Origin of the sequence: Paraburkholderia sp. MPAMCS5, from assembly GCF_036016995.1 — a bacterium.
GTDB lineage: Bacteria > Pseudomonadota > Gammaproteobacteria > Burkholderiales > Burkholderiaceae > Paraburkholderia.
Map to the genome: position 1 here is coordinate 57,672 of NZ_JAYXBK010000016.1, position 56,870 is coordinate 114,541.

Genomic DNA, 56,870 nt, shown 5'->3' on the forward strand with positions numbered 1-56,870 from the left:
CCGACTTACCCGTCCACCTGTGGTACCTGATCACCAGCCTTGGCGGCGCCGGCATGACGTTGCCGCTCGCGTTCGCCATCGCGCTGTGGCTGGCGATCGGCTATACGTGGCGCATGGCGGCGGGCTGGCTGCTATTGCTCGGGGCGGCGATCGGCGTCGTGACGGTGACCAAACTGGCGTTTCTCGGCTGGGGCGTAGGCGTGCGCGAGCTGGATTTCACGGGTCTCAGCGGCCACGCGATGCTGTCCACGGCGGTGTACCCCGTCGCTCTCTTTCTCGTGTTGCTGCGAACGCCGCCGCCCGTGCGCGTGCTCGGCGTGCTGCTCGGGCTTGTCGCGGGCATGGCGGTGGGCCTGTCGCGCGTCGTGCTGAGCGCCCACTCGCCTTCCGAAGCAATCACCGGTTGCCTCGTGGGCGCGCTGGCCGCCCTGCTATTCGTTCGGATGGCCTGGAATGCCGAGCCCAAGCGGCTTTCCGCGCTTCCGGTCGTCGCAAGTCTGGTGGTGCTGGCGGTGCTCACGCATGGCGTTCACGTGCCGACGCAGCGCTGGGTCACGCATATCGCGCTGAAGGTTTCCGGTCACGACCGGCCGTATATCCGCGCCAAATGGAAGGCCGCGCGCAACGTCCGCCCCGCCGCTGCGCCGCTCTCGCAAACGCGCAATGCGCTTGCGCCGGCGCGTACGTTCGACCTCTGAATTTCTCCCCCGCCTGCTCAGAGCGCTTCATACGCGCGAATGAATGCGCGTCATGCCAGCGCTATAACTACAGGTATATTACGATATGCGTTTTAATCATCGCTCCGGCGCATGCCGGGCCTTCATACGTTCATGACACTGTCCCGCCGTCTGCTGAAAGGAGCGCTTGTTGCCGCCAGCGCCATCTCCGTTGCGTTTAGCGTCAACGCGCACGCCGACGAACTGGTGGTCTCGGCCGCCGCCAGTCTGACCAACGCGTTCAAGGCCGTCAGCGACGCCTTCGAACAACAGCACGCGGGCACCAAAGTGCTGCTGAACTTTGGCGCGTCCGACGTCCTGATGCAGCAGATCGCCAAGGGCGCGCCCGCCGACGTGTTCGCCTCCGCCGACCAGAAGGCGATGGACAAGGCGGCGGCCGAAAAAGTCATCGTGCCGGCTACGCGCAAGGACTTCGCCGCGAATTCGCTGGTGCTGATCGTGCCGAGCGACAGCCATTTCGCGCCGACAAGCCTGAACGAACTGACGTCGTCGAATGTGAAACGGGTCGCGTATGGCGATCCGGCTTCGGTGCCGGTCGGGCGCTACACGCAGGGCGCGCTGCAAGCCGCCGGCGTGTGGGACGCCGTGAGCGCCAAGGCCGTGCTCGCGGCGAACGTCCGCCAGAGCCTCGACTACGTGTCGCGCGGCGAAGTCGACGCCGGTTTCGTATTCGGCACTGACGCCGCGATCATGCCCGGCAAGGTCAAGGTCGCGCTGACCGTGCCGACGCAAACGCCGATCACCTACCCGATCGCGCAGGTCGAAGGCAGCCGTCACGCGGCGGATGCGCAGGCGTTCGTGAATTTCGTGCTGTCGCCGGCCGGCCAGGCCGTGCTCGCGAAGTACGGCTTCAAGCCCGCGCACTGATCCCGCTCACGGACCGCGCACGATCATGCAACAGGCTTGGATTCCGCTCCTGCTCTCGCTGAAAGTGGCGGGCTGGGCGACCGCGCTCAATCTGATGTTCGGTGTCGGCGCGGGTTTCGCCTTGTCGCGCTGGCGCTCGGCCGCGCGTGACGTGATCGATTCGTTGCTGATGTTGCCGCTCGTCATGCCGCCCACCGTGCTCGGTTACTACCTGCTGGTGCTGCTCGGACGACGCGGCGTGTTCGGCGCCTGGCTCGACCGCTTCGACATTCAACTGGTGTTCACCTGGCAAGGCGCGGTGATCGCGTCGACGGTGGTCGCTTTCCCGCTCGTGCTGAAGTCGGCGCGCGCCGCCTTCGAAGCCGTCGATCCGCAACTCGAGCGCGCCGCGCGCACGCTCGGCGTGAGCGAGACGGCGATCTTCTTTCGCGTGAGCCTGCCGCTCGCCGCGCGCGGCATTCTTGCTGGCGGTCTGCTGGCGTTCGCGCGGGCGCTCGGCGAATTCGGCGCCACGCTGATGATCGCGGGCAACCTGCCAGGGCGCACGCAGACGCTCTCCGTGGCCGTCTATGCAGCTGTGCAGGCCGGCGACGACAGCACCGCGAATTTCCTCGTGCTCGTGACCTCGGCAACGTGCGTCATCGTCCTGTTGCTGGCGGGCCGCCTCGTGCCGCAACGCACGCTTCTCGCTTCCCGCTGACATGCCGCTCAACGTCGACATCCGCAAGACATTCGAGAGCGCCGAACGCCGCTTCACGCTCGACGTCGCGTTCGCCGCGACGACCCAGCGCGTCGTGCTGTTCGGGCCGTCCGGCGCGGGCAAGAGTCTGACGTTGCAGGCGATTGCCGGTCTGCTGCGCCCCGACGAAGGCACCATCACGCTGCATGGCACGACGCTTTTCGACAGCGCGCGCGGCGCCGATCTGAAGTCGCAGGCACGCAAGATCGCGTATCTCTTTCAGGACTACGCGCTGTTTCCGCATCTGAATGTGCGGCAGAACATTGGCTTTGGCTTGCGCCAGGGCTGGTTCAATCCGAGCGCGCGCGCCACGCACGCGCAGGTCGATTACTGGCTCGATGCGCTTGAGTTGCGCAGCGTCGCCGGGAATCATCCGGCGCAGCTTTCCGGTGGACAGAAACAGCGTGTCGCGCTGGCGCGCGCGCTCGTCGCGCAACCTCAACTGCTGTTGCTGGACGAACCGTTTTCCGCGCTGGACAGCGCATTACGCCAGCGCATGCGGCTCGAACTGTCGGAGCTGCAAACGCGGCTGGATATTCCGATGGTGTTGATCACCCACGATCCCGACGACGTCGCCGCTTTCGGCGATCAGGTCGTGCAGATCAGCGACGGCCGTGTGCGCGAGCATCAGGCGTTCACGGGCTACACGCGCAGTGAATCGCGGCCAGGCGCGTAAGCAAAGCGCTGTGCAAAGCGCGCGATCAAAGCGCATGACTTCAGCGCATGACTTCAGCGCATGACTTCAGCGCATGACCTCTGCGCATGACCTCTGCGCGCCTTTGTCCGCGCTGTCGCCGGTTCAATCCTTCACGCCGAGTATCACGCTCGATGCCTTGAACGCCGCGACCGCGCTCGCGCCTTGCACGAGTCCGAGCGCTTCCACGCTCTGATTCGTGACCACCGCGGTGATCACCGCGCCGCCTTCCAGCACCAGCGACACCTCGGCATTGACCGCGCCGGGCTTCACGCTCTGCACGGTGCCGCGCAACTGATTGCGGGCGGACAGTTTCAGCGGAGCGCCGCTTTCGTCGCTGACGAGCAACACGACCCACGACGCCTTGATCAGCGCGAACGCCGCCGAGCCGACCGTCAGGCCGAGCGCTTCGGTGCTTTCGTGCGTGAGGATGGCGACGATCGTGTGGCCGCCTGGCAAAGTCAGCGAGACTTCGTCGTTGATCGCGCCGCGCGTGATGGTCGAGACCGTGCCGTATAGCTGATTGCGCGCGCTCGTCTTCACGGCGATCCGGCCGATCAGATCCCAGTCGGTCGCGAAACCTTCGATCGCCGCACCGGCGCGCGCGAGAAAACGCCGATGCTCGCGCTCCACCGCGCGAAACGTCTCGATCAGCTTGACCGCGCGCGGCGTCAGCGTGGTGCCGCCGCCGCCTTTGCCGCCGGTCAGGCGCACGACGAGCGGCTCGCCGGCGAGATTGTTCATGGCGTCGACCGCGTCCCACGCGCCCTTATAGCTCATGCCGACGGCTTTCGCCGCGTTGGTGATCGAGCCGGTCTCGCCGATCGCCGCGAGCAGCGCGATTCTCGACGCGCCGCCAAGCGTATTGGCCCCCGCCTGGAACCAGACCGAACCGCCGATTTCGAGCGGTTCGAGAGACGGATCGTTGCTATCGGATGCCATGGCGGAGAGCGGTCGAAAAGAATGAAGGGTGGCAAATGATTATAGCGACGGCCGCTTCGACCACAGCACACAGCGACGCCCGGCCGCCCCTGCTTCGCTCAAACCGCGTATTGCGCGATGCCGTTGCCGAACGACCAGTTCTCCTTCAGCACTTCGACGAGATTGATCAGCACGTCCTCACGCCGCAATCCCGGCGACCTGGCGAGTTCGTCGGCCATGCGCTCGTAGAGCGCCCTTTTCTGTTCGAGTGTGCGCGTGTTGTTCAGCGTGATCTGGATCATCACGAGGTCGTCGGTGCGCTGCACGTTCAGATACTGGCTGTCGTACACAAAATTGCCGGCCTCGTGCTCGGTGATCAACATGAAGATGTCGTCCTTCGGCACATTGAAGGTGGCAACGAGCGAACGCTGGATGCTGTCCATGAGCGCCTTCCGATAGTCGGCAGGCTGGCCGGCGCGCAGAGCGATTCGGGTGAGAGGCATGGCGAACTCCTTCTGTGTGGTGGATACGTGCACACAGCTTAGGCGGCGTCAGTCATAATGAACAGACATCACTGGCTATTTCATCTATGTTCAATTGAAATGAAAGTCCTCGATCTGGATGCCGTCAGGGCGTTCGTGCTGGTCGCCGATCTGTGCAGCTTCACGCGCGCCGCCGACGCGCTCGACATCACCCAATCCGCCGTCAGTCTCAAGCTGAAGCGGCTCGAAGCTCATCTCGGCAAGCAATTGCTGGAGCGCACGCCGCGCGTGGTGCGCCTTTCCGTCGACGGCAACGCGTTTCTCGGCGCCGCGCGCGAACTTCTGATTGCTCATGAACGCGCGCTCGGCGCGCTGTCGGTGGAGCGCCGGCGGCTTGCGCTCGGACTCAGCGAGCATGTCGCGGGGCCGGACCTGCCGCAGTTGCTCGCGCGGCTCCACGCGCACGACCCGGGGCTCGTGGTCGAACTGCATCTCGGCACGTCGGCCGCGCTGCTCGCTCAATTCGACGAGCGCCGTCTCGACGCGGCGATCGTCCGGTCTGGCGCCGACGAACCACCGCGCGACGACGCCCACGTGCTGTTCAGCGAACCGCTCGGCTGGCTGGCGACGCCGTCGTGGCTGCCGGGAGCCGGCGAGCCGTTGGCGCTGGCGCTGCTGAGCCCGCCGTGCAACGTGCGCGACGTGGCCTTGCGCACGCTGACGGATGCGGCAATCGCATGGCAGGAGGTGTTTGTCGGCGGCGGCGTGGCCGCGGTCGGCGCCGCGGTGGCGGCCGGGCTGGCCGTGTCGCCGCTGGCGCGCCGAGTGGCGCCGCGCGGTTTGATCGATGTCGGCGCGCGGCTTGGTTTGCCGCGACTGCCGGAATCGCGCGTCACGCTGCACTCGCGCGTCAGGGACGAGCGATCCAGCGAAACGTTGCGGCTGGTGACGAATGGGTTGGCGAGCGGGTTGGCAAGCGGCTGAACCGGCCGCGCGGGACGTGGCTCAAGGACAGGCGCGAGCCGGAGCGCGGAGACGCTGGAGCGGAGCATCGCGTGTGCGGGCTCGCCGGTGACTTTCGCGTGGCTCGGCGGTGACTTTTGCGTGGCTCGCGAGCGACTTTCGCGCAGACTCGCCAGCGACTCAGCTATCCACGTTTAGCGCTCGCCTCCAGCCCTTTGCATTCGCAAGTTCGAGCCGTCGCGGCTCAGTGCAGGATCGGCGGAAGAGAGCCGCTGCGGGCTGTCGCCGGATTCGCCGCGACTTGTGTGGTGCCATCGGCGCTAACGTTTGCGGACGCCGCCGACGTGTTCGACCGGCTCACTGCCGGCTTCGCGGCACCGCTCTGTTTTCCCGCGACTTTGACTGGCGCGGCATGCATGGCTTTGGCCTGACCGGCGCTGCCGCGAACAGGTTGCGCATGAGGCTTTTTCTCCTGCGCAACGATTGTGGCCCTTGGCTTCGCCTTGACCTGATGCGCGGCCTGGCTCGACGCACGCTTCACGCCGTCTTGCTTCTTCGACTTGTTGCCGCGATTCACCACCGCCTTCGACCCACGCGCGGCCTGCGCCTTCCCATGTTTTGCCGCGTGCCCGCTCGCCTCAGGCGGATTCCACACTTCCGTGTACCCACTGGCCATTGCCGCACCCGACGCGCAGGCCAGCGCAATCGCCACTGCTGCCGCTGCCGCCGTTGCTACTGCTCGAAACACCATCTCCCGCTTCTCCTGACTCTCGACTTTCATAAGGAGCCGGGATTATATTCCCTTGCAAAACTCCGTATTTAGACTAACATCATAAATAAGTACATATAAGGACTTACCCATTCATGGCTCACGCCGCCCGCGCCACTCAGCCCCAAGCGCCCATTCGCGCGCCGATTTCGGAATCCTCGTTTGCGGAAATGTCCGCAGCGGGCTTGCGCGCATTCTTCAACATCGCGCGAGATTGGGATCTGAGCGCCGACGAGCAGATCGTGCTGCTCGGCTCGCCAGGCCGCTCCACTTACTTCAAATGGAAGTCGGCGCCGGAAACCGCCCGGCTCGCCCGCGACACACTGGAGCGTCTGTCGCTCGTGCTCGGCATCTACAAGGCGCTGCAGATTCTGCTGCCGCAGCCCAGCGCGGCGGACACATGGGTCAAGCGTCCCAACAAAGCGCCGCCGTTCGGCGGGCGGCGCGCGCTGGACCGCATGCTGGCTGGCAACATCAGCGACCTGGTGGCCGTGCGCCAGTATCTCGACGCAATGCGAGGCGGCTGGGCGTGACACAACCGCATTGGCAGGACCGCTGGCGCAGCGCGCCACTGGATTGGTCGCCCGCGTATCGTGTGATTCCCACGCGTTTTCCGGCGGTCAATCTGTTCGACCGGGTGGCATCGCCGGAAGATTTCGACGCGCTTTACGCGCTCGAAGCGATGACCAACGACCGTCTGCGCACCGAAATCGGCGAACTCGATCTCGTGCCGCGTGAAGAGCGCCGCTTCGGTCCGGGTTATGGGCCGATCATGGCCGCGCTCACTCATCTGAATCCGCTCGGCAGCCGCTTTTCCGACGGCACGTACGGCGTGTTTTATTGCGCCCGCTCGCGCGCAACTGCCATCGCCGAAACGCGCTATCACACGGGCAAATTTCTGGAAGCCACCGCCGAGCCGCCCATGCGTCAGCAGATGCGTCTCTACACCGTCGTCGCGCAAGGCGAAGTGGTCGATCTTCGCGGCGACCCGGCGCTCGATCTCGCGGTACTGTCGCCGCAAGACTATCTCGCCGGGCAAACGCTCGGACGCGCCGCGCGAGAGGCGGGAGCGGCGGGCATCGTGTATCCGTCGGTGCGGGACGCCGAGGGCGAGTGCCTGGCGGCTTTCAAGACCACGCTACTGCGCGACTGTCATCACGCGGCGTATCTGGAATACAACTGGAACGGCACGAGCGTGGATATGGTGTTCGAACTCAACCAGGTCGGCTGACAGCGCGTTGGCGAGGGTTGGCGGTTGGCCGCGGCGGCCGCGAAATCAGGGCAGCGCCAGCGCCGCCGCGCCTTCGGCGCGTGCTTCTTCCACGGAAATCGACCAGCGCCGCAACGCCTTCGGCTCGACGATAGTGAGCCGCCCGCCAGCCCCGAACGCGCCGGTGTCGATGAACACCTGCGAGCCGATCTGCTTGATGTCGCGCATCGGCGTATGACCGCAGTAGGTGAGCGACAGACCCCGCTGGCGCTGCGGATCGCCCTTGCCCATCGCGAGTTCGCGTCCCCATAGCAATTGCTGCCGGGTTTTGGACGAAAAATTGCCCGCGTCGAGTTCGGCGTCGGTGCCGAAAAATTCGGCATGCAGAACATTGAAGCGCTCCGGCCCGCTGCCGACCACACGTACAAGCGGCAGCGTGCGCAATTGCTCCGCGTAGTGCTGCAAGTTCGCGCTGGACAGCGCGGCCGCCCACCCGCCGCCGATGCCATACCACCATTGACGCCGCAGCCGGCCTTCGGCCACGGCGCACAGCGTGTCTTCATGATTGCCGAGCACGGCGTGAAACCATGGCTTGTCGAGCAGCGCCAGGGCCTGCTCCGATTGCTCGCCGCGGTCCACCAGATCGCCTACGGAAAAGAGCCGGTCGCACGTGGGGTCGAACGAAATGAGGCGCAACAGATGACGCAATGCATCGACACAACCGTGCAGATCGCCGACCACGAAGTCGCGACCACTGCGGTTGGCCGTATGGTGTTGAACGGAGATGTCAAGTACGGATGCCATACCTCATGATAATGCGCAAACGCGCGAATGTATGCGCGCTGCCTCTCGTATCACGGATACAGTCAAGTGGACAAAATTGATGTTAAACCCTATAAAACAAGTTTATTGAGGTGAGTCGAACTATAAACTAGGAATTTGATGGATTTTTATTCCCCAGGCCCGCGATTTGCGGACTTACGTGTGGTTTCAACCTTCGCTGGAAATTTACTTGTGGTTTCAACCTTGGCTACTGGCCATGCGCACGCGTCTCGCCGCCGCTGATCGCCGGCACCGAGCGCAGGTACTGGACAATCGATCGAAGGTCTTCACGCGTCAAATATTGCGTGCTGTTTTCAACCACCCTCGCCATGGCGCCAGTCGCCGTTGGGCGGCCGGGCGCGGCGCCCGTCGATAGATACTTCTCCAGTTCCTCGTCGCTCCAGTTGCCCACGCCGCTCGTTTTATCCGGCGTGATGTTGTACGCACGCGAGCCGCGCAACACCGCGCCCGACAGGCGCGAATCCGCCTTGAGCCCATACGTCGCGTTGCGCGGCGTATGACATTCGCCGCAATGCGCGAGCCCTTCGACGAGATACGCACCGCGATTCCACTCGGCGCTCTGCTTCGGATCGGGCACGAAGCGCTCCTCGCTGAAATTGAACATGTTCCAGACCGCCATCAGCCAGCGCTGGTCGAACGGGAATTTCACGGTGCTGTGAGGCGGTGTGTAATGAATCGGCGCAAGCGAGTTCAGATAGGCGCGAATCGCCAGCACGTCATGCTCGGCGAGCTTCGTGTACTCCACATACGGAAAGACCGGATAAAGCCGCTCGCCGCTTTTGCCGATGCCTTCGTGCATCGCGCGCAGGAAATCTTCGTCGGTCCATTGGCCGATGCCGGTGTCCGGATCAGGCGTGATGTTCGGCGTCACGACGGTGCCGAACGGTGTTTCGATTGCCAGCCCGCCCGCGAACGGACGCGTTTTGTCCGCCGTGTGACAGGCGGCGCAATCGCCGACGCGCGCGAGATATTCGCCGCGCTTCACGAGATCGGCGGCGGGCGTGGGTGTGCCGGATGAGTCGGCGGCGACGGATGCGTCGTCGGCGTGAGCCTGAGTGATCGGCATTTCGTCTTTATGCGGATGCCTCGGCCGCTGCGCTTCGTGCCACGCGACGATCAGCGCGAACAGCGAAAAGAGCGCCGCGAGCGTCGCCAACCGGTAGCGTCGGCGCGCATGCAGCGCATCGACGGACGCGCGAGCCTGTCGCGCGCGAGAGAGGTTCTTCGTCATGGCGGCTATTCGTTCGTGCTCAGGTTTCACGCTTGAGCTTGCCGCCAACAGCCGGCGGCAATGCCACGATAGTCAGCATGCCGCTCACCGCCGGCATGACGCCGCGACGGCGGCCGATGCGCCGCGCGCCCTGCACGAAGGCAAAAACGAAAACAAAAACGACAACGAAGAATAAGACGAAGACAATTCCGACGAAGACAATGCGGATAAATGCGAAAGCTCGCGGCGCGCATTGTTGTTCTCAGGAACATCTGTCATGGGGGCTCCAGACGACGAGTCGATGGTGAGTCATGTTCGACGTGTCACGGCGATGACCGGATGCCGTGCGCTGCGTCGATTCTTGCTACCCCAAACCTGGTCTTGCGCCGCTCGCGCGGTCTTGTAATCGCATCACAACGAAGCGTGCAAAAACGCACGAAAAACGCCGCCTGACGCGTCGCGCCTGCAATCCGCTTTCAACTGAAAGGGGCACGCAAGGCGGTTGCGAAAGACTATAGCGTGCGCGCCGCTCATTCTCCAAATGATGCACGACGCGCGAGTAGAATCCGCGACAACCCTGCGTCCAGCCCTTCAATTTCATGCTCACAAAATACTATCCGCAAACGCTTCGCAATCGCCCACGGATGTGGATCGCTTTCGCACTCGGCATTGTCGTCGGCATCGTGGTGCCCACGCACACGCGCCCGATGGTTCGCGTGCTCGCCGGCTGGGACAGTGCCGTGTGGGCTTATCTGGCGATGCTCTGGGTGCACATGGCCGCCGCCGATGAAGGCCGCGTGCGCGAGTCGGCCCGCCGCGACGACGAGAATGCGGGCGTCGTGCTGATCGTGATCTGCGTGGCGACCATCGCGAGCATTGCGGCGATCGTGCTCGAACTTGCGTCCGCGAAGGGCACGGCGGGAGCATCGACGGTATGGCATTACGCGCTGACCGGACTCACGCTGATCGGCGCATGGTTCCTGATTCCGACCATCTTCACGCTGCACTACGCGCGGCTTTACTACGATACGGGCGTTGAAGAAACGCCGCTTCTATTTCCGGACCACGGGCTCACGCCGGACTACTGGGACTTCCTGTACTTCTCGTTCACCATCGCCGTGGCTTCGCAGACATCGGATGTCGTGTTGCGCTCGCGAACCATTCGGCGCGCGGCGCTCGCGCAGTCCATCCTGTCGTTCTACTTCAACGTCGCCGTGCTGGGACTGTGCGTGAACATCGCGGCGGGTTTGCTCGGCTCGTGACTTCCGGCCACGCGGCAACATCTGCTTTTCTTCTGCTTAAGCGCATGTAAAACACGGACCACGTCGGTCCGTTTTACACGCGCTCACCCCGCTTGATCGCGTCGAAGCGCGCTTCTCCACCGCAAGCATTCCCATGAAGGCACACGGCTGCCCGTGACCGCGCGGCGCGCGCTCACGCTGGCACACGCCTTGCTCCCTGTGGCAGACGTTCTGGCCGGCCCGTGCCCCGACGCGTGGCGTGCAGGCACGCGCAACTGGCCAGCGGCGTGACGATCTTTGCACTACATTGACCAGTACGCGCCGTCAGTCGAAAGATCGCGCGACAGCCGGCTCTGGAATTCCAATGAGCGCTGTGATCGCATGCCAATTGCATCCACACCGCAGCAGGACAAATCTGGAAACGACCGATGGAACCTCCAAACGGGTACGCGCCGCGGATTTATTTCTTTCATTCACTTCTGGTTGGACCGCTTGACGCGTGGCCCGCGCAGTTCGCTCACGCGGCCGCGCTGGGCTTCGACCACGCGCTGATCGGCAGTGTCTTCGAGCCGGGACGGGCAAGCCATGGGCAAGTGGTCGGCAACCACGCGCGGCTGCATCCGGTGTTCGAAGCCGAGCAGCCCGCCGCCGACGCGCTTCGCGCGCTCGCGGGCGAGGCGCGTCAGCAAGGCCTCACGTTGCTGATCGATCTGGTGATCGACCGGATCGCCGCCGATGGCGCGCTCTACGCCGCGCATGCCGACTGGTTTCATCCGCTGGAGACGGAAGAGGCGCGCCTCGATCCGCGCCACGTGCATCGCGAGGACAACGTCGCGTATGCAAATTTCAACGATGCCGGCACGCGCGGCGCGCTCACCGACTGGTGGACGCAACAGTTGCTCGCGCTCGCCGACGCGGGTGTCGGCGGCTTCCGTTTCGATTCGCCGCATCGCGTGTCCGCCGAGGTGTGGCGGCACTTGCGCGATACCGTGCGCGCCGTGCATCCCGAAGTGCGCTTTCTCGCCGCGACGCCCGGTCTGTCGCGCGGCGATTTGCCAGGCCTCGAAGGCGCGGGCTTCGACAGCGTGTTCTCGTCGGTGCGCTGGTGGGACTTCCGCGCGAGCTGGATGGCCGAGGAGCATGCCGCGCTCGCCCGCATCGCCGGGCCGATCGCGTTTCCCGAAGCGCCCTACGGCACGCGGCTCGCCGCCGAGTTGAGCGATCCGCATGATTCGGGCATCGTCGAACGGGCTTATCGGCGCGCGCTGTCCACGGCGTCCGCCATCGGCACCGGCTGGATGATGCCGATGGGTTTCGAATACGGCGTGAGCGAACCGATGTCGCAAACGCATGGCGACGCGTCGCAATTCGCGCTCGCTGGCCAGGCGAAAAAATTCGATCTCTCGCAGCACGTCGCGCATGCCAATGAGGTCGCGCGCCACACCAAGGCGCTGCGCGCCAATGGTGAACTGCGCACGTTGAGTGGCCCCGGCGCGCCCGCGGCGCTGCTGCTGCGCGCCGATCATCCCGATCTGCGCGAGGCGGGGCAGGCGGTTCTCATCGCGATCAATCCGGAACTGGGCACGCCCGTGCGCGTCGATCCGGCGCGTTTTCTCGCCGGCGTGCCCGGCAATTTCACACGTTTCATTTCGCTCGACGCATCGGGCCGCGCCGCGCCCGCCGCCTTGACGCCGTTCACGCTCGCGCCGGGCGCCGTGCGTCTCTATGAGGCTGCGACGGACAAACCGATCTGCCTCGCGCCGCCCATCGACAAAGCGAACAGCAAGCGCAGCGGCCGCAAGACCGTGCTCGAAGCGATCAATGCGCCGCGCGTGGCGATTGAAAGCGTGACGCCTTCCGTGGAGAACGGCCGCTTCGCCGCCAAGCGCAGCGTCGGCGAGCGCGCTGAAATCAGCGCCGCGATCTTCGCCGAAGGCCACGACAAGATCGCCGCCGCCGTGCTGTGGCGCGCCGCCGACGAAAACACCTGGCACGAAGTGCCGATGGCCCCGGCGCAACCCGCGGGCCTCGACATCTGGAAGGCGCGTATTCCGCTCGAACGCATGGGCCGTCACGAGTTCACGGTGATCGCGTGGCGCGACGACTTTGCTTCGCTCGTCGAACATGTGGAGAAAAAGTTGAAGGCGGGCCAGACGGTCGAGATCGAACTCGACGAAGCCGCGCATCTGTTCGCGCTCGTGCTGGCCGAAGTGGAAACCGCTGAAGGCGCGGATAAGGAGCCGCTCGAACATATCGTCACGCAGTTCAAGAAAGCCGACGATCAGGCCAAGCTGACGCTGCTGCTCGACCCGGCCACCAGGAAGGCGATGACCGCCGCGCGCCATCGTCCGTTTTTGAGCCGCGATCCGGTGACCTACAAGATCGACGCCGAGCGCACCGCCGCGTGCTTCGCGAGCTGGTACGAGATCTTCCCTCGTTCGATGAGCGACGACGAATCGCGCCACGGCACGTTCGACGACGTCATCACGAAGCTGCCGCGCATTCGCGACATGGGCTTCGACGTGCTGTATTTCCCGCCGATTCATCCGATCGGCATGGCCAATCGCAAGGGCCGCAACAACACGCTGAACGCGCAGCCCGGCGACGTGGGCAGCCCTTATGCGATCGGCGCGGCCGAAGGCGGACACACCGCCGTGCATCCGCAACTCGGCACGCTCGACGACTTCAGGAAGATGCTCGCCGCCGCGCATCAGCACGGCCTCGAAATCGCGCTCGACTTCGCGGTGCAGTGCTCGCCGGATCATCCGTGGCTGAAGGAGCATCCGACGTGGTTCGCATGGCGTCCCGACGGCACGCTGCGCTACGCGGAAAATCCGCCGAAGAAGTATCAGGACATCGTCAATCCCGACTTCTATGCGCACGACGCGAAGCCCGACTTGTGGCTCGCGCTGCGCGACGTGTTCCTGTTCTGGATCGACGCGGGCGTGCACATTTTTCGCATCGACAATCCGCACACCAAGCCGTTGCCGTTCTGGGAATGGGTGATCGCCGACGTGCGCGCGCGTTTTCCCGACACGATCTTCCTCGCCGAAGCCTTCACCCGGCCGCGCATGATGAACCGGCTCGGCAAGATCGGCTTCTCGCAGTCGTACACCTACTTCACGTGGCGCGAGTCGAAGCGCGATTTCATCGAGTATCTGACCGATCTCACGCAGACCGGCGCGCGCGACTTCTACCGGCCGAACTTCTTTGTGAACACGCCGGACATCAACCCGCGTCATCTGCAATCGCAAGGACGCACGGGCTTTCTGATTCGCGCGGCGCTCGCCTCGACGCTCGCCGGTCTGTGGGGCGTGTATAGCGGTTTCGAGCTATGCGAAGCGGCCGCGTTGCCAAACAGCGAGGAATATCTCGACTCCGAGAAGTATCAGTTGCGCGCGTGGGACTGGCACCGGCCCGGCAACATCATCGGCGAGATCACCGCGCTCAACCGGATTCGCCGTGCGAATCCCGCGCTGCACACGCATCTCGGTCTCACGTTCCTGCCCGCGCACAACGACAACATCCTGTTCTTCGAGAAAGCGACTGAAGCGCGCGACAACGTGATCGTCGTCGCCATCAATCTCGATCCGTTCAACGAACAGGGCGCGGATATCGAGTTGTCATGGGAGACATTCCAGAAGTGGACTCTGCCCGATCACGGCGCGCTCCAGGTGACCGATCAGATGACCGGCGCGCGCTTCGACTGGCATGGCCGCCGGCAGCATGTGCGGCTCGGCCCCGGCCAGCCTTTTTCGATCTGGCGCATCGCGCCGCTTAGCGGCCTGCCCGCCGAGCGCCCCGATGAAGCCGACGACGACTCGACTGGCGCCCTTCACGCAGACGCTGGCAACCCTACCCCGACGGAAGGTGCGAAATGAAGCGTGACGATCCCTCGCAGGCCGCATCGCAGGCAAGCACGGCAGCCACTACCACGACGAAGACGCGCCGGCGCGGCAAACCGGCTGCCCTGAGCGACGATCCGCTCTGGTACAAGGACGCGATCATCTATCAGGTGCACATCAAGTCGTTCTTCGATGCGAACAACGACGGCGTGGGCGATTTCCCCGGCCTGATCGCCAAGCTCGACTACATTGCCGAACTCGGTGTGAACGCGATCTGGCTGCTGCCGTTCTATCCGTCGCCGCGCCGCGACGACGGTTACGACATCGCCGACTACCGCAATGTGCATCCCGATTATGGCCAGCTCTCCGACGTCAAGCGCTTCATCCAGGAAGCGCACGCGCGCGGCATCCGCGTAATCAGCGAACTCGTGATCAACCACACGTCGGATCAGCACCCGTGGTTTCAGCGCGCGCGCCGCGCGAAGCCCGGCTCCAATCATCGCAACTTCTATGTGTGGTCCGATACCGATCAGAAGTACCAGGAAACGCGCATTATCTTCATCGACTCGGAGCCGTCGAACTGGACGCACGACCCGGTCGCGGGGGCTTATTACTGGCACCGCTTCTATTCGCATCAGCCCGATCTGAACTTCGACAATCCGGCCGTCCTGAAAGAAGTGCTGCAGGTCATGCGCTTCTGGCTCGATATGGGCATCGACGGGCTGCGGCTCGACGCGGTGCCGTATCTCGTCGAACGCGAGGGCACGAATAACGAGAACCTGCCGGAAACGCACGCGGTCCTGAAGCAGATTCGCGCGACCATCGACGCGGAATATCCGAACCGCATGCTGCTCGCCGAAGCGAACCAGTGGCCGGAAGACGTGAAGGAATATTTCGGCGAAGAAGACGAATGCCACATGGCGTTTCACTTCCCGCTGATGCCGCGCATCTACATGTCGATTGCGAGCGAAGACCGTTTTCCGATCACCGACATCATGCGGCAAACGCCGGACCTCGCCGAGACGAACCAGTGGGCGATTTTCCTGCGCAATCATGACGAACTCACGCTCGAAATGGTCACCGACTCCGAGCGCGACTACTTGTGGAACACCTATGCGAGCGACCGCCGCGCGCGCCTGAATCTCGGCATTCGCCGCCGCCTCGCGCCGCTGATGGAGCGTGACCGTCGCCGCATCGAGTTGATCAATTCGCTGCTGCTGTCGATGCCCGGCACGCCCGTGATCTATTACGGCGACGAACTCGGCATGGGCGACAACATTCACCTCGGCGACCGCGACGGTGTGCGCACGCCGATGCAGTGGTCATCCGATCGCAACGGCGGCTTCTCGCGTGCCGATCCGGAGCAACTGGTGCTGCCGCCCGTCATGGGTTCGCTGTACGGCTTCGACGCCGTCAATGTCGAAGCGCAAAGCCGCGATCCGCATTCGCTGCTCAACTGGACGCGGCGCATGCTCGCGACACGTCGCGCGAAGCAGACCTTCGGACGCGGCACGATCCGCTTTTTGAAGCCAGAAAACCGCAAGATTCTCGCGTATCTGCGCGAGATGCCAGGCGAGCCGCCGATCCTCTGCGTCGCGAATCTGTCGCGCGCGCCGCAAGCGGTGGAACTCGATCTGTCGGAATTCAACGGCGCGGTGCCGATTGAAATGACCGCCGATTCCGTGTTCCCGGCCATCGGTCAACTCACGTATCTGCTGACGTTCCCGCCATATGGCTTCCTGTGGTTCCTGCTCTGCGAAGGCGGACAGCGCCCCGCTTGGGCGCAGGCGCATTCGGAGCCGCTGCCGGAATTCGTCACCATCGTGATTCGCGAGGGCCAGGCGGGGCCGACGCCGGACAACGTGAGGCTGCTCGAATCCGAAGTACTGCCGTCGTGGCTGAGCCGTCGTCGCTGGTTTGCATCGAAGGATCAGAAGATGCATGCCGTGCGCCTCGCCGCGTTGACCACGATTCCGAACGGCGGCTTTGCGTTCACCGAAATCGAAGCGGACGTGGGCGACCATACCGAGCGCTACGTGGTGCCGATCGCGATCACGTGGGGCGGCGAAACCACCACGCCGCTGTTCATGCAACTGGCGCTCGCGCGCGTGCGGCGCGGCCGCAACGTCGGTCATCTGACGGACGCATTCGCGTTGCCGATCTTCGCTCATAACGTGTTGCGCAAGCTGCGCGAAAACGCGGTCGTGCCGACCGTGCAGAAGAGCGAGATCAAGTTCATTCCGACCGAACGTTTCGCGGAACTCGACAACCTCGGCGACAGGCCGGAAGTGCGCTGGCTCGCGGCCGAGCAGAGCAATAGTTCGCTGATCATCGCGGACGCCGCGGTGCTGAAGCTGGTGCGTCGTCTCGTGAGCGGGATTCATCCAGAAGCGGAAATCAGCCGCTATCTGACGCAGCTCGGCTACGCGAACACCGCGCCGCTGTTCGGCGAAGTGGTGCGCGTCGATCCGCAAGGCGTGCCGCATACGCTGTGCATTCTGCAAGGCTTTATCGAGAACCAGGGCGATGCGTGGAACTGGTCGCTCGATTATCTGCGCCGCTCGGTGGACGAACTCGCCATCGCCGTCGATACGGAAGCGACCGCGGCGCCCGATCGCGACAACGAAGCGGCTTTGCTGGAAGGCTATGCGGCGTTGGCCGGCACCATCGGCAGACGGCTTGGCGAGTTGCACGTCGCGCTCGCTTCGCCCACCGACGACCCGGCGTTCGCTCCCGAGCCCGCCGGCGCCGACCAGGTGAAGGCGTGGGTCGACGGCACGCAGTCGATGCTCGCGAGCGCGCTCGATCTGCTCGCGCCGCGCATCGAGCAGATGAGCGATCCGGAGACGAAGGCGCTGGCGCAAAGCCTGATCGAGCGCCGCGCGGCGCTCGTCGACGCCACAAGCAAGCTGGTCAGCGGCGACACAGGGGCGCTGCGCATCCGCATCCACGGCGACTTCCATCTCGGCCAGGTGCTGGTCGCGCAGGGCGATGCCTATCTGATCGACTTCGAAGGCGAACCCGCGCGCTCGCTCGAAGAGCGTCGGCAGAAATCGAGCCCGCTGCGCGACGTGGCCGGCCTGCTGCGCTCGTTGTCGTATGCGAGCGCAGCCGCGCAGTCCACGACGGAAAGCGCGCCGCAGCAAACCGCGGATCGCAAGCGCGCGTTGTTCGACCGCTTCCGCGCCGAAGCCACCGACGCGTTCCTGAAGGAATACCGCGCCGCCACCGCCGCGTCGCCGACGACGCTCGTCGCGCCCGAGGCCGAGCAGGCGCTGCTCGATCTGTTCCTGATCGAGAAGGCCGCGTACGAAATCCGCTATGAAGCGGCCAACCGCCCGACGTGGCTCAGCTTGCCGGTACGCGGCCTCGCCGCGCTCGCGAGCCGTTTGCTCGGCGACACCGGCGCGCCGCCCGATTCGTCAACCCAGGCGCCAGACGCCGCCACCCCGCCTCATCCGGCCGAGGGCGACTATGAGTGAACACGATCCGGCCGCAGGCCTCCAGCCGCTAGAGATGGACGCGCTCGCCGAAGCGCGCCATCCCGATCCTTTTTCGCAGCTCGGGCTGCATCACACCGACGATGGTCCCGTGGTGCGCACGCTATTGCCGAACGCCGCGCGCGTCAGCGTGGTGTCGCGCGCCGACGGTTCGTTGCTCGGTGAACTTCAGCAGTTGCGTCCGGGGCTGTTCGCGGGCCGCGTGAGCGCCGCGGCGCCGTACCGGTTGCGCATCGACTGGCACGGCGTGCAACAGGACATCGAGGATACCTATTCGTTCGGCCCCGTTCTCGGCGACGAACCGCTCGGCCGCCTCGCGAATGGCGATCCGTATGCGGTGCTCGAATGCCTCGGCGCGCATCCGATGGAAGTGGACGGCGTGCCCGGCGTGCGCTTCGCCGTGTGGGCGCCGAATGCGCGGCGCGTGTCGGTGGTCGGCGACTTCAACGCGTGGGACGGCCGCCGTCACCCGATGCGCCTGCGCCATCAGGCGGGCGTGTGGGAATTGTTCGTGCCGCGAGTCGGGCCGGGCACGCGCTACAAATACGAGTTGCTCTCGCGCGACGGCCATCCGCTGCCCTTGAAGGCCGACCCTTGCGCGATGCAAAGCGAAAAGCCGCCGGGCACGGCCTCGGTCGTTGCGCACGTCGATGAGATCGAGCAGTTCGCGTGGACCGATCACGAATGGATTCACTCGCGCGCCGGCAAGCAGACGCCGCGCTCGCCGATCTCGATCTACGAAGTGCACGCCGAGTCGTGGCTGCGTGTCGCCGAAGAAGGCCAGCGCGGTCTCGATTGGGAAGAACTCGCCGAGCGCCTGATTCCCTACGTGAAGACGATGGGTTTCACGCACGTCGAATTCCTGCCGGTCGCGGAACATCCATTCGGCGGGTCGTGGGGTTATCAGCCGCTCGGGCAGTTCGCGCCGTCCGCGCGTTTCGGCAAGCCGGAGCAGTTCGCCTCGTTCGTCAACAAGGCACACGAGGCCGGGCTTGGCGTGATCATCGACTGGGTGCCCGCGCATTTTCCAAACGACGCGCACGGCCTGATCGAGTTCGACGGCACGCCGCTTTACGAGCACGCCGATCCGCGCGAAGGCTATCACCAGGACTGGAACACGATGATCTACAACCTCGGCCGCAACGAGGTGAGCGCGTTCCTGATCGCTTCGGGTCTCGCGTGGCTGAAGCGCTATCACGTCGACGGCCTGCGCGTGGACGCCGTCGCGTCGATGCTGTATCGCGACTATTCGCGCGCCGCCGGCGAATGGGTGCCGAACATCTACGGCGGGCGCGAGAACCTGGAATCGATTGCGTTCTTGAAGCGCCTGAATCATGAGGTCGGTTATGTGCCGGGCGCGCCGGGCGCGATCACCATCGCGGAGGAATCGACCGCGTGGCCGGGCGTGACCGCGCGCATCGAGGACGGCGGCCTCGGCTTCCAGTTCAAGTGGAACATGGGCTGGATGCACGACACACTGCACTACATGCAGGAAGACCCGGTCTATCGGCAATACCATCACCACAACCTGACGTTCGGGATGGTGTACGCGTACTCGGAGCGCTTCGTCCTGCCGCTTTCCCACGATGAAGTCGTGCACGGCAAAGGCTCGCTGCTCGGCAAGATGCCCGGCGACAGGTGGCAGAAGTTCGCGAATCTGCGCGCGTATTTCGGCTTCATGTGGACGCATCCGGGCAAGAAGCTGCTGTTCATGGGCGGCGAATTCGGTCAGCTCGCGGAATTCAATCACGACGCGTCGCCGCACTGGCATCTGCTCGACGATCCGCATCACCACGGCGTGCAACTGCTGGTGCGCGACCTGAACCGTCTGTATGGCCACGAACCCGCGCTGCATCTGCTCGACAGCGAGCCCGGCGGTTTCGGCTGGCTGATCGGCGACGACAGCGGCAACAGCGTCTTCGCGTTCCGCCGCACGGACGGCGCGGGCCGCGAACTCGTCGTGGTCTGCAACATGACGCCGGTGCCGCGCGTGGGTTATCGCATTGGCCTGCCGCGCGAAGGGCGCTGGTCGGAAGTGCTGAACACGGATGCGGGCGTCTACGGCGGCTCGAACATGGGCAATGGCGGCGTGATTCATACCGATGCCATGCCGAGCCATGGCTGGCCGCATTCGGCTTCCCTGACCCTGCCGCCGCTGGCGACGATCGTGCTGCGCGCCGACTGAGCGTGAATCAAGCGTGAATCAAGCGTGAGCTGGGCGCGACCGGGCGCCCGATCGTGCCGACGGCGAGCGCGCGGCCCGCGCGATGGCGGCGCCGCGCGCCCGTCGCGTGAAGACCTGCGACAGGCGCGTCATCCAATCAGAACAAGGAAGGGGAATCATGTCGCACGCAATGCCCGACCGGCTTCTGCCCGGCTCGCCGTATCCGCTCGGCGCCAGTTGGGACGGACTCGGCGTCAACTTTGCGGTGTTCTCCGCGAACGCGCAAAAAATCGAGCTTTGCCTGTTCGATCCGACGGGCCGCAAGGAAATCCGGCGCTATCCGCTGCCTGAATGCACCGACGAAATCTGGCACGGCTATCTGCCGAACGCGCATCCGGGCACCGCTTACGGCTTTCGCGCGCATGGTCCGTATCAGCCGCAGCAAGGGCACCGCTTCAATCCGCACAAGCTGCTGCTCGATCCGTACGCGCGCAAGCTCGTCGGGCAGTTTCGCTGGTCGGATGCGCTGTTCGGTTATCGCGTGCATTCGAATCGCGCGGACCTGTCCATCGACCGGCGCGATTCGGCGCCGGCCATGCCGAAGTGCGTCGTGATCGACGAAGCGTTCGACTGGTCGCACGACAAGCGCCCGAATGTGCCGTGGGGCGAAACCATCGTCTACGAAACGCATGTGCGCGGCGCCTCGATGCTGCGCGCCGATCTGCGGCAGCACGAACGCGGCACGTTTGCCGCGTTGTCGTCGCCGGAATTCATCGAGCATCTGCTGAAGCTCGGCGTGACCGCCGTCGAATTGCTGCCGGTTCACGCGTATCTGAACGACCGCTTCCTCGTGGAGCGCGGCCTGCGCAACTACTGGGGCTACAACACCGCGGCCTTCTTCGCGCCGGAGCCGTCCTATCTCAGCACGCACCGGCTCGACGAAATGCGCATCGCCGTGCGCCAGCTGCATGCGGCCGGCATCGAAGTGATTCTGGACGTGGTCTACAACCACACATGCGAAGGCAACGAAATGGGCCCGACAGTCTCATGGCGCGGCCTCGACAACGCGAGCTATTACCGCCTGATTCCGGGCGACGAGCGGCATCACATCAACGACACCGGTTGCGGCAACACGGTGAATCTGCCGCATCCGCGCGTGTTGCAGATGGTGATGGATTCGCTGCGCTACTGGTCCACGGCGTTCAATATCGACGGCTTCCGTTTCGATCTCGGCGTCACGCTCGGGCGCGAGCAGCATGGTTTCGATCCCGGCTCGGGCTTCTTCGACGCGCTGCGACAGGACCCGATCCTGTCGCAGCGCAAGCTGATTTCCGAGCCGTGGGACATTGGTCCGGGCGGCTATCAGCTTGGCAATCATCCACCGGGTTTTGGCGAATGGAACGACCGCTTCCGCGATACCGTGCGACGTTTCTGGCGCGGCGACGCCGGCCTGCGGCCCGATCTCGCCGCGCGCCTGACCGGTTCCGCCGATCTCTTTAACCGGCGCTTCAGGAAGCCGTGGGCGTCGATCAATTTCGTGTCGTCGCACGACGGCTTCACGCTCGCCGACATGACCGCGTACGAGCACAAGCACAACGAGGCGAATCGCGAGGGCAATCACGACGGGCACAACGAAAACTGCAGCAGCAACTGGGGCGTCGAAGGACCGGCCGACGACCCAGCCATCGTCGAGACGCGCGCCCGCGTGGCGCGCTCGCTGATCGCCACGCTGCTGGTCGCGCTCGGCACGCCGATGATGCTCGCCGGCGACGAATCGCTGCGCACGCAGAACGGCAACAACAATGCGTACTGTCAGGATAACGAGATATCCTGGATCGACTGGGAGCGCGCAGAATCGCCGGATGGCCGCCAGATGACCGATTTCGTCGCGCGTGTGGTGGCGCTGCGCAAACAGCATCCGCTGCTGCGCGAAACGCGCTTCCTGTTTGGCGACCGCGAAGTGTTGCCGGGGCTTTTCGACATCGGCTGGTTCGACGAAAACGGCGATCCGCTGACGATCGAAGCCTGGGAAGACCCCGAAGGCCGCGCGTTCACGTTGCGGCGCGCCGGTCCAGGTCTGAACGGCGAAACCGAAGTATTGTTGATGATGCTCAACGCAAACGCGGAAACACTGCGCTTTACGCCTCCCGCACCGCACCTGGAATGGCATGTGCTGTTAGACACTGCGGATCTGGAGAGCGCGCCGCATCGGCTCGCCGCGTCGGACATCGAAGTCGCGGCGCATGGCCTCGTGATGCTGGCCGCGCAGCCGGTCGGCGAGGCCGACTGGCAGGCGGGCTGGAAGGCCGGCGCGCGGCACGGCCCGCGGCTGTTGACGGCGCTTCCGCCCGATCCGGGCGAACATCCGCCGGTGAGCGACTCGTCGCCGACCACGTAGCGCGTGGCCGCCGCGCGAAAGGCGTGTGAGCAACCCGACAGCAAACCGAATGGTGAAGAGTCATGTCCGAAAGTCCAATCGATCCTCACGCGCATCATTACGCCCATTGCCTGCCGTTCGGCGCGCAATTGCTGGGCCCGAAAGGCGCCAATCCGCGCACGCGCTTCCGTTTCTGGGCGCCGTCGTGCAAGCGCGTCCAGGTCGAAATCGAGAGCGGCCCGGCGCAAGGCGCGCATGAAATGACGTCGACGGGAAACGGCTGGTTCGAAGCGAGCGCCGAGAGCGGCGCGGGCACGCTGTACCGCTTCCGGCTCGACGACGGCAACGCCGTGCCCGATCCGGCGTCGCGCTTCCAGCCGCAGGACGTGCACGGCCCGAGCGAAGTGATCGACCCGCGCGCGTATCGCTGGGAACACACCGACTGGCACGGCCGGCCGTGGGAAGAAACGGTGCTATACGAACTGCATGTCGGCGCGATGGGCGGCTATGCGGGCGTGTTGAAACGCTTGCCGGCGCTGGTCGCGCTCGGCGTGACCGCCATCGAACTGATGCCGTTGAACGACTTTCCCGGCCAGCACAACTGGGGCTATGACGGCGTGCTGCCCTACGCGCCCGATTCCGCGTACGGCCGCCCCGAAGACCTGAAAGCGCTGATCGACGCCGCGCACGGTCTCGGCCTGATGGTGTTTCTCGACGTGGTCTACAACCACTTCGGCCCGGACGGCAACTATCTGCACGAATACGCGCGCTCGTTTTTCCGCGAAGGCACGCATACGCCGTGGGGCCCGGCCATCGACTTCGAGCGCAATGAAGTCAGCGACTTCTTCATGGACAACGCGGTCTACTGGATCAACGAATATCGCATCGACGGATTGCGTTTCGACGCCGTGCACGCCATCGACAATCACATGTGGCTGCGCGAGTTGGCCGACCATATTCGCGCCCACGTGCAGCATGGGCGGCATGTGCATCTGGTGCTCGAAAACGAGCACAACAGCGCGAGTCTGCTCGGCAAGCATTTCAACGCGCAATGGAACGACGACGCGCACAACACGCTGCACGTGCTGCTCACCGGTGAGACCGAAGGCTACTACCACGCGTACGAAGATCAGCCGATCCGCCGTCTCGCGCGCGTGCTGGCCGAGGGCTTCGCGTATCAGGGCGACCCGTCGCCGCTTCACGACGGCGCGCCGCGCGGCGAATCGAGCGGGCATCTGCCGCCCACGTCGTTTGTGATGTTCCTGCAGAACCACGATCAGATCGGCAATCGCGCATTCGGCGAGCGTCTGCGCAAGCTGACGCCGGACGACGCATTGCGCGCGGCCACCGCCTTGCTGCTGCTGTCGCCGCAAATTCCGCTGCTGTTCATGGACGAGGAATACGGTTCGACGCAGCCGTTCCTGTTCTTCACCGACTACACCGGCGATCTCGCCGATGCCGTGCGCGAAGGACGCCGCCGCGAGTTCGCGCGCTTCTCGTCGTTCAGCGACGAAACGCGTCGCGCGCAGATTCCCGATCCGAACGACGCGCAGACTTTCGCCGCGTCGTCGCCGCCCGAGCCCGCGACAGCGCCCGCGCAGAACGACGAGGCGCACGACCGGCTCGACTGGATGCACTTCTACAAGTCCGCCCTCACGGTGCGCGCGAAGCTCATCACGCCGCGCCTGAAACACGGCAAGGCGCTCGCCGCCACCGTGCTCACCCGCGAGAACGGCGAGGACGCGAACGCGTTGATCGCGCGCTGGAAACTGGGCGATGGCGAAACGCTGTCGTTCGCGCTGAATCTCTCGAAGGAAAGCGTGGCGTTCAGCAACGTGCCCGCCGGCAAGGTCATTTTCGAAACGCCGCCGCGCGTGCGCGAACAGATCGACGCCAACGTGCTGCCGCCGAATGCGTTTGTCGCGTGGGTCACGGGCGATATCAATGAGTACGCAATCCGTCACGACGCGCGCATTGTCGGCAAAGAGGAGCGCCGCTCGTGAGTACCCGACGCTCCGGCGATACCATCGACACGCTTGCGGCGCGCGCCGGCTTCGAAGTCGAATGGGAAGACGCGCATCACAAGGTGCATCGCGTACCTGAAAACACGCTCGCGGTGCTGCTCGACCGCATGGGCTTGCCGTGCGGCAACGCCACGCAAATCCGGCAAAGCGCCGCCGCGCTCGAAGCCGAATTGTCGGGCCGCAAACTGCCGCCGCTCATGACCGCCGAAGTCGGGCGCGGCATTGCGTTTCCCGCGTCGGGATTCAAGTCGGGCAGCCATTATCGGATCGAGCTGGAAAGCGGTTCGATCATCGACGGACGCTTTACCGCGCCCAAAGGCGAAGAGGCGCTGCTCGCCCCGATCGACGAACCCGGCTATCACACGCTGGTGATCCACGAACATCGCGTGACGCTCGCGGTGGCGCCGTCGCGCTGCTACACCGTCGCGGACGCGTGGCGCACCTTGCGCACCTTGCACAACGAAGACGCCGCCGCCGACGCACCGCCGCTATGGGGCGTGGCCGCGCAGCTCTACGGCTTGCGTCGTTCGGGCGACGGCGGCATCGGCGACTATTCCGCGCTCGCCCGCATCGCGGCCGAAAGCGCGAAGCGCGGCGCGCATGCGCTGGCCGTCAGTCCGACTCACGCGATGTTCAGCGCGGAGCCGAATCGCTTCAGCCCGTATTCGCCGTCGTCGCGTTTATGGCTGAACGTCACGCATATCGACCTCGCCGCGGTGTTCGGCGCCGAAGCCGCGCGCGCCGCCATCGACGCCGCGCAGGCCGCCGATGCGTGGTCGGAACTGGAAGGCTTGCCGCTGATCGACTGGCCCAAGGCAGTCGTGTTGAAACTGAAAGTGCTGCGCGCGCTCTTCGAGAATTTCTGCAAGCAGGAACGCGCGCACGACGGCACGCAGGACACGCCGCGCGTGCTGGAATTTCACGGCTTTTGCGAGCGCGCCGGACGTGCGCTCGAAGACCACGCGCGTTTCGAAGCGCTGCAGGCCGCGCAACTCGCGCAAGGCGGCAACGGACATTGGCGCGACTGGCCCGAGGCGTTGCGCGATCCGCGCAGTCCCGAAGTGGATGCCTTTGCCGAGGCCAATCGCCACGAAATCGACTTCCATCTGTTTCTGCAATGGCTCGCGGCCAAAGGTTTGTCTCACGCGCAGCACGCGGCGAGTGAGGCCGGCATGGCCGTCGGTCTGATCGCCGATCTCGCGGTGGGATGCGACAGCGCCGGCAGCCATGCATGGTCCTATCGCGACGACATGCTGCAAGGCGTGTCCGTCGGCGCGCCGCCCGACTTGTTCAATCAGGCCGGGCAAAGCTGGGGCCTCACCACTTTTTCGCCGCGCGCGATGCGCACGCAAGGTTTCTCCGCGTTCATCGACATGCTGCGGGCCGCGTTCGCGCATGCGGGCGGCATCCGCATCGATCACATTCTCGGCTTGCGGCGCCTCTGGCTCGTGCCCGAGGGCGAAAGCGCGCGCAACGGCGCGTATTTGCGCTATCCGCTCGAAGACCTGCTGCGTCTGATCGCGCTCGAATCGTGGCGGCATCGCGCGATTGTGATCGGCGAGGATCTGGGCACCGTGCCGCCCGGTTTTCGCGAGCGGCTCGACGAGCACGGCATTGCCGGCATTCGCGTGCTGTGGTTCGAGGGCGGCGAGGACGGCACCGGCTTCAAGCCGCCGCAGGCGTGGGATCGCAATGCGGTCGGCACGACGACCACGCACGATCTGCCGACGGTGGCAGGCTGGTGGGTCGGCAGCGACATCACGTGGCGCAACAAAATCGGCCAGACGATGGCGCGCGCCGACGGCCGCGACCCTGAGGAAGCCGCGCAGGAAGAGCGCGCGCGCGACCGCGCCGAACTGTGGCGCGCATTTCAGGAAGCCGGCGTGGCCGCGCCCGATGTGGAAGCGCCGCCGCCCGCCAGCGCGCCCGTTGACGAAGCGCTCGCCTTCGTCGCGGCGACGCCCGGCCCGCTCGTCACCTTTCCTCTTGAAGACCTGCTTGCGCAAAGCGAGCAGCCCAATTTGCCGGGCTCCATCGACGAGCATCCGAACTGGCGCCGCCGGATGAGCCTGCCCATCGACGAACTGTTTCTGGACGACACCTTTTGCGACCGATTGCTTGCAGTCGACCGCGCGCGCAGCGCCGCGACCGCTTCCCCTTATTCAGCCAATCCTTCTTCGGAGCCTGATACGCCATGACCGTCCCGCGCTCCACCGTTCGCCTCCAGTTTCACCGAGGCTTTACCTTCGACGATGCCGCGAAGCACGTCGAATATTTCGCGACGCTCGGCATCAGCCATGTGTACGCGTCGCCCATCACGACGGCCGAGCCCGGCTCGATGCATGGCTACGACACCGTCGATTACACCCAGGTCAGCGCCGAGTGCGGCGGCGAGGCGGGCTTGAAGCGCCTCGTCGAAAAATTGCGCGCGCACGACATGGGACTGATTGTCGACATGGTGCCGAACCATATGGGCGTCGGCGGTTCGAGCAACGCCTGGTGGCTCGATATTCTCGAATGGGGGCGTCATAGCGCCTATGCGCGTCATTTCGACGTCGACTGGCATTCGCCCGATCCGGCCTTGCGCGGCAAGGTGCTGCTGCCGACACTCGGCGCGCCCTATGGCGAAGAGCTGATGTCGGGCCGCATCGGTTTGCATTTCGCGGCCGACAGCGGGCGCTTTTATATCGGCTATGGGCCGCATGTGTTTCCGGTGTGCCCGATCGATTACGCGACGATCCTGCAAAGCGCCGACCGCGCCGACCTGAGCGCGCTCGCCGAGCGCTTTCACGGACTGACGACGCAGCCCGCCGATCAGCCGCGCGCCGCCGAAGGCCGTGAGGTTTTGCGCGAGTTCGTCGCGCAAAACGGCCAATCCGCGATTGAGTTCGTGCTGCAAACCTACGCGCCTGAAGAACCGGTCACGCGCGACCGCTTGCATCGGCTGCTCGAACGCCAGCATTTCCGGCTTGCATGGTGGCGCACCGCCGCCGACGAAGTGAACTGGCGGCGCTTCTTCGACATATCCACGCTCGCCGCCGTGCGCGCGGAGCGGCCGGAAGTCTTCGAGGCGACGCATGCGCTGGCGTTTCGTCTGTATCAGGAAGGCGTGATCGACGGTCTGCGGATCGATCACGTCGATGGCCTCGCGGAGCCGCGCGAGTATTGTCAGCGGCTGCGGCAACGTCTGACGGAGTTGCGCGACACCGCGCCGTATGTCGTCGTCGAAAAAATCCTGGCGCGCGGCGAGCGGCTGCGCGACGACTGGCCGGTAGACGGCACGACCGGCTACGATTTCATGAACGACGTGGGCGCGCTGCTGCACGACCCGGCCGGCGCCGACCCGCTCGCCGAGGCGTGGACCGACCTCACGGGCCGCAGCCCGAATTTCGCGGACGAAGCATTGATCGCCCGCCGCAAGATTCTCGCGGAGAATCTGTCAGCGGAACTCGACCGTGCGGCACGAGCGCTGCATCGCATTGCGCGCGATTCTCTCGCGACGCGCGACTATACCTTCACGACGCTGCGCCGCGTGTTGACAGAACTGGTCGTGCATTTTCCCGTGTACCGCATCTATCCGCAGAACGGTTTGCGCACCGCCATCGACAATGTGTATTTCGATCAGGCGTTGGCTGGCGCGCGCGCCACGCTGTCGCGCGCGGACCATGGCGTGCTCGAGCGCGTGAACGCGTGGCTTGGCGGCAGCGCGGACGAAGCGCCGACGGGGCGTCAGGGCCAGCCGCAGCAAGGGCAGAACGGCGCGCCGCCGAACCACGTGGGGTCGGCGCGGCGCACCGCGCAAACCCTGTTCTCGCAGTTGACCGCGCCGGTGGCTGCGAAGGCCGTCGAAGATACGGCGTGCTATCGCTATGGCCGGCTGTTATCGCGTAACGAAGTCGGCGCCGATCCGGGCGAATTCGCGTTGTCCGTTGAGCAATTTCACGAGGGCAACCTCGAACGTTCGCAGCGCTTTCCGCACGCCATGCTCACCACCGCCACGCACGATCACAAGCGCGGCGAGGATGTGCGCGCGCGGCTCGCGGTGCTCAGCGAGATTGCGCACGACTGGGCCGCGACCCTGCGCGCGTGGTCGACGCTGAACGCGCCGCAGCGCCGTTCGCTCGACGGCGAGCCAATCAGCAGCGTCGGCCAAGACACGAGCTACGACTGGGCGCCCGGCCCCGCCGCCGAAGCGATGCTGTATCAGACGCTGGTCGGTTGCTGGCCGCCGGATCTGAAGCCGGACGACGAAGCGGGCGTGAAGGCCCTGGCCGAGCGCGTCGCGCAATGGCAGTTAAAGGCGCTGCGCGAAGCCAAGCTGCAAACCAACTGGTTCACGCCCGACGAAGCGTACGAAGCCGGTTGCCGCGACTTCCTGTTCGATATTCTTGCGCCGCAACGGCGCGACGGATTTCTGAAGGAACTGGCGGCGTTCGTCGACAGAATTTCTCGCGCCGGCGCAGTGAATAGTCTGCAACAGACGGTCCTACGGCTGGCATCACCTGGGATTCCCGATCTTTATCAAGGCACCGAGTTGTGGGACTTCAGTCTCGTCGATCCGGACAATCGCCAGCCGGTGGATTTCGAACAGCGCGCGGCGTGGCTCGTGCAGACGCCGCCCTCGGAATATCTCTCGACGTGGCGCACTGGCCGCGTGAAGCTGGCGGTCGTGCAGCGCGTGCTCGCATTGCGCACGCATTTGCCCGAGTTGCTGTGCCAAGGCGCGTATCTGCCGCTGACCGTACGCGGCGCGCATGCAGCGAATGTGATCGCGTTTGCGCGGCGACATGGCAACGCGTGGGCCGTGGTAGTGGCAAGCCGGCTGGCCACCGGACTGATCGACAACGACAGCGATGTGCCGCTTGTCGATCCGGCGAAATGGGACGACACCGCGATCGAGATGCCGCCCGATCTTTCCGCGCGCGCCTTGTTCGACTGGTTGAGCCCGGCCGCGCCGAAAGTGGAAGAAAACGGCTTGTTGTACTTGCGCGACGCGCTCGCGGCGATGCCGGTAGCGGTGTTCGTGGAGGACGGCGTGCCGCGCAGTTGAGTTTGAGCCGGCTATCCGGCAGACGAAGGCGCGCGCAAACCGCGAGGCGTTAGCCGCCTTCGTCGTCGAATAACTTGGGGTACACGCGCACGAGCACGATGCGCGGGCCCTTCATCTTTTTCACCACCACGTCGAAGCGATCGAATTCGACGCGCTGCCCTTCCGTCGGCAAATCGTTGAGCGCCTGAATCACGAGTCCGCCGACCGATTCGGCCTTGCCTTCGTCGATATCGATTCCCAACGCGCGTTCCAGCGACACTACCGGCAGGCTGCCTTTGCCCATCAACGTGGCGTCGTCCATGCGCGTCCAGTCGGCGTCGCCTTGACGGAATTCGTCGTGAATCTGGCCGACCAGCGCGCCGAGCAGGTTGTCGAGCGTGAGAAAGCCGATCGGCTTCGAGCTTTTGCGGCCGACCAGCGCGAAATGCGGCGCGCCCTTGCGAAAGCGCCGGAACAGTTCGAGCGCCGGCATTTCCGGTTTGACGTATTGAACGGGGCGCGCGTACTGCGAGAGATCGTCGAGCGTACTGCCCGCGTGGCGCGCGAGCAGCAGGTCCTTCAAGTGGATCATGCCGGCCACGCGCTCGCCGGTGGCGTCTTCAAAGAGCGGATAACGGCTGAAGCGGTGCCGCGCCACCACCTGCATGTTGTCGCGCAACGGCAGATCGCGCCGCAAGCCGATCATTTCGTAGGCCGGGCGCATCAGGTCCGACACGGTCATGCGCGAAAAATCCAGCGAATGCGCGATGGTGTTCCACTCGTCCTGGCTATAGGCATCTTCCGGCGCGCCGCGCTCCGACACGACGTTGGTGCGGCGGGTGCGCAGGATCAGCTTCAGTTCGTCCGTGGAGTAGTGCGAGTCGTGGCCATGATCGGGATTCAGGCCGGCGAGCCTCAGCACGGCGTTCGCGCTCGTATTGAGCACCCAGATGGCCGGATACATCGTCCAGTAAAAGCCGTATAGCGGCGTGGCGGCCCACAGCGACACTTTCTCCGCCTGCCGGATGGCCAGCGACTTCGGCGCCAGTTCGCCCACGACGATATGCAGAAACGAAATGCACGAAAACGCGAAGAACAGCGAAATGCCGTGAATCAGCTTCTCCGATTCCACACCAGCCACGCTGAAAAGCGGCGTGAGCAGTTCGGCAAACGCGGGTTCGCCGATCCAGCCAAGTCCCAGCGAAGCCAACGTAATGCCGAGCTGGCAGGCCGATAGATAGGCGTCGAGGCGGCCATGCACCTCGGCAAGCAGGCGTCCGCGCATGCCGTGCTTTTCGGCGAGGCTTTGCACGCGCGTTTGCCGTAATTTGACCAGGCCGAATTCAGCGGCGACGAAGAAACCGTTCAGGGCAACGAGAAACACTGCACCGATTAGGGCGACAACCTGGATCAAAGCGGAAGGCTCCGGCAACAAAAGTTGTCAGTATAGAGGCTGAAAGCTAGTCGAAAAGTTTTTCGCACCCGATGCGCGCCCGGACTGGCCGCTCATCGCGCTGCCGGCGCGCTGAAGGGCACGCGCAACGCAAGCGTGGACGGCGCGCTCTCGCTTGCGTCGGTCTGCTCGAAACCGCCGCCGTGCGCTTCCGCGACGCGCTTGCACAGCGCGAGCACCCACGCGATGCGGTTGGCTTCGCGCGGCTCGCGGGCCTGCTTGCGCGCGAATGCTTCGAGCACGTGAGGCAATGTGGAATCGTCTAGCGAGCCGCTCGTTTCGTACGTAACCGCGGTGTGCCAGCTGGTGGCGTCCGCGCGCGATGTCAGCGTGACGGTCGCGCCCTGCGAGCTCGCTTCGACAGCAAATATGAGCATCACCCAGAGCGCTTGCGCAAGCCGATCGCGGTCGCCGTTCAGTTGCTCCGTGGCAAGCTGGGAGTTGGCGACGACTTCGACGCCACGCATGCGCGCGAGCCCCGAACGCACTTCTTCAGCGGTTTCATCGAGCAGCGGATGCAGCCGAAAAGGCGCATACGTGAGCGCGAGCGACCTGGTTTCGGCGCGCGTGGCGTCGACGATCGACTCCAGCAACTTGACCTGCTGATCCACGCCATTGCGAATGCCCGTGATGGCGCGCTGCGAGTTGGGATCGTTCGCGTCGAGCTTGCGCTCCAGCACGTAAGCCCAGCTATGAATGGCGTTCAGCGGCCCGCGCAGATCGTGCGACACCAGCCCGAGCACGTAGTCGCGCATGAAGAGCGCGGTTTCTGCGCGCAGATGCGCGGTGCGTTCGGATACGGCGAACCCGGAACTCACCGGTTGTGCGGTAGTGCTTCCGGTTGAAGACGTTGTCACGATCGACCTCTCAGGCAATGCTTGATGATGGGGAAAGCCTCATTATAGGCATGCCGCCGGGCGTCACCAGCCTGGCCGGATGGCCAATGCTGGTTGCAATCTGCGTGCCACGCGGCATTCATCGACCGGGCCGCGTCAACGCGCCTACAATGTCGGTTTTACGTTTGTGAACTGAGGAGCGACACATGTCGACTGTGACTACGGAATCCGGCTTGAAGTACGAAGACATCGTTGAAGGAACGGGCGCGGAAGCGGTTGCTGGCAAAACCGTCAGCGTGCATTACACCGGCTGGCTGACCGACGGTCAGAAGTTCGACTCGAGCAAGGACCGCAACGACCCGTTCGCGTTCGTGCTCGGCGGCGGCATGGTCATCAAGGGTTGGGACGAAGGCGTGCAAGGCATGAAGGTCGGCGGCACGCGCAAGCTGACCATTCCGCCGCAACTCGGCTACGGCGTGCGCGGCGCGGGCGGCGTAATTCCGCCGAATGCAACGCTCGTGTTCGAAGTCGAATTGCTCGACGTCTGAAGCAGCGCCTGTTTGTCCGTTTGACGTTTGGCGTTGCGCAATTCCATGACTCACACCGCCGTGACCGCTCCTAGCGTTTCGCTTCGCCGCTTCGACGCGACGCAAGCGTCGGACGTGCACGACTTTCACCAGGTCGTGCTCGGGCTCGACGGCGCGATGGTGATGGCGGTGGAAGGCATTGCGCAACGCATCGACGCGCGCTGCGCATGGCTCATTCCTGCCGGCGCGCGGCACGATTATGCGGGGCTCGGCGAAAACCGCCAGTTGGTGCTGGATTTACCAGCCGCAACGCTCGCCGTGCCGGAGCGTCTGTTCGACTGCGCGCGGGCGGTCAGCGTCGATGCGCAACTCACGCAACTCGTGCAACGCATTGCATCACAAGCCGCGGGTAGCGCGGCGTCGAACGATCTCGACATCCGCCGTTTTCATTGGGATGCGGCCGCCCGCCTCGGCGCGGCACTGGTGGCCGGAGCGGCCACGAAAAGCGGCGCTGAAGCGCCCGGCGCGGGACTCGACTTCGCGCGCATCGACCGCTGGTTGCGCGCGCATCTGTCCGAGCCGTTGCGTATCGCCGATCTCGCCGCGCATTGCGGCTTCGGCATGCGCCGCTTTCATCAACTTTTTATCGAAGCGTTCGGCGAAACGCCGCATCGCTATTTGCAGCGGCTGCGGCTCGACACGTCGCTCACGTTGCTGGCCGACCCGCGGCGCTCGCTGACGGACATTGCACTGGACATCGGCTTCGGCGATCAGAGCGCTTATACACACGCGTTCACGCGCCGCTTTGGGCTTGCGCCCGGTCAGTGGCGCGCGCTGCGGCATTGAGCGTTCGCGCATAAAAAAAGCGCGCTGACAGACAAGTTCAGCGCGCTTCACGTCCTGCTTCAGTGCTTCAGTTTCAGGCAACTCAGCCCGCGAGACCGCGCTCCAGATCGGCTCGCACATCCGCGGCGTTTTCCAGCCCCACGGCAAGACGAATCAGGCCTTCTGTAATGCCCGCCGCCGCGCGCGCTTCCGGCGTCACGCGGCCATGCGTGGTCGTGGCCGGGTGCGTGATGGTCGTGCGCGTATCGCCGAGGTTGCCGGTGATCGAGCAGATCTTGGTGTTGTCGATCACGCGCCAGGCGTTCGCGCGCATCTGCTCCGGCGTTTCGCCCTTCAGTTCGAACGAGACGATGGCGCCGCCCGCCTTCTGCTGACGCATGGCGAGCGCGTGCTGCGGATGCGATTCGAGGCCCGGATAGAACACGCGATTCACAGCGGGATGCGTGTCGAGCCAGCGCGCGATTTCAAGCGCATTCGCCGACTGCTTTTCGACGCGCAGCGACAGCGTTTCCATGCCCTTGAGCAACACCCACGCGTTGAACGCCGAGAGCGTCGGCCCAGCGCTGCGCACGAACGGAAACACCTTTTCCATGATGAATTTCTTCGAACCGACGAGCGCGCCGCCCAGCACACGGCCCTGTCCGTCGAGGAACTTGGTGGCCGAATGCATGACGACGTCCGCGCCGAGCTTGAGCGGCTGTTGCAAGGCCGGGCTACAGAAACAGTTGTCCACCACGAACAGCGCGTTGGCGGCCTTGGCGATCTTGCTGATCGCCTCTATGTCGGCGATTTCTGTCAGCGGATTCGACGGCGTTTCGAGGAAAAACATTTTCGTCTCGGGACGCACGGCGTTTTTCCAGGCGTCCAGATCGGTTGGATCGACGAACGTGGTTGCGATGCCGAACTTGCTGAAAATTTGCGAGAACATGCCGAGCGTGGAGCCGAACAGCGCCTGCGAGCTGACCAGATGGTCGCCGGCTTGCAGCGTGGACATCACGACGGACATGATCGCGGCCATTCCCGACGCCGTCGCCATGCACGCCTCGCCGCCTTCGAGCGCGGCCAGACGGTCCTGGAACATTGAAACAGTCGGGTTCGTGAAGCGCGAGTACGTGTAGTAGTCTTCGGAATTCCTGAAGCGCTCGGCGGCGTCCGCGGCACTCGCGAAGACGAAGCTCGAAGTCAGGAAAATCGCTTCCGAATGCTCGTTGAAGTCGCTGCGCACCGTGCCCGAGCGGACTGCCAGCGTGTCGAAGTTCAGGGAGTCGTCCATGTTCGTTGTGGTTTCCAATGTTCCATGACTGCGTTCGGCGCGCGGCCTGTACAACGCGACCGCGCCGCCGGACGGCAGCAACAAAAAAGCCCGCTTTTGCGCCGGCGCATTTTTGCGTCGGGACAAGCGGGCTTCATGTGCGGGGAAAGCTGGAGCGGAGGCGGATGATTGCGGTTTTTCCACCCTTCGCTTTAGCTGTTTCGGGTCGCCCCGCGTCCGCAAGCTGAGATCAAATCGACGCAAGCCGTCATGCTAACACGCTCGCGGCGCGGCGTGCAGCAAGCCGCGCCGTGCCGCGAACGCGCGGTTCGCATCAGCCGACCGACAGTTGCAAATGCAGTTGCGAGCGCGCGGGGGCGCCGCCGTCGATCGCTTCGCTCGCGGCGTCGCGATCCGATTGCGACGACGGCGCAAGACGCGCGGTTTCGATGCGGTCGAGATACTCGGTCGTCACGTCGCCCGTCACGTAGTTGCCGTCGAAGCACGACGCTTCGAACTCCTTGAGCGCCGGGTTGATGTCGCGCACGGCCTGCTTCAGCGCGTCGACGTCCTGATAGACGAGATGGTCCGCGCCGATCATGCGTGCGACTTCCTCGTCCGTGCGGCCATGCGCGACGAGTTCGCCGCGCGTCGGCATGTCGATACCGTAGACGTTCGGGAATTTCACCGGCGGCGCCGCCGACGCGAAAATCACCTTGTTGGCGCCGGCGTCGCGCGCCATCTGCACGATTTCATGCGAAGTGGTGCCGCGCACGATGGAGTCGTCCACGATCAGCACGTTTTTGCCCTTGAACTCGATGCCCATGGCGTTCAGCTTCTGACGCACCGATTTCTTGCGCACCGCCTGGCCCGGCATGATGAAGGTGCGGCCCACGTAGCGATTCTTGAAGAAGCCTTCGCGGTATTCCACGCCGAGCTTCTTCGCCACTTGCATGGCGGCCGGACGGGACGAATCGGGAATTGGCATGACCACGTCGATCGCGACGTCGGGCAACTCGCGCCTGATCTTCTCCGCGAGATAGTCGCCCATGCGCAGACGCACGTTGTAGACCGGCACGCCGTCGAGCACCGAGTCCGGACGCGCCAGATACACGAGTTCGAAAATGCACGGGTTCAGGCTCGGATTCGTGGCGCATTGCTGCGAATGCACGTTGCCTTCGAGGTCGATGAACACCGCTTCGCCCGGCGCCACGTCGCGCACGAACTCGAAGCCGATGCCCTCGATCGCCACCGATTCCGACGCCAGCATCCACTCGACGCCTTCCGCCGTTTCCTGCTTGCCGAGGCAAAGCGGGCGAATGCCGAACGGGTCACGGAAACCGAGCAGACCAAAACCGGCGATCAGCGAAACGATCGCATACGAACCCCGCACCCGGCGATGCACGCCCGACACCGCCTTGAACAGCGCGGACGGATCGAGTTGCAGGCCCGAGCTGGCCAGCTGCAATTCGTGCGCGAGCACGTTGAGCATGACTTCCGTGTCGGAATTGGTATTGATGTGGCGGCGATCGATGCGGAACATCTCATCTTTCAGCTGCTGCCAGTTGGTCAGATTGCCGTTGTGCGCGAGGATGATGCCGAACGGCGCGTTCACGTAGAACGGCTGGGCTTCTTCTTCGCTCGACGCCGAACCGGCGGTCGGGTAACGGACCTGGCCGATGCCGGACGTACCGGGCAGGCTGCGCATGTTGCGCGTGCGGAACACGTCGCGCACCATGCCGTTTGCCTTATGCATGTGGAAATTGCTGCCGTTCGCTGTCGCGATGCCGGCGGCGTCCTGACCGCGGTGCTGCAGAAGCAGCAGGCTGTCATAGATCAGCTGGTTGACCGGAGAATGGGAAACTACGCCTACGATGCCGCACATGGCATGTCCTTCTAAGGTACGAAATTCGTCAGAGCGGCCGGTGCCTCGCGAGCGCGATATGACGCGACGGTTCGCGACATGATGTCAAGGCAACCGGTTTGCGCCGGAGTCCTGCCGCGTTCCTGAGGCACTCGCCCGATCGTCACACGCGGACGTAGGCGGCGAGCGTCTCCGGAAGCAGCGGTTTCATTACGTGCACGCCCTCGACCGCATAAGGCCGCAGCAAGGCGTTGCGCCAGAATTCCTGTTGGGGCAGTTCGGTCAAGCCGGCAAGGGCGACCAGAATCAGCACCAGAACGACCCCGCGCACGAGGCCGAACATCAAACCGAGCGAGCGGTCCACGCCGCTCAGGCCGGTAGCCTGAACAATGCGGCTCAGGAGCGCGTTCAGCACGCTCGCCACCAGCACCGCACCGATCGCCACCAGCGCAAAAGCCAGCAACCATTGGGTCAACGCGCCGCCCGGCCACGTGGACGGGATAAACGGCACCACATAACCGACAAAACGGCACGCGATGAAAAACGCCGCGATCCAGCCGATCAGCCCGAACACCTCGGACAAGAACCCGCGCCATGTGCCGCGCAAGGCCGACAAGGCGATCACCGCCATTACAGCGTAGTCGAAGGCAGTGAACATCGCTCGCTTTACTGCGCGGCGCCGCTGTTCGGCGTTGAGGTCAGGCCCGCGCCGCGCACCTTCGCGATTGCCGCGCTAGCCGCCGCGCGGTCCGCGAATGGACCGGCGCGCAACAGTGTCAATGTCGAGCCGTCAGGTTGCTTCCGATGTTCGGTATATGCAGGCACACCGGCCGCTTTCAACTTCACCGCCCAATTACGCGCGTTGGCTTCGTTGGCGAACGCGCCGAGCTGCACGGCGAAACGGCTGCCAGGCGGCGACGCCGGCGTACCGGTCGCTTCAGTGCTGGTGCCTGTGGCGTTGGTTTCGTCTGCGGCCGGCGCTGTGGGTGTGGCTGTGGTGCTGCTGCTATTGCTGGTGTTGTGCACTGCCGGCTTGTTGGCCGGCTTTGCCGTCGCTGTCGAAGCCGCTAGCGTGGCCGTTGCCGTTGCCGGTGCCGGCGCGACATTTGCCGCAACCGCAGGGGCCCGCGGCTTTGCTGCCGGCGCTTTAGCGGCGGACGCTGCATTCGCGTTCGCCTCGGCCTGCTTCGCCGCGCCGGACTGCGTTTGCGCCGCCTTTGCTGCGGGCGCGAGGCCGGAAGCCGCGAGCGCCGCGTCCGGCGCCGGATTGTCCGGCGCTACGCCAGCCTGCGTGTCCTCGTCGTGCCGCGCGAGCTTCGGCGCGGGACGGTTGGGAATGTCGATGGAAATGTCGTCGGTGACAGGCTTTGGATGCGAGTCCAGCACCATGGGCAGCACGACCACCGCCGCGACGACCATGGCAATGGCGCCAACCAGCCGACGCCGCGCGCGCTGCTTTTCGGGCAACGTAGGGTCGAGCAGCATCGCATCGGCTTCGACCGGGCGTTCCGTGCGGCGGGTTCGCCGCTCCACGCGCTCGCCACGGGCGGCCCGGGTGGAACTGGTGTTTGCGTCGCGCCGGCTGGGCGCGTCGTCTTTCTTGCCGAACGAGAAAATTCCCATGAATCGCTTGGTTCGAGCGTGGCGCCCGTTCAGTGTTGCTGCGATTTACGGTAGGCCATGACGCCCGCTACCGTATAGAAACTGCCGAAAACGACAATTCTATCATTCTCTGACGCCCGTTTTAGCGCATCTTGGTAAGCCTCTGCGGGCGTGGCATAGCGCGTCACGCTGCTGTCCGCGCCGTCTTCCACGCCCTGCTCGCGCAAGGCGGCTTCCAGGTCCGCCGCCGATGCCGCGCGCGGCGTCGGCAGATCGGTTACGCACCAATGGTCGATTTCGCCTTTCAGATGCGCAAGCACGCCAGCGATATCCTTATCGCCCATCGCGCCGAACACGCCGTACGTGTACGGGAAAAAACCCATGTTGCCGAGGTTCTGGCCCAGCACGGCGGTGGCGTGCGGATTGTGCCCGACATCCAGCACAATGGCCGGCTTGCCGGGCAGCACCTGAAAACGCCCCGGCAATTCGACGTTCGCAAGACCGAGGCGGATGTCCTGCGCCGAAACGGGCAAGCGGTCGCGCAGCGCTTCGAGGCCGGCGAGCGCCGCCGAGGTGTTGATCAACTGATTCGCGCCGCGTAACGCCGGATAGGCGAGCGCCGAGCGGCGCAGCGTCGGGCCGACGTAGCTCCATTGCTGGCGCTCGCTGCCCGCCTGCCCTTCGTAGCGGAAATCGCGGCCAAACAGCCACAGTTCGGCGCCGATTTTCTCCGCGTAGTCGATCAGCGTTTGCGGCGGCACCGGGTCGGCGCAGATCGCCGGCTTGCCGGACCGGAAAATGCCGGCCTTTTCCACCGCGATTTTCTCGCGCGTGTCGCCCAGATATTGCGTGTGGTCGATGTCGATGCTGGTGATGATCGCGCAGTCGGTATCGAGGATGTTGACTGCGTCGAGGCGACCGCCCAGGCCGACTTCGAAAATCACCGCGTCGAGGCTGCGCGACGCGAACAGGCTCATGATGGCCAGCGTCGTGAATTCGAAATAAGTCAGCGTGACCGGTTCGGCCAGGCTCGAACGCGCGGCCTCGACCTTTTCGAAGTGCGGCAGCAGTTCCGCGTCGCTCGCCATGTGTCCGTTCACTCGCGCCCGTTCGTTGAACGACAGCAAATGCGGCGAAGTATGGCAACCCACGCTGAAACCGGCGCGCAACAGGATCGATTCGAGAATGGCGCACGTGGAACCCTTGCCGTTCGTGCCGCCCACCGTGATGACCGGGCACGCGAACGAAAGCTGCATCGCGTCGCGAACCTGGCTGATGCGCGTAAGACCCATGTCGATGCCGACCGGATGCGCGGATTCGAGATGCGTGAGCCACGCGTCGAGGGTGGGGAATGTGGTCATCGGGTGAATCGCGAGAAAATCATTGAGCGGTGTGACGAACCTGCGCGGGCTGGCGCCTCGCGCAGTATCTGAGACCGTGATTATCCCGGAAATGACAACGCGCCGCTTGATTGCCCGCGCGGCGCGCCAAATTCAACTGTGTTCGGTTCCAACGGCAGCCGCTTGACAAGGACGCCGGCGCCGCCGTGCCGGCTTACGCCACGGCGTCCGCCGGCTGGTGGCCCAACAGCGCCATCAATTGAGCGATTTCTTCGCGCAGCTTGCGACGGTCCACGATCATGTCGATCGCGCCCTTCGTCAGCAGGAACTCGGCGCGCTGGAAACCTTCCGGCAGCTTTTCGCGCACGGTTTGTTCGATCACGCGCGGACCAGCGAAGCCGATCAGCGCCTTGGGTTCCGCGATCACGACGTCGCCGAGGAACGCAAAACTCGCGGACACGCCGCCCATGGTCGGATCGGTCAGCACCGAAATGAACGGCAGCTTGGCTTCGGCGAGCTTGGTCAGCATGGCCGTGGTCTTGGCCATTTGCATCAGCGACAACAGGCTTTCCTGCATCCGCGCACCGCCCGAAGCGGTAAAGCAGATAAACGGCACTTTTTGCTCAAGCGCGTTCTGCGCGCCGCGAGCGAAGCGCTCGCCGACTACCGAGCCCATCGAGCCGCCCATGAACGAAAACTCGAAGCAAGCCACGACCACTGGCAACGTGTGGATCGCGCCGCCCATGACGACCATCGCGTCGGTTTCGTCGGTGTCGTCCATCGCCTCTTTCAGGCGTTCCGGGTACTTGCGGCTGTCCTTGAACTTGAGGGCGTCGACCGGGACGATTTCCTGGCCAATCTCGTAGCGGCCTTCCGGGTCCAAGAGGCCGTCCAGCCGCTCGCGCGCGCCGATGCGCATGTGGTGATCGCATTTCGGGCAAACGTGCAGATTGGCCTCGACGTCGTTGCGGTACAACACGGCTTCGCACGACGGGCACTTGATCCACAGGCCCTCCGGAATCCCCTTGCGGCTTTTTGGATCGGTTTGTTTGATTTTTGGCGGCAGCAGCTTATCGAGCCAACTCATAGTGAATCCTTCAGGGGTCTACGGTTGCACAAACGGCGGGACGAACCCGCCGCTCGCACGACAGACGACAAAATTACTGTTATCGGGCAGTCGCGACGCTATCGAGCGCCTCGCGCACCTCGCCGACGAAACGCGTGAGCGTTTCGGCGGCGGCTTCGGGGGCCGCCTGCTCGAGCAATTGCACGATGCGGCTGCCGATTACGACGGCGTCGGAAACTTCGGCCACGAGACGCGCCGTTTCCGCGTCACGGATGCCAAAACCGACGCCCACCGGCAAGGGCACGCGCGACTTGATCGCCGGGATTTTACTCGCGATGCTGGAAACGTCCAGATTTGCCGCTCCGGTCACGCCTTTCAACGACACGTAATACACATAACCGCTCGCGATTTTTCCGACTTCGGCGATGCGCTCGTCCGTCGACGTAGGCGCCAGCAGGAAGATCGGATCAATTCCCGCGGAACGCATTTTTTCGGCGAAGTTAGCACACTCTTCCGGCGGATAGTCGACGACCAGCACGCCGTCGACGCCCGCCTCCTGCGCCGCCTTGCCGAAGGCTTCCGTGCCCATCCGTTCGATCGGGTTGGCGTAGCCCATCAACACGACAGGCGTCGTGTCGTTGGTTTCGCGGAAACGCTTGACGTCGGCGAGCACGTGGCGCAGCGACACGCCGTGCGCCAGCGCGCGCTCGGACGATTGCTGAATGACGGGACCGTCCGCCATCGGGTCGGAAAACGGCACGCCGAGTTCGATCACGTCCGCGCCGCCGGCGGCAAGCGCGTGCATGAATTCGACGGTGCGGGCCGGATCGGGGTCGCCCGCCGTCATAAACGGAATCAGGCCTTTTTTGCCTTGGGCGGACAGCGCGGCGAAGGTGTTCTTGATACGGGACATGGAATTATTCTCGATTGGAGCGACTGCGCGACGCCTGGCGCCTTGCCTGGCGCTTATTGCACTTCGGTTTGCCTTGGCGCCTTGGCTTTGGCCGACCGGCGCGGCGCGGCAGCAGCGGCGCTGACGCGTTCTCGCGCTATCGCGCAGTAACTTTCATTGATCTCATAGCCGACGAATTCGCGCTGCTGACGGGCGCAAGCGACTGCAGTGGTGCCGCTGCCCATGAAGGGGTCGAGCACTCGGCCGCCCTTCGGACAACTTGCCAGCACCATCCGCTCGACAATTTCCAAAGGCTTTTGCGTGGGATGATCGACGCGTTCGGCGTGTTGCCGATGCAACCTCGATACAGACCAGACGTCCTTCGGATTATAGCCAAGCTCCAGCCACTTGCTGCCTTCGAACAACTTACGCGAACGCGCCTTCTTCGTGACGGCATCGTACGGGATGCGGACGGGATCGAGGTCGAAAAAGTAGTCTTTCGACACCGCGAAAAAGCCGATGTTGTCATGCACCGACGTGAATCGGCGCACCGTCCCGCCCATGCTCGGCACCCGCCGGTCCCAGATGATCTCGTTGATCATCGTGAGCCTGGTCTTCAGAAAACTGAAGATTTCCGGCGCGTACTGCCAGGTGCAGAAGATATACAGCGAACCTGACGGCTTGAGCTTCGGAATGGCAAGCTCGAGCCAGCCACGCGTCCAGGCGAGAAAATCGTCGCCGGTGCGCATGTCGGAGTCGTTGCCGTAATCCTTGCCGAGCCCGTACGGCGGGTCGCATAGGATCAGGTCGATCGACGCATCCGCAATGTTCGCTACATCGGTCAGAAAATCGCGGTTCAACAAGTGGATGCCTGCAGGCACCTGCGGCAACAGCGACGCAGGCGCTTCGGGCGTCCGCGGCTCGCCAGCCGGCGGTATTTCGGTAGTGGCCGGCTGGGGCTCGTCGAACTCGTCACGCATCGTTGAGGCGCTCAGAACTGAATGCCCGATCGCTCGGCGACCGTGTGCATGTCCTTGTCGCCGCGGCCGGACAGATTCACCAGCAGGTGTTTGTCTTTGGGCAGCGTAGGCGCGAGCTTCATGGCGTACGCCAGCGCGTGGCTAGACTCCAGCGCCGGAATAATGCCTTCGATGCGGCAACAGTCGTGGAACGCCTTGAGCGCTTCTTCGTCGGTGATGCCCACGTATTGCGCGCGGTTACTCTCTTTTAGCCACGCGTGCTCAGGGCCGACGCCGGGATAGTCGAGACCCGCCGACACCGAATGCGTTTCGATGATCTGGCCGTTTTCGTCCTGGAGCAGATACGTGCGGTTTCCGTGCAGAACGCCCGGACTTCCGCCGATCAGCGACGCCGCGTGACGACCCGATTCGATGCCGTCGCCGGCTGCTTCCACGCCGATAAGCTGCACCGAAGTATCGTCGATATACGGATAAAAGATGCCCATCGCATTCGAACCGCCGCCAACGCACGCGATCACGGCGTCCGGCTGACGCCCGATGAGTTCCGGCATCTGCACCTTGCATTCGTCGCCGATCACGCGCTGGAAGTCACGCACCATCATCGGATAAGGATGCGGACCCGCCACCGTGCCGATGATGTAGAACGTATTTTCCACATTCGTGACCCAGTCGCGCATCGCCTCGTTCAGCGCGTCCTTCAGCGTGCGCGAGCCCGACTCGACCGGCACGACGGTCGCGCCGAGCAGCTTCATGCGGTAGACGTTCGCGGCCTGGCGGCGCACGTCTTCAGCGCCCATGTAGACCACGCATTCCATGCCGAAACGCGCGGCAATAGTCGCCGTCGCCACGCCATGTTGCCCCGCGCCGGTTTCGGCGATCACGCGCGGCTTGCCCATGCGCTTCGCGAGTAGCGCCTGGCCAATCACGTTATTGATTTTGTGCGCGCCGGTGTGATTCAGATCTTCGCGCTTCAGAAAAATCTGTGCGCCGCCGAGCATCTCGCTCCATCGCTGTGCGTGATAAATCGGCGAAGGACGACCGACGAAATACTTCAGCTCGCGCTCGTATTCGGCGACGAAAGCAGGATCTTTCTGGAATTTCTCGTAGGCTGTGCGCAGCTCGTCGAGCGCGTGCACTAGCGTTTCGGCGACGAACACGCCGCCAAATTGGCCGAAGTGGCCTCGTTCATCAGGCAAGTTGTACATGGTGATCACTCTTTTCGTGGCGCGCGGGTTTGGGATCAAGCACCGCGCTGCGGAATCATCCGGCGTCCGCCGCGCGCACCGCGCGTACGAACGCCGCCATCCGGGCGTGATCTTTCACGCCCTTGGCGCCCAGAACCTCGATGCCGCTCGAGACATCGACCGCGTACGGGCGCACGCGATGGATCGCATCACTGACGTTTTGCGCGTTCAACCCACCACTCAAAACGGCCCGACGCGCGAGCTCTGCTGGAATAAGTGACCAATCGAAAACCTTCCCGCCGCCGCCATAGCCTTCGACGTGAGTGTCGAACAGTAAGCCACTGGCGGCTGAATAGTTGAGCGCCGATTTTACCAAATCGGCCGGTTGAGTATCCGCCGCAACCCGCAACGCGCGCAACCAAGGCAAACCCGCAACGCCCGCGAGCGATTCGCATTGATCCGCGGTCTCGTCGCCGTGAAACTGCAACAGCGAAAGTCCGACATTGCTCACGACTTCGCTCAGCCAGTCGAGCGTGGGGTTGACGAACAAACCCACCACCGACACGAACGGCGGCACGTCCTGCACCAGTTCGACGGCCTGCGCGACGCTCACCGAACGCGAGCTCGGCGGGTAGAACACAAGGCCGATGGCATCGGCGCCGAGGTCGATTGCGCAGCTCACGTCAGACGGTTTCGACATGCCGCAAAGCTTAATGCGCGTGCGTCGCGGCATGGCCTGCTGCGCGCCGCCGGCGCTCGTTTCGGTCCTGATGTTGTCGGTTGGGTTCATGATTGCGCTTGCTCGCTCCAAATGGTGCTCCACGGCACGCTGCCGGTCTGCGGCGCGGGCACGGCGAATTGCTCAGGATAGCCCACCTGCGCCAGATACAACCCGTCCGGCATGAAGGTCGGCGCGGCCCATTCGCGGTCGCGGCTCGCCAGAACTTCCGCCATCCACTCGACCGGGCGACGCCCCTTGCCGATATAGACCAGGCATCCCATCAGATTACGCACCATGTGGTGTAGGAATGCGTTCGCCCGAAAGCGGAAATGAATGAAATCGCCGTGTTGCTGAATGTCGATCTGATACAGATGTTTGATCGGTGTTTTCGACTGACACTGCGACGAGCGGAACGCCGAAAAGTCGTGTTGTCCGATCAAATGGGCCGTAGCTGCGCGCATCGCGCCGACATCCAGCGGCGTGTGCACCCAGCCCGCACGGCCCGCGAGCATCGGCGAGCGCACCGGATGTACGTACAGCACATAGTAATAAGTGCGTTCGAACGCGGAAAAACGCGCGTGGAACTCGTCGGCCATGGGTTTCGCCCACTGGACCGAGATCGTTTTCGGCAAAAACGAGTTCGGGCCGCGAACCCACGAGACGTCTGCGCGCTCGAGTTCCGTGTCGAAATGCACCACTTGGCCGAGCCCGTGCACGCCCGTATCCGTCCGACCGGCGACAACCGTATGAACCGGAGTCTGCGCGAATTCGCGCAGCGCCCGTTCAAGTTCGTCCTGAACCGTGTTGCCGTGCGGCTGCGACTGCCATCCGCAGAACGCCGACCCGTCGTACTGGATGCCTAGAGCAATCCGCTTCACGACAACGGCGCGAGCGTCGAGAGCAGCGCGCGGGCGTCGTTGCGCGTCGCCGGATCGTTTGCTTCGATCACTTCGTTGATCAACGTGCGCGCGCCGGCCAGATCGCCCAGATCGATGTACTCGGCGGCCAGATCCAGCTTGTTACGCGCTATCCGGGCGAGGTCGGCCGGCGTGAACGCCGGCAACGGCTGGGTCGGACCGGGCGGCAATTCCAGGTCAAAGTCGAGCTTGAGCGCGCCGAAGCCCGCCGCGCCGAGATTGCCCGCGCCCAGTCCCGCGACGGCGCCACGGCCGGCGGTTCCGGCTGCGATTTCGTCGGCGGCATGAGGCGCTGCGTCGGCATCGGGCGGCGGCGGAAACGCCTGTCGCGCGGTCGTTTCTGGCGACGCAACCGGCTGGCTGCTCAACGATTCGGGCGCGTGAATGGTGTCGGCGGCGGACTCGACGCGACGGGGCAACGGCATGTCGAGACTGCCGAACGACTCGAGCGCCTCGCGCGGAAATTCCGTCGATGCGGCCGCGAGCGGGAGCGAAGGCTCCATCGGCTCGTCCGGCAACGCTTCGTCGTCCCATTCCAGACGATGCGAAGCCGGTTCGTGCTCCCACGTCTCGTCGAGCGGTCCGAGCGGCGCACGGGGCAGCGCGTCGGCGCCGAGTTCGGCGGCGGCGCTAAGGCTGGCGGCCGTCGTCGCGCCGTCCAGATTTTCGTGATGCGCTTCTGAGGCGGGCTTGGTTTGCTCGTGTGACACGTGCTGCGGCGTGACGAGGTCGAGATCGGGCGCCTCGTGCGCCGCGGTTTGATGCGCCGTGGACGAACGTTCGGCTGCGGATCCTTCCGATTCCGACGTCGCTTGTCGTGCGGCGGCTTCTTCAACCGCGTTTTTCTCTCCACTGATTGCAGCCGCTGCGCCTGCATCGGCTGCCGATTGCGCTGCCGTCAGGCGCTCGCTTTCGGCCTCTTCCGCTGCGTGCCGCCCGGCCGCCTGTCCAGGCGTGGGTGCCGCTGCTTCGTCGCGCGCCTCGGCCTCGCGCGTCGCCGCGGCGCGGATCTCCGCCTCGCGCTCCGCCGCGATGCGCTCCGACATTTCGCGAGCTGCGGCTTGGCCTTCGGCGGCTTCGCGCTCGGCGGCGGCCATGGCGGCCGCGTGCTGCGTAGCGGTGTTGTCCGCGTCTCCTGGATCGCGCTGCGCCGCATCCTCACGAGCAGCCAGCGAATCCGCCGGCTCAGCCGCCCGCGCCGTCACCTCTTCCGACGACGCCGCTTGCGCCTCAGCCGCGCGCTCACGTTTGCGCCGGCCAAACCGCAATGCGCCCAGCAGCACGACGAGCGCCGCGCCGACCGCCACGCCCACGGCGAGGTTCGTCTGCGAAATGCCCGTCGGGTTCGCCGTGGAAAATGCGGCGCCCGGATGGCCCGGCGCCGCCACCACGGACGATGCGCCCGCCGCCGGCTGCGCGCCGCTTGCCGCCGGAGCGGCTGGCGCGGCAGGCGACTTGCCGATGCCATGCTTCTGCAATTCCATCAGCACGCGATTCTTGAGCGCCAGCAATTGCTGCAAGCTCGACACCTGCGCGCGCGGCTGTGAAGCGGCCGTGCCGACGACTGCCGCGCTTGCCGACGGCTGAACCGATCCGGTCCACCCATGCGTGCCGCTCGCGCCCGCCTCAGCCTGCGAACCGGCCGTCGGCGCCGACGATACGACGCTCGGCGTCGCCGCCGAACTGGCGTCCGTTGCCGCGCTGGCCATGCCTTGAATCGGCGCGGCAGCCTGAGTCGGCGTGCTTCCCGCCTTCGCCGCAGCCGCGTTGCCTTGCGCGGCCCCGCTCGCCGCCGAACTCGCGGCCGCGCCGCCAGCCCCCGCAGCGGAAGCCTCCGCCGCCGCCGACGAAGCCGCGGCGCCCGACGCATCCAGCACCGGCACAGTCAGCACGGCACCGAGCCGCAGCCGGCTCGGATCGTGATTCATGAAAGCATTCGGATTTGCATCGAACAATGCGCGCGCCGCGCGTGCCAGCGTGGCGCGATCGTGTGATTGAGTGACGGCAATCGCCGCGTCGTTCAGCGACTGGCCCGGCCGAACCGTGTATTGGCCGCCGGATGCATACGAGACCGAGGCGGCGTCCGGCGCGCTCGCGGCGTCGGCGGGCGCGGCCATTGCGCTGCTCAAGCCGGCGCCGGCCAGCAACAACGCGACGGCGGCCGCGGCGGCGAGGCGGCCGGCATCCGGGCGCGCAAACATGGCCCGAAGGGAAGAGAGTCGAAGATTCATTGGGACTCCTGGCGCGTCAGCGCGCGGCCCTTTTTTGCGGTTATAAAAAGACAAGATAATCGGAGCACACAAATGAAAAAAGCGCCGCGCAAGCGCGACGCTTCTTGAGTTTTCTACGCGTCGTGAGCGCGTAGTTTACTTTACTTGTCGAGCACAATGCGAAGCATGCGGCGCAACGGCTCGGCCGCGCCCCACAACAGCTGGTCGCCCACCGTGAACGCCGACAGATATTCGCCGCCCATGGCGAGCTTGCGCACGCGGCCAACCGGCACCGTCAGCGTGCCCGTGACCACCGCCGGCGACAGATCGCGCATCGACGCTTCACGCTCGTTCGGCACAACCTTCACCCAGTCGTTGCCCGATGCGAGGATGCTGTTCACTTCGTCCAGCGGCACATCCTTGTTCAGCTTGATGGTCAACGCCTGCGAGTGGCAACGCATTGCGCCGATCCGCACGCACAGGCCGTCTACCGGAATGGAACCCGGCGTGCCCATGGCAGGCTTGCCGAGAATCTTGTTGGTTTCGGCGCCGCCCTTCCATTCTTCCTTCGACATGCCGTTGCCGAGATCTTTGTCGATCCACGGAATCAGCGAGCCGGCGAGCGGCACGCCGAAGTGGTCGACCGGCATGCGGTCGCTGTTCATTGCGCTCAGCACGCGACGGTCGATATCCAGAATCGCCGACGACGGATCAGCCAGATCTTCCTTGGCTGATCCGTACAGCGTGCCCATTTGCTGCAGCAGTTCGCGCATGTTCTGCGCGCCCGCGCCCGACGCGGCCTGATACGTCATGGCCGTCATCCAGTCGACGAGGTTTTCGCGGAACAGGCCGCCGAGCGCCATCAGCATCAGGCTGACCGTGCAGTTGCCGCCGATGAAATTCTTCTGGCCCTTGACCAGCGCGTTCTTGATCACGTCGAGATTGACCGGATCGAGAATGATGACCGCGTCGTCTTTCATGCGCAGCGACGAGGCCGCGTCGATCCAGTAGCCGTTCCAGCCTGCCGCGCGCAGCTTCGGGAACACTTCGTTCGTGTAGTCGCCGCCCTGGCACGAAATGATCGCTTCGCACTTCTTCAGGTCTTCGATGCTTGTCGCATCTTTGAGCTTGGTCTCGTTTTTGGCGAACGACGGCGCGTTGCCGCCCGCGTTGCTGGTGCTGAAAAACACCGGTTCGATCAGGTCGAAATCGCCTTCCTGTTGCATGCGTTGCATCAGGACGCTGCCGACCATGCCGCGCCAACCTACGAGACCTACGTTCATGACTTCATACCCTTCGAATGGAAGCTTCCCCGCATCTTTGCCCGCAGTGACCGCGCGGGGAAGATGAGCGGGCACGACGGACGATCAGCGCTTCGTGATCGTTTTCGGGGTAATCGTTTTAATGAGCTTTGTGGCGGTAATGGCGAACTCAACCGCACGGGCCGTTTTGCCGTGCAGTTTCGAAATCGAGGAGATTTGAGCTGTCTGTGCCATCGCTACAATATACACGAAAACCGGAATCCGGCGACGTCGTTGTCTGCCGCTATCGTCCGTATAACGCGCGAAACGGCCATTTTAAAGGCCGATTCGCGTATGACAAGGTCGTTTGCCGACCTGACTATCTGTTCATCGCGCTGTGCGCCGGCCGCGGACTTGCGCCGGCGCCAGCCCTCTTACAGTGCCGCGACAACCGCGTCGCCCATGGCGGCCGTGCCGACCTGCTTGCAACCGGGCGTGAGGATGTCGCCGGTGCGGTAACCCTGTTCGAGCACCTTTTTCACGGCACTTTCGATGCGATCCGCCTGCTCCGCCTTGTTCAGCGAATAGCGCAGCATCATGGCCGCCGACAGAATGGTGGCCAGCGGGTTCGCCACGCCCTTGCCGGCGATGTCCGGCGCGGAACCGTGCGACGGCTCGTACAAGCCCTTGTTGTTCTTGTCGAGCGAGGCGGACGGCAGCATGCCGATCGAACCCGTGAGCATGGCGGCTTCGTCGGAGAGAATGTCGCCGAACATGTTGCCGGTCACGATCACGTCGAACGACTTCGGCGCCTTCACCAGTTGCATGGCGGCGTTGTCCACGTACATGTGCGACAACTCGACGTCCGCGTATTCCTTCGCCACCTCGATCATCACGTCTTTCCACAGCTGCGACGTTTCGAGCACGTTGGCCTTGTCCACGGACGTGAGCCGCTTGCCGCGCTTTTGCGCCGCCTGGAACGCCACATGCGCGATGCGGCGCACTTCGGGCTCCGAATAACGCATGGTGTCGAAGCCTTCTTTCGCGCCGGCGAACGGGCCATCCGGCGCTTCGCGCACGCCACGCGGCGAGCCGAAGTAAATGTCGCCGTTCAATTCGCGCACGATCAGGATGTCGAGACCCGACACGATCTCTTCTTTCAGCGAGGACGCGCCGGTCAATTGCGGATAGCAGATCGCCGGACGGAAGTTCGCGAACAATTGCAAATGCTTGCGCAAACCGAGAATGGCCTGCTCCGGGCGCAACGCGCGTTCGAGCTTGTCGTACTTCCAGTCGCCGACGGCGCCGAACAGGATCGCATCGGCCTCCTTCGCGAGCGCCAGCGTGGATTCGGGCAGCGGATGGCCCTTTGCTTCGTAGCCCGCGCCGCCAACCGGTGCTTCTTCGAGTTCGAACTTTTCGCCGAGCACGTTCAAAACCTTGACGGCCTCTTTCACGATTTCGGGACCGATGCCGTCGCCCGGCAACACTGCGATCTTCATGCGAATTCCTTAATAATTTGCTTCGAGACTGTGAGCGTGAGTCAGCGAGCGAGCGTCGAGCCCCAAGCCATGACCAACCAGCTAGCCGACAAATTAGCCGACGATGCGGTGAGCCAGCCAGGGCTGCTTCGCAATACGTTCGGCTTCGAACTGACGAATCTTGTCCGCGTGACGCAGCGTGAGGCCGATGTCGTCGAAGCCGTTCAGCAGGCAGTACTTGCGGAACGCCGCGACTTCGAACGGATATTCCGCGCTGCCGTCCGACGTGCGCACGACTTGCGCATCGAGGTCGATGGTCAGTTGAAAGCCGTTGAACGCATACGTTTCGTTGAACAGGTGATCAACTTGCTGTTCGCTCAGCACGATCGGCAACAAGCCGTTCTTGAAGCAGTTGTTATAGAAAATGTCAGCGAAACTCGGCGCGATGATCGCGCGGAAGCCGTATTGCTGAAGCGCCCACGGCGCATGTTCGCGCGAGCTGCCGCAGCCGAAATTCTTGCGCGCGAGCAGCACCGAAGCGCCCTGATAACGCGGCTGGTTCAGCACGAAATCCGGATTCAGCGGACGCTTGGTGTTGTCCTGACCCGGCTCGCCGTGGTCGAGATAACGCCATTCGTCGAACGCGTTGGGACCGAAGCCCGTGCGCTTGATCGACTTCAGGAATTGCTTGGGAATAATCGCGTCCGTGTCGACGTTCTCGCGATCGAGCGGCGCCACGACGCCGGTATGTACGATGAATTTATCCATGACGCTTGCGCCTGTTTCAGGACCGGGCGATGCGATTGACGGCATGAAAGCCGCTCACCGCCTCGCCGGCAAAAATCAAAAACCGGTTATTTCTCAGCGTGATTGCTGATCGAATTGCCGAGGTGCGACATGTCCTGCCCAAATCCGTGCACCGTGCTGCAGCCGGCCAGGCCGAGCAGCAGCCCGGCCAGAGTACCGAGCGCGAGGCGGCGCAGTAGAGTAGTGCGATTCATGTTCTTCATCATGCGATTTATCCCAGCTTGCGAATGTCGACGAAATGCCCTTCGATAGCCGCGGCTGCGGCCATGGCGGGGCTCACGAGATGGGTGCGGCCACCGGCGCCCTGACGACCTTCGAAATTACGATTCGACGTGGACGCGCAACGCTCGCCCGGTTCCAGCCGGTCGGCGTTCATGGCGAGGCACATCGAGCAACCCGGCTCGCGCCATTCGAAACCGGCGTCTGTGAATACCTTGTCGAGGCCTTCACGTTCCGCCTGCGCTTTCACGAGACCCGAACCCGGCACGACCATGGCCAGACGGATGTTCGGCGCCACGCGGCGGCCCAGTTTCTTCACGACGTAAGCCGCGGCGCGAATGTCTTCAATGCGCGCGTTGGTACACGACCCGATGAAGATTTTATCCGGCTTGATCGACTCGATCGGCGCATTCGGTTCGAGTGCCATGTATTTGAGCGCGCGCTCCATGGCGTCGCGCTTGACCGGGTCTTTCTCGCGCTCGGGGTCCGGCACTCGGCCGTCGACCGCCGTGACCATTTCCGGCGACGTGCCCCACGTGACTTGCGGCACGATTTCAGCCGCGTTCAACTCGACCACGCGGTCGAAATGCGCGCCTTCATCCGTCTTGAACTGCTTCCAGTACTCGACCGCATGATCCCATTCCACGCCTTCCGGCGAGAACGGGCGGCCCTTCAGATACTCGACGGTGGTGTCGTCGACCGCGACCATGCCGGCGCGCGCGCCCGCCTCGATCGCCATGTTGCAGACCGTCATGCGGCCTTCCATGGAAAGCGCGCGGATCGTCGAGCCGCCGAATTCCATGGCGTAACCCGTGCCGCCCGCCGTGCCGATCTTGCCGATGATCGCGAGCACGATGTCTTTCGCCGTGCAGCCGCGCGGCAGCGGACCCTCCACCTTGATCAGCATATTCTTGCTCTTCTTCTGCAAGAGCGTTTGCGTGGCCAGGACGTGCTCCACTTCCGACGTGCCGATGCCATGCGCGAGCGCGCCGAATGCGCCGTGCGTGGACGTGTGCGAGTCGCCGCAGACGATCGTCATGCCCGGCAACGTGGCGCCCTGCTCCGGCCCGATGATGTGCACGATGCCCTGGCGCAGGTCGGTCATCTTGAACTGCGTGATGCCGTAGGCGTCGCAATTCGAATCGAGCGTGTCGACTTGCAGCTTCGAAACCGGATCGGCGATACCGTGACTGCGGTCCGTGGTCGGCACGTTGTGGTCGGATACCGCGAGGTTCGCGCTGATGCGCCACACCGGACGTTCAGCCAGCTTCAGCCCTTCGAACGCCTGGGGGCTGGTGACTTCGTGCAGCAGGTGACGGTCGATGTAAAGAATCGTCGTACCGTCTTCTTCCGTGTGGACCACGTGCGTGTTCCACAATTTGTCGTAGAGAGTCTGTGCCATGGTATGCGGGGTAGTAATGACTGCGGGCTGACTGTGTCGGTCGATTATGCCACGCGAAATCCGGCTTTGGGCCGCTCTACCATGGGAAAAAGCGATAAAAAACAGTGAGTTGGGTGGTAGTGTCGATACCTGTATCGACGTTACCCGGCAAGCGCGGGGACGGCGGCGGGTTCATGTCCCGCCACCTGAGGCGCGGCTTAGCGCGCGAGATCGAAGCCGAGTTGCGCGCGTCCGAGCGGCGTCAGTTCACTCTCCCGCGCGCGGCCGGCGAAGTCCGTCTCGAAGTGATCGGCTGGAAAATCCGGCGGGCTTTCGCCACGCAGGAAGCTCGGCAACTGACGCTTCAGATAAGCCTCATTCTTCGCACACCACGGCGCCGACGAGATGTACATCACGTTGCTATAGCCGTTGCCGCGATGCGCGTCCTCGACCGAATGCACGACGTCGCTGTGCCAGAACACCGCGTCGCCCGGCTGCATGTGCGGAATTGGCGTGACCGCTTCGAGCAACAGGCTGTGCCACTCCGGTTTGATCGACAACGCGCGGGCGGGTTGCGCGCCGCACAGTTCGTCCTCGGGAACGTCGTCCTGGAGCGCGCGCAAAATCACGTAGGCCATCACATTGGCGATCGGGATCAATTGCAGCGTGCCGTCGCCTGGGCCTTGCGGCGTCAGCGCGGTCCAGCCCTGGAAAGTGCGGAACATCGAGCAGACGGCCGGCGACGGAATTTCCTGCACGTCGGGTCGGTAGGCGGCGTCGAATGGATCGTACGCACGCCAGTTGCCTGTCAGCACATGTCGATACACCTTCTGAAAATTCGGATCGAGCCAGCGCTCGACCGACCCGCCATCCACGTGAGGCGACAGGCCCAGCGACTCGGAGCCGGGCGGCCGCCGACGAATCCGGTCCGCATAAACCGGCACGCGCTCCGGATCGAAATGCCGTTTGCCTTCGCTTTCCGACTTCCAGAGACCGTTCAGGAACACGCGCGTGTTCGTCAGTTGCTCCGACTGACGCGCGGCCGTCTGCGGCTTCGACCAGTAGATGCCGTAAATCTGCGGCTTGCTCGACGACAGGTTGCCAAAATATTTGTCTTCGGCGCGATGCGCGAGCTTTTCGTCGAGATGATTGCGTTGCACGTATTCGGCGATTTCGTCATTCCAGTCGCTAGCTTGCTGGCGCTCGAAAACGCCGCGCACCACACACGCGCCGCGCGTCCTGATGCTCGCGATGGCGGCCTCGCCGACGTCGCCGGAAACGATCGACGCATAGTCGAATGCCGGAATCGCATTGCGTCCCTGCTCGCGGTCGCGGTGAATCGCGTCGATCTGCTGACGCATCGCGCCCTCGACTTCGTTGAAGATCTGCCTGTAATTCGGCAGCGCGGCCCGCAGCGCTCGCTTGGTGCTGCGAATCGCCTCGGGAAGATTGTCGATGACGAGCGGCATGGTGTGTCTCCTTGAATCGGTCTGTGTAGTGATCTGAGTAGTGCTGTCCGATTGCAGATTAAGGATGTTCAGCCTTCGTCGAGCATGCGATCCGGCCAGATGTCGATACAATTCAGACATTCGCCGTGTTTGGCCCCGCGCGGCCAGGTTGCTCATCATGAAACCTCAATACGAACGCGTGACGATTCCGAGCGGCTGCTCGATCCGCGTCTACCATCGGCAGCTCGCGCAGATTCCGTTTGAGTGGCACCACCATCCCGAATACGAGCTGACGCTGACCATGAACAGTCGCGGTCGCCGCTTCATCGGCGATCACATTGCTGACTACAGCGGCGACGATCTCGTGCTTGTGCCGCCGGACATGCCGCACACGTGGGCGTCCACGGAGCCGATCGATGCGAGCGCGCCGCAAGTCGCGATCGTGGTGTGGTTCGGCGGCGACTGGGCGCGGCGAATGGCGGATTGCTGTCCGGAGTTCGCATCGCTGCGCACGCTGCTGCGACGCGCCGCGCCGGGCCTGCGATTCTCGTCGGAAGCCGCGACGCTGATGCGCGCGCGGATGGCGGCACTGCTCGATCAATCGCCGCGTGTGCGGCTCGGCGCCGTGCTGGATGTGCTCGTGCAACTCGCGGAGGCGCAAGCGGAACCGCTGGCGTCGCCGGCTGCGCACAAGCGGGAAGCGCGGGAACGCGGCAGCGCCGCCGACGTCGCGTCTCATGCGCGCGCGTCCGAAGCGGAGCGCCTGAATCGTGTGCTCGATCTGCTCGACCGGCGCTTTCACGAACCCTTGCGGATCGCCGAACTGTGCGAAGTCGCGAACCTGTCCGAGCGTTCCTTGCACCGCTATTTCGTGCGGCATGTGGGCGAAAGCGTCGGGCGCTATCTGAACCGGCTGCGAATCGGCTACGCCACGCGGCAACTGACGGATACGCGCTGGCCCATCGCGCTGATCGCCACGAAGGCCGGCTTTCCCAATCTTGCCAATTTCAATCGACAGTTTCTGTCGGCGCGCGGGATCACGCCAGGCGCGTATCGGCGCTTCTTCGAGACTCACGGCCACGCGCCGAAAAACGCGGCGGGCACGCCGCAGAATTTGCACACGCGTCCGCCGTCGCTGGAACGGCCGGTACGGCGGCAACGACATAAGCCGTCGGCTTGAATGGGTCGCAGAACCCACGGCACACCAGGCGCACGCGGCTCAGCAAAAACAAAAACGCCCCAACGGCTTTCACCGTTGGGGCGTTTCCTTTTCGAGCCTTCGATGACGCTTCAGCCCGCAGCCAACCCGCCGCCGACTGAACCGAACTCAAGCCGAATTAACGTTGCGCGAGCGGCTTGGCTTCACGCTGCGTGTCGCCGATGAACAGCTGACGCGGACGGCCAATCTTCTGTTCCGGATCGGCAATCATTTCGTTCCACTGCGCAATCCAGCCCACCGTACGCGCCATCGCGAAGATACACGTGAACATCGACGTCGGGATGCCCAGCGCGCGCTGCACGATGCCCGAGTAGAAGTCGACGTTCGGGTACAGTTTGCGCGACACGAAGTACTCGTCTTCCAGCGCGATCTTTTCCAGCGCCATGGCCAGCTTGAACAGCGGGTCGTCGTGCAGGCCCAGTTCGTTCAGCACTTCGTGGCACGTTTCGCGCATCAGCTTGGCGCGCGGATCGTAGTTCTTGTAGACACGGTGACCGAAGCCCATCAGCTTCACGCCCGAGTTCTTGTCCTTCACTTGCTTGATGAACTCAGGAATGTTGTCGACCGAGCCGATTTCTTCCAGCATGTTCAGTGCGGCTTCGTTCGCGCCGCCGTGCGCCGGGCCCCACAGACAGGCGATACCGGCTGCGATACAGGCGAACGGGTTCGCGCCCGACGAACCGGCGAGACGCACGGTCGACGTGGAAGCATTCTGCTCGTGATCCGCGTGCAAGATCAGGATGCGGTCCAGAGCGCGCACGAGCACGTCGTTGACCTTGTAGTCTTCGCACGGGTTCGAGAACATCATGTGCATGAAGTTCGCGCTGTACGACAGGTTGTTGCGCGGGTACGCAAACGGCTGGCCGATGCTGTACTTGTACGCCATGGCGACGAGCGTGGGCAGCTTGGCGATCATGCGGATAGCCGACACTTCACGGTGACGCGGATTGTTGATGTCCAGCGAGTCGTGATAGAACGCCGACAGTGCGCCGACTGCTGCGACCAGAATCGCCATCGGGTGCGCGTCGCGACGGAAACCACGGAAGAAGAAGTGCATTTGCTCATGCACCATCGTGTGGTTGGTCACGGTCTTCACGAACTCGGCCTTCTGCTGCGCGTTGGGCAGTTCGCCCTTCAGCAACAGGAAGCAGGTTTCGAGAAAGTCAGCGTTTTCCGCGAGGTTGTCGATCGCGTAGCCGCGGTACAGCAACTCGCCCTTATCGCCGTCGATGTAGGTAATCGCCGAATTGCACGCCGCCGTCGACATGAAGCCAGGGTCGTACGTGAACTTGCCAGTCTGGCCGTACAGTTTGCGGATGTCGATCACGTCCGGGCCGAGAGTGCCCTTGTAAATCGGCATTTCAACGCTCGGCGAATTGTCGCTAAACGATAGCGTGGCTTTAACATCTGACGGGGTCATAGCACATCCTCAATCGAAGTATGGAAACAGGGTTTCGATATTTGCACGCCTGGAACAACGCACTCGCGGCGCTCAAGCTTTGCGCAGCAGCTCCAGGATCCGGATCACGTCCGGATCGGCAAGCTCGCCTTCAGGTTCTTTGCGTGCGAGAAGCAAGTCCATCAGGTCGTTATCGCTCAGCTCAAGCAGGCGCGTAAGTGCGCCCACATCGGCATCGCTGAGGTCATGCTCATATCGGCTGAAAAAACGCTCGAAGATCAGATCGTTTTCCAGCAGGCCTCGCCGAGCGCGCCAGCGAAGACGCGCGCGGCGGAGAGGGTCGGACTGATGCGATGTATCGTCCATTTTC

45 protein-coding genes (1 of these 45 only partly in view) are annotated in these 56,870 nt (G+C 64.2%); 18 read left to right on the forward strand and 27 right to left on the reverse strand.

All coding sequences use genetic code 11. The features are described from left to right. From VOM14_RS26585 to VOM14_RS26600, 4 genes are all read left to right on the forward strand, one after another. A protein-coding gene (locus tag VOM14_RS26585) for a phosphatase PAP2 family protein (protein ID WP_327631711.1) crosses the window boundary here: on the forward strand, positions 1–698 show its 3' portion. The gene continues 4 nt to the left of window position 1, outside the view; 698 of the gene's 702 nt are visible here — the last part of the coding sequence; its start codon lies beyond the left edge, outside the window; it ends in the stop codon at positions 696–698. 132 nt (positions 699–830) lie between these two features. After that, a complete protein-coding gene (modA, locus tag VOM14_RS26590; protein ID WP_327631712.1) occupies positions 831–1,604 on the forward strand; it encodes a molybdate ABC transporter substrate-binding protein in 774 nt (257 codons plus the stop codon). 25 nt (positions 1,605–1,629) lie between these two features. Next, on the forward strand, positions 1,630–2,304 hold the full coding sequence (modB, locus tag VOM14_RS26595) for a molybdate ABC transporter permease subunit (protein WP_327631713.1): 675 nt from the start codon (positions 1,630–1,632) through the stop codon (positions 2,302–2,304). 1 nt (position 2,305) lies between these two features. Then, positions 2,306–3,019: a sulfate/molybdate ABC transporter ATP-binding protein gene (locus VOM14_RS26600; RefSeq protein WP_327631714.1), complete on the forward strand. Its 714-nt coding sequence runs from the start codon at positions 2,306–2,308 to the stop codon at positions 3,017–3,019. 123 nt (positions 3,020–3,142) lie between these two features. On the opposite strand, the gene VOM14_RS26605 is transcribed toward VOM14_RS26600, so the two are convergent. Both VOM14_RS26605 and VOM14_RS26610 read right to left on the reverse strand, forming a co-directional pair. Next, positions 3,143–3,979, reverse strand: a complete 837-nt coding sequence (locus tag VOM14_RS26605) for a TOBE domain-containing protein (RefSeq protein WP_327631715.1) — start codon at positions 3,977–3,979, stop codon at positions 3,143–3,145. Positions 3,980–4,077: 98 nt separating this feature from the next. Then, positions 4,078–4,461, reverse strand: coding sequence for a tautomerase family protein (locus VOM14_RS26610; RefSeq protein WP_327631716.1), 384 nt, complete (start codon positions 4,459–4,461; stop codon positions 4,078–4,080). A gap of 99 nt (positions 4,462–4,560) precedes the next feature. On the opposite strand from VOM14_RS26610, the gene VOM14_RS26615 reads away from it, so the two are divergent. Further along, positions 4,561–5,424 carry a LysR family transcriptional regulator gene (locus tag VOM14_RS26615; protein ID WP_327631717.1) on the forward strand — a complete coding sequence of 288 codons (864 nt, stop codon included), beginning with the start codon at positions 4,561–4,563 and terminating at the stop codon, positions 5,422–5,424. Between the two features lie 223 nt (positions 5,425–5,647). Here the strand turns inward: VOM14_RS26615 and VOM14_RS26620 are convergent, their stop codons facing one another. Beyond that, a complete protein-coding gene (locus tag VOM14_RS26620) occupies positions 5,648–6,154 on the reverse strand; it encodes a hypothetical protein (protein ID WP_327631718.1) in 507 nt (168 codons plus the stop codon). Positions 6,155–6,267: 113 nt separating this feature from the next. Between VOM14_RS26620 and VOM14_RS26625 the strand changes: the two genes are divergently transcribed. Both VOM14_RS26625 and VOM14_RS26630 read left to right on the forward strand, forming a co-directional pair. Further along, positions 6,268–6,705, forward strand: a complete 438-nt coding sequence (locus VOM14_RS26625; RefSeq protein WP_327631719.1) for an MbcA/ParS/Xre antitoxin family protein — start codon at positions 6,268–6,270, stop codon at positions 6,703–6,705. Continuing rightward, positions 6,702–7,403 carry an RES family NAD+ phosphorylase gene (locus VOM14_RS26630; RefSeq protein ID WP_327631720.1) on the forward strand — a complete coding sequence of 234 codons (702 nt, stop codon included), beginning with the start codon at positions 6,702–6,704 and terminating at the stop codon, positions 7,401–7,403. The genes VOM14_RS26625 and VOM14_RS26630 overlap by 4 nt, the downstream gene beginning before the upstream one ends. Positions 7,404–7,448: 45 nt before the next feature. Here VOM14_RS26630 and VOM14_RS26635 read toward each other — a convergent pair whose 3' ends face one another. Together VOM14_RS26635 and VOM14_RS26640 are read right to left on the reverse strand one after the other, a co-directional pair. Further along, positions 7,449–8,186: a metallophosphoesterase gene (locus VOM14_RS26635; protein ID WP_327631721.1), complete on the reverse strand. Its 738-nt coding sequence runs from the start codon at positions 8,184–8,186 to the stop codon at positions 7,449–7,451. 226 nt (positions 8,187–8,412) lie between these two features. Beyond that, positions 8,413–9,456, reverse strand: coding sequence for a c-type cytochrome (locus tag VOM14_RS26640; protein ID WP_327631722.1), 1,044 nt, complete (start codon positions 9,454–9,456; stop codon positions 8,413–8,415). 578 nt (positions 9,457–10,034) lie between these two features. Between VOM14_RS26640 and VOM14_RS26645 the strand changes: the two genes are divergently transcribed. The 8 genes from VOM14_RS26645 (at position 10,035) to treY (ending at position 29,636) form a co-directional block, all read left to right on the forward strand. Continuing rightward, positions 10,035–10,697: a DUF1345 domain-containing protein gene (locus tag VOM14_RS26645; RefSeq protein WP_327631723.1), complete on the forward strand. Its 663-nt coding sequence runs from the start codon at positions 10,035–10,037 to the stop codon at positions 10,695–10,697. A 407-nt stretch (positions 10,698–11,104) separates the two neighbouring features. Further along, positions 11,105–14,557: a maltotransferase domain-containing protein gene (locus VOM14_RS26650; RefSeq protein WP_327631724.1), complete on the forward strand. Its 3,453-nt coding sequence runs from the start codon at positions 11,105–11,107 to the stop codon at positions 14,555–14,557. Next, on the forward strand, positions 14,554–18,003 hold the full coding sequence (gene treS / locus VOM14_RS26655; RefSeq protein WP_327631725.1) for a maltose alpha-D-glucosyltransferase: 3,450 nt from the start codon (positions 14,554–14,556) through the stop codon (positions 18,001–18,003). Before VOM14_RS26650 ends, treS begins: the two co-directional genes overlap by 4 nt. After that, on the forward strand, positions 17,996–20,206 hold the full coding sequence (gene glgB / locus VOM14_RS26660) for a 1,4-alpha-glucan branching protein GlgB (protein WP_327631726.1): 2,211 nt from the start codon (positions 17,996–17,998) through the stop codon (positions 20,204–20,206). The genes treS and glgB overlap by 8 nt, the downstream gene beginning before the upstream one ends. A gap of 157 nt (positions 20,207–20,363) precedes the next feature. Next, on the forward strand, positions 20,364–22,583 hold the full coding sequence (gene glgX, locus VOM14_RS26665) for a glycogen debranching protein GlgX (protein WP_327631727.1): 2,220 nt from the start codon (positions 20,364–20,366) through the stop codon (positions 22,581–22,583). A 62-nt stretch (positions 22,584–22,645) separates the two neighbouring features. After that, positions 22,646–24,565 carry a malto-oligosyltrehalose trehalohydrolase gene (gene treZ / locus VOM14_RS26670; RefSeq protein WP_327631728.1) on the forward strand — a complete coding sequence of 640 codons (1,920 nt, stop codon included), beginning with the start codon at positions 22,646–22,648 and terminating at the stop codon, positions 24,563–24,565. Then, a complete protein-coding gene (malQ, locus tag VOM14_RS26675) occupies positions 24,562–26,784 on the forward strand; it encodes a 4-alpha-glucanotransferase (RefSeq protein ID WP_327631729.1) in 2,223 nt (740 codons plus the stop codon). Before treZ ends, malQ begins: the two co-directional genes overlap by 4 nt. Then, positions 26,781–29,636: a malto-oligosyltrehalose synthase gene (gene treY, locus VOM14_RS26680; RefSeq protein WP_327631730.1), complete on the forward strand. Its 2,856-nt coding sequence runs from the start codon at positions 26,781–26,783 to the stop codon at positions 29,634–29,636. Before malQ ends, treY begins: the two co-directional genes overlap by 4 nt. A gap of 49 nt (positions 29,637–29,685) precedes the next feature. Here the strand turns inward: treY and VOM14_RS26685 are convergent, their stop codons facing one another. Beyond that, a complete protein-coding gene (locus tag VOM14_RS26685; RefSeq protein WP_327631731.1) occupies positions 29,686–31,029 on the reverse strand; it encodes a hemolysin family protein in 1,344 nt (447 codons plus the stop codon). 92 nt (positions 31,030–31,121) lie between these two features. Continuing rightward, positions 31,122–31,925 (reverse strand): sensor histidine kinase, encoded by an 804-nt coding sequence (locus VOM14_RS26690; protein WP_327631732.1) that lies wholly within the window; start codon positions 31,923–31,925, stop codon positions 31,122–31,124. A gap of 185 nt (positions 31,926–32,110) precedes the next feature. On the opposite strand from VOM14_RS26690, the gene VOM14_RS26695 reads away from it, so the two are divergent. Then, positions 32,111–32,452 (forward strand): FKBP-type peptidyl-prolyl cis-trans isomerase, encoded by a 342-nt coding sequence (locus VOM14_RS26695; protein ID WP_006047612.1) that lies wholly within the window; start codon positions 32,111–32,113, stop codon positions 32,450–32,452. Between the two features lie 45 nt (positions 32,453–32,497). Next, entirely contained in the window at positions 32,498–33,277 is a 780-nt protein-coding gene (locus VOM14_RS26700; RefSeq protein WP_327631733.1) for an AraC family transcriptional regulator, read from the forward strand. Between the two features lie 82 nt (positions 33,278–33,359). Here VOM14_RS26700 and VOM14_RS26705 read toward each other — a convergent pair whose 3' ends face one another. The 18 genes from VOM14_RS26705 to VOM14_RS26790 form a co-directional block, all read right to left on the reverse strand. Next, a complete protein-coding gene (locus tag VOM14_RS26705; RefSeq protein WP_327631734.1) occupies positions 33,360–34,550 on the reverse strand; it encodes an O-succinylhomoserine sulfhydrylase in 1,191 nt (396 codons plus the stop codon). A gap of 313 nt (positions 34,551–34,863) precedes the next feature. After that, positions 34,864–36,414 (reverse strand): amidophosphoribosyltransferase, encoded by a 1,551-nt coding sequence (gene purF / locus VOM14_RS26710; RefSeq protein ID WP_327631735.1) that lies wholly within the window; start codon positions 36,412–36,414, stop codon positions 34,864–34,866. 142 nt (positions 36,415–36,556) lie between these two features. After that, a complete protein-coding gene (locus tag VOM14_RS26715; RefSeq protein ID WP_327631736.1) occupies positions 36,557–37,051 on the reverse strand; it encodes a CvpA family protein in 495 nt (164 codons plus the stop codon). Between the two features lie 8 nt (positions 37,052–37,059). After that, the gene (locus VOM14_RS26720; protein WP_327631737.1) at positions 37,060–38,016 is read right to left on the reverse strand and encodes an SPOR domain-containing protein; all 957 of its coding nucleotides are present in this window, start codon (positions 38,014–38,016) and stop codon (positions 37,060–37,062) included. A gap of 29 nt (positions 38,017–38,045) precedes the next feature. Next, complete coding sequence (folC, locus tag VOM14_RS26725) at positions 38,046–39,356, reverse strand: bifunctional tetrahydrofolate synthase/dihydrofolate synthase (RefSeq protein ID WP_327631738.1); 1,311 nt, start codon at positions 39,354–39,356, stop codon at positions 38,046–38,048. Between the two features lie 193 nt (positions 39,357–39,549). Beyond that, positions 39,550–40,422 carry an acetyl-CoA carboxylase, carboxyltransferase subunit beta gene (gene accD, locus VOM14_RS26730; protein WP_327631739.1) on the reverse strand — a complete coding sequence of 291 codons (873 nt, stop codon included), beginning with the start codon at positions 40,420–40,422 and terminating at the stop codon, positions 39,550–39,552. Between the two features lie 79 nt (positions 40,423–40,501). Next, the gene (gene trpA, locus VOM14_RS26735; RefSeq protein ID WP_327631740.1) at positions 40,502–41,314 is read right to left on the reverse strand and encodes a tryptophan synthase subunit alpha; all 813 of its coding nucleotides are present in this window, start codon (positions 41,312–41,314) and stop codon (positions 40,502–40,504) included. A gap of 53 nt (positions 41,315–41,367) precedes the next feature. Next, the gene (locus tag VOM14_RS26740; RefSeq protein WP_327631741.1) at positions 41,368–42,273 is read right to left on the reverse strand and encodes a DNA-methyltransferase; all 906 of its coding nucleotides are present in this window, start codon (positions 42,271–42,273) and stop codon (positions 41,368–41,370) included. A gap of 11 nt (positions 42,274–42,284) precedes the next feature. After that, entirely contained in the window at positions 42,285–43,478 is a 1,194-nt protein-coding gene (trpB, locus tag VOM14_RS26745) for a tryptophan synthase subunit beta (RefSeq protein ID WP_327631742.1), read from the reverse strand. Positions 43,479–43,533: 55 nt separating this feature from the next. Then, positions 43,534–44,247: a phosphoribosylanthranilate isomerase gene (locus VOM14_RS26750; RefSeq protein ID WP_327631743.1), complete on the reverse strand. Its 714-nt coding sequence runs from the start codon at positions 44,245–44,247 to the stop codon at positions 43,534–43,536. Next, positions 44,244–45,056, reverse strand: coding sequence for a tRNA pseudouridine(38-40) synthase TruA (truA, locus tag VOM14_RS26755; RefSeq protein ID WP_327631744.1), 813 nt, complete (start codon positions 45,054–45,056; stop codon positions 44,244–44,246). The genes VOM14_RS26750 and truA overlap by 4 nt, the downstream gene beginning before the upstream one ends. Next, positions 45,053–47,326, reverse strand: coding sequence for a FimV/HubP family polar landmark protein (locus tag VOM14_RS26760; protein ID WP_327631745.1), 2,274 nt, complete (start codon positions 47,324–47,326; stop codon positions 45,053–45,055). Before VOM14_RS26760 ends, truA begins: the two co-directional genes overlap by 4 nt. Before the next feature lie 140 nt (positions 47,327–47,466). Beyond that, on the reverse strand, positions 47,467–48,588 hold the full coding sequence (asd, locus tag VOM14_RS26765) for an aspartate-semialdehyde dehydrogenase (protein WP_327631746.1): 1,122 nt from the start codon (positions 48,586–48,588) through the stop codon (positions 47,467–47,469). Between the two features lie 392 nt (positions 48,589–48,980). Next, a complete protein-coding gene (gene leuB / locus VOM14_RS26770) occupies positions 48,981–50,048 on the reverse strand; it encodes a 3-isopropylmalate dehydrogenase (protein ID WP_327631747.1) in 1,068 nt (355 codons plus the stop codon). Between the two features lie 93 nt (positions 50,049–50,141). After that, positions 50,142–50,795 (reverse strand): 3-isopropylmalate dehydratase small subunit, encoded by a 654-nt coding sequence (gene leuD / locus VOM14_RS26775; RefSeq protein ID WP_327631748.1) that lies wholly within the window; start codon positions 50,793–50,795, stop codon positions 50,142–50,144. A gap of 86 nt (positions 50,796–50,881) precedes the next feature. Beyond that, positions 50,882–51,040 (reverse strand): entericidin A/B family lipoprotein, encoded by a 159-nt coding sequence (locus tag VOM14_RS26780; protein WP_327631749.1) that lies wholly within the window; start codon positions 51,038–51,040, stop codon positions 50,882–50,884. A 5-nt stretch (positions 51,041–51,045) separates the two neighbouring features. Beyond that, entirely contained in the window at positions 51,046–52,455 is a 1,410-nt protein-coding gene (gene leuC, locus VOM14_RS26785; protein ID WP_327631750.1) for a 3-isopropylmalate dehydratase large subunit, read from the reverse strand. A 197-nt stretch (positions 52,456–52,652) separates the two neighbouring features. Next, a complete protein-coding gene (locus VOM14_RS26790; protein WP_327631751.1) occupies positions 52,653–53,903 on the reverse strand; it encodes a DUF1479 domain-containing protein in 1,251 nt (416 codons plus the stop codon). Positions 53,904–54,060: 157 nt separating this feature from the next. On the opposite strand from VOM14_RS26790, the gene VOM14_RS26795 reads away from it, so the two are divergent. Continuing rightward, complete coding sequence (locus tag VOM14_RS26795) at positions 54,061–55,062, forward strand: AraC family transcriptional regulator (protein ID WP_327631752.1); 1,002 nt, start codon at positions 54,061–54,063, stop codon at positions 55,060–55,062. Between the two features lie 157 nt (positions 55,063–55,219). Here VOM14_RS26795 and gltA read toward each other — a convergent pair whose 3' ends face one another. Both gltA and VOM14_RS26805 read right to left on the reverse strand, forming a co-directional pair. Next, positions 55,220–56,521 (reverse strand): citrate synthase, encoded by a 1,302-nt coding sequence (gltA, locus tag VOM14_RS26800; protein ID WP_327631753.1) that lies wholly within the window; start codon positions 56,519–56,521, stop codon positions 55,220–55,222. A 72-nt stretch (positions 56,522–56,593) separates the two neighbouring features. Beyond that, positions 56,594–56,866: an FAD assembly factor SdhE gene (locus VOM14_RS26805; protein WP_327631755.1), complete on the reverse strand. Its 273-nt coding sequence runs from the start codon at positions 56,864–56,866 to the stop codon at positions 56,594–56,596. Between the last annotated feature and the right edge of the window lie 4 nt (positions 56,867–56,870).

Coding starts and splice junctions, on each gene's coding strand:
- modA (WP_327631712.1), top strand. CDS start 831: ATGACACTGTCCCGCCGTCTGCTGAAAGGAGCGCTTGTTGCCGCCAGC.
- modB (WP_327631713.1), top strand. CDS start 1,630: ATGCAACAGGCTTGGATTCCGCTCCTGCTCTCGCTGAAAGTGGCGGGC.
- VOM14_RS26600 (WP_327631714.1), top strand. CDS start 2,306: ATGCCGCTCAACGTCGACATCCGCAAGACATTCGAGAGCGCCGAACGC.
- VOM14_RS26605 (WP_327631715.1), bottom strand. CDS start 3,979: ATGGCATCCGATAGCAACGATCCGTCTCTCGAACCGCTCGAAATCGGC.
- VOM14_RS26610 (WP_327631716.1), bottom strand. CDS start 4,461: ATGCCTCTCACCCGAATCGCTCTGCGCGCCGGCCAGCCTGCCGACTAT.
- VOM14_RS26615 (WP_327631717.1), top strand. CDS start 4,561: ATGAAAGTCCTCGATCTGGATGCCGTCAGGGCGTTCGTGCTGGTCGCC.
- VOM14_RS26620 (WP_327631718.1), bottom strand. CDS start 6,154: ATGGTGTTTCGAGCAGTAGCAACGGCGGCAGCGGCAGCAGTGGCGATT.
- VOM14_RS26625 (WP_327631719.1), top strand. CDS start 6,268: ATGGCTCACGCCGCCCGCGCCACTCAGCCCCAAGCGCCCATTCGCGCG.
- VOM14_RS26635 (WP_327631721.1), bottom strand. CDS start 8,186: ATGGCATCCGTACTTGACATCTCCGTTCAACACCATACGGCCAACCGC.
- VOM14_RS26640 (WP_327631722.1), bottom strand. CDS start 9,456: ATGACGAAGAACCTCTCTCGCGCGCGACAGGCTCGCGCGTCCGTCGAT.
- VOM14_RS26645 (WP_327631723.1), top strand. CDS start 10,035: ATGCTCACAAAATACTATCCGCAAACGCTTCGCAATCGCCCACGGATG.
- VOM14_RS26650 (WP_327631724.1), top strand. CDS start 11,105: ATGGAACCTCCAAACGGGTACGCGCCGCGGATTTATTTCTTTCATTCA.
- treS (WP_327631725.1), top strand. CDS start 14,554: ATGAAGCGTGACGATCCCTCGCAGGCCGCATCGCAGGCAAGCACGGCA.
- glgB (WP_327631726.1), top strand. CDS start 17,996: ATGAGTGAACACGATCCGGCCGCAGGCCTCCAGCCGCTAGAGATGGAC.
- glgX (WP_327631727.1), top strand. CDS start 20,364: ATGTCGCACGCAATGCCCGACCGGCTTCTGCCCGGCTCGCCGTATCCG.
- treZ (WP_327631728.1), top strand. CDS start 22,646: ATGTCCGAAAGTCCAATCGATCCTCACGCGCATCATTACGCCCATTGC.
- treY (WP_327631730.1), top strand. CDS start 26,781: ATGACCGTCCCGCGCTCCACCGTTCGCCTCCAGTTTCACCGAGGCTTT.
- VOM14_RS26695 (WP_006047612.1), top strand. CDS start 32,111: ATGTCGACTGTGACTACGGAATCCGGCTTGAAGTACGAAGACATCGTT.
- VOM14_RS26700 (WP_327631733.1), top strand. CDS start 32,498: ATGACTCACACCGCCGTGACCGCTCCTAGCGTTTCGCTTCGCCGCTTC.
- VOM14_RS26705 (WP_327631734.1), bottom strand. CDS start 34,550: ATGGACGACTCCCTGAACTTCGACACGCTGGCAGTCCGCTCGGGCACG.
- purF (WP_327631735.1), bottom strand. CDS start 36,414: ATGTGCGGCATCGTAGGCGTAGTTTCCCATTCTCCGGTCAACCAGCTG.
- VOM14_RS26715 (WP_327631736.1), bottom strand. CDS start 37,051: ATGTTCACTGCCTTCGACTACGCTGTAATGGCGGTGATCGCCTTGTCG.
- VOM14_RS26720 (WP_327631737.1), bottom strand. CDS start 38,016: ATGGGAATTTTCTCGTTCGGCAAGAAAGACGACGCGCCCAGCCGGCGC.
- folC (WP_327631738.1), bottom strand. CDS start 39,356: ATGACCACATTCCCCACCCTCGACGCGTGGCTCACGCATCTCGAATCC.
- accD (WP_327631739.1), bottom strand. CDS start 40,422: ATGAGTTGGCTCGATAAGCTGCTGCCGCCAAAAATCAAACAAACCGAT.
- trpA (WP_327631740.1), bottom strand. CDS start 41,314: ATGTCCCGTATCAAGAACACCTTCGCCGCGCTGTCCGCCCAAGGCAAA.
- VOM14_RS26740 (WP_327631741.1), bottom strand. CDS start 42,273: ATGCGTGACGAGTTCGACGAGCCCCAGCCGGCCACTACCGAAATACCG.
- trpB (WP_327631742.1), bottom strand. CDS start 43,478: ATGTACAACTTGCCTGATGAACGAGGCCACTTCGGCCAATTTGGCGGC.
- VOM14_RS26750 (WP_327631743.1), bottom strand. CDS start 44,247: ATGAACCCAACCGACAACATCAGGACCGAAACGAGCGCCGGCGGCGCG.
- VOM14_RS26760 (WP_327631745.1), bottom strand. CDS start 47,326: ATGAATCTTCGACTCTCTTCCCTTCGGGCCATGTTTGCGCGCCCGGAT.
- asd (WP_327631746.1), bottom strand. CDS start 48,588: ATGAACGTAGGTCTCGTAGGTTGGCGCGGCATGGTCGGCAGCGTCCTG.
- leuB (WP_327631747.1), bottom strand. CDS start 50,048: ATGAAGATCGCAGTGTTGCCGGGCGACGGCATCGGTCCCGAAATCGTG.
- leuD (WP_327631748.1), bottom strand. CDS start 50,795: ATGGATAAATTCATCGTACATACCGGCGTCGTGGCGCCGCTCGATCGC.
- VOM14_RS26780 (WP_327631749.1), bottom strand. CDS start 51,040: ATGATGAAGAACATGAATCGCACTACTCTACTGCGCCGCCTCGCGCTC.
- leuC (WP_327631750.1), bottom strand. CDS start 52,455: ATGGCACAGACTCTCTACGACAAATTGTGGAACACGCACGTGGTCCAC.
- VOM14_RS26790 (WP_327631751.1), bottom strand. CDS start 53,903: ATGCCGCTCGTCATCGACAATCTTCCCGAGGCGATTCGCAGCACCAAG.
- VOM14_RS26795 (WP_327631752.1), top strand. CDS start 54,061: ATGAAACCTCAATACGAACGCGTGACGATTCCGAGCGGCTGCTCGATC.
- gltA (WP_327631753.1), bottom strand. CDS start 56,521: ATGACCCCGTCAGATGTTAAAGCCACGCTATCGTTTAGCGACAATTCG.
- VOM14_RS26805 (WP_327631755.1), bottom strand. CDS start 56,866: ATGGACGATACATCGCATCAGTCCGACCCTCTCCGCCGCGCGCGTCTT.